At 62.8% G+C, this 57363-nt stretch carries 50 protein-coding genes and 1 pseudogene (1 of these 51 only partly in view); 27 read left to right on the top strand and 24 right to left on the bottom strand.

The genetic code is table 11. From position 1 onward, the window contains the following. A protein-coding gene (locus CR103_RS08520; protein WP_229442940.1) for a sensor domain-containing diguanylate cyclase crosses the window boundary here: on the top strand, nucleotides 1-476 show its 3' end. Its footprint begins 517 nt before the window's first position; 476 of the gene's 993 nt are visible here — the last part of the coding sequence; its start codon lies off the left edge, out of view; its stop codon occupies nucleotides 474-476. An 81-nt stretch (nucleotides 477-557) separates the two neighbouring features. Here CR103_RS08520 and CR103_RS08515 read toward each other — a convergent pair whose 3' ends face one another. From CR103_RS08515 to CR103_RS08500, 4 genes are all read right to left on the bottom strand, one after another. Then, entirely contained in the window at nucleotides 558-1382 is an 825-nt protein-coding gene (locus CR103_RS08515; RefSeq protein ID WP_229442934.1) for a hypothetical protein, read from the bottom strand. A gap of 147 nt (nucleotides 1383-1529) precedes the next feature. Beyond that, entirely contained in the window at nucleotides 1530-1787 is a 258-nt protein-coding gene (locus CR103_RS08510) for a hypothetical protein (protein WP_099915557.1), read from the bottom strand. Between the two features lie 15 nt (nucleotides 1788-1802). Continuing rightward, nucleotides 1803-2594, bottom strand: a complete 792-nt coding sequence (locus CR103_RS08505) for a DNA/RNA non-specific endonuclease (RefSeq protein WP_099915556.1) — start codon at nucleotides 2592-2594, stop codon at nucleotides 1803-1805. Between the two features lie 135 nt (nucleotides 2595-2729). Then, nucleotides 2730-3839: an acyl-CoA dehydrogenase family protein gene (locus CR103_RS08500; RefSeq protein WP_099915555.1), complete on the bottom strand. Its 1110-nt coding sequence runs from the start codon at nucleotides 3837-3839 to the stop codon at nucleotides 2730-2732. A gap of 176 nt (nucleotides 3840-4015) precedes the next feature. Here CR103_RS08500 and CR103_RS08495 point away from each other — a divergent pair, with 176 nt between their 5' ends. Beyond that, complete coding sequence (locus CR103_RS08495; RefSeq protein WP_099915554.1) at nucleotides 4016-5686, top strand: methyl-accepting chemotaxis protein; 1671 nt, start codon at nucleotides 4016-4018, stop codon at nucleotides 5684-5686. 78 nt (nucleotides 5687-5764) lie between these two features. Here CR103_RS08495 and CR103_RS08490 read toward each other — a convergent pair whose 3' ends face one another. Both CR103_RS08490 and CR103_RS08485 read right to left on the bottom strand, forming a co-directional pair. Then, entirely contained in the window at nucleotides 5765-6235 is a 471-nt protein-coding gene (locus CR103_RS08490) for an NUDIX hydrolase (RefSeq protein ID WP_180279330.1), read from the bottom strand. After that, the gene (locus tag CR103_RS08485; protein WP_099915552.1) at nucleotides 6232-6696 is read right to left on the bottom strand and encodes a response regulator; all 465 of its coding nucleotides are present in this window, start codon (nucleotides 6694-6696) and stop codon (nucleotides 6232-6234) included. Before CR103_RS08485 ends, CR103_RS08490 begins: the two co-directional genes overlap by 4 nt. 270 nt (nucleotides 6697-6966) lie before the next feature. On the opposite strand from CR103_RS08485, the gene CR103_RS08480 reads away from it, so the two are divergent. The 3 genes from CR103_RS08480 to CR103_RS08470 all read left to right on the top strand — a co-directional run bounded on the left by CR103_RS08480 (nucleotide 6967) and on the right by CR103_RS08470 (nucleotide 9932). After that, the gene (locus tag CR103_RS08480; RefSeq protein ID WP_229442932.1) at nucleotides 6967-8418 is read left to right on the top strand and encodes an iron-containing redox enzyme family protein; all 1452 of its coding nucleotides are present in this window, start codon (nucleotides 6967-6969) and stop codon (nucleotides 8416-8418) included. Then, nucleotides 8415-9425 carry a methyltransferase gene (locus CR103_RS08475; RefSeq protein WP_229442930.1) on the top strand — a complete coding sequence of 337 codons (1011 nt, stop codon included), beginning with the start codon at nucleotides 8415-8417 and terminating at the stop codon, nucleotides 9423-9425. Before CR103_RS08480 ends, CR103_RS08475 begins: the two co-directional genes overlap by 4 nt. A 132-nt stretch (nucleotides 9426-9557) precedes the next feature. Continuing rightward, the gene (locus CR103_RS08470; RefSeq protein WP_143752553.1) at nucleotides 9558-9932 is read left to right on the top strand and encodes a hypothetical protein; all 375 of its coding nucleotides are present in this window, start codon (nucleotides 9558-9560) and stop codon (nucleotides 9930-9932) included. Nucleotides 9933-9940: 8 nt separating this feature from the next. On the opposite strand, the gene CR103_RS08465 is transcribed toward CR103_RS08470, so the two are convergent. Both CR103_RS08465 and CR103_RS08460 read right to left on the bottom strand, forming a co-directional pair. Continuing rightward, nucleotides 9941-11161, bottom strand: a complete 1221-nt coding sequence (locus CR103_RS08465) for a DUF2863 family protein (protein WP_099915550.1) — start codon at nucleotides 11159-11161, stop codon at nucleotides 9941-9943. 43 nt (nucleotides 11162-11204) lie between these two features. Beyond that, the gene (locus CR103_RS08460) at nucleotides 11205-11999 is read right to left on the bottom strand and encodes a class II aldolase/adducin family protein (protein ID WP_099915549.1); all 795 of its coding nucleotides are present in this window, start codon (nucleotides 11997-11999) and stop codon (nucleotides 11205-11207) included. A gap of 158 nt (nucleotides 12000-12157) precedes the next feature. On the opposite strand from CR103_RS08460, the gene CR103_RS08455 reads away from it, so the two are divergent. The 6 genes from CR103_RS08455 (at nucleotide 12158) to CR103_RS08430 (ending at nucleotide 18202) form a co-directional block, all read left to right on the top strand. Then, the gene (locus CR103_RS08455; RefSeq protein ID WP_099915548.1) at nucleotides 12158-13648 is read left to right on the top strand and encodes a DUF4331 domain-containing protein; all 1491 of its coding nucleotides are present in this window, start codon (nucleotides 12158-12160) and stop codon (nucleotides 13646-13648) included. 45 nt (nucleotides 13649-13693) lie between these two features. Further along, complete coding sequence (locus tag CR103_RS08450; RefSeq protein ID WP_099915547.1) at nucleotides 13694-13972, top strand: hypothetical protein; 279 nt, start codon at nucleotides 13694-13696, stop codon at nucleotides 13970-13972. Nucleotides 13973-14051: 79 nt separating this feature from the next. Next, entirely contained in the window at nucleotides 14052-15254 is a 1203-nt protein-coding gene (locus CR103_RS08445; RefSeq protein WP_099915546.1) for a tetratricopeptide repeat protein, read from the top strand. Continuing rightward, nucleotides 15251-16402, top strand: a complete 1152-nt coding sequence (locus tag CR103_RS08440; protein WP_099915545.1) for a HupE/UreJ family protein — start codon at nucleotides 15251-15253, stop codon at nucleotides 16400-16402. The genes CR103_RS08445 and CR103_RS08440 overlap by 4 nt, the downstream gene beginning before the upstream one ends. Nucleotides 16403-16435: 33 nt before the next feature. Then, nucleotides 16436-16840: a DoxX family protein gene (locus CR103_RS08435; RefSeq protein WP_099915544.1), complete on the top strand. Its 405-nt coding sequence runs from the start codon at nucleotides 16436-16438 to the stop codon at nucleotides 16838-16840. A gap of 69 nt (nucleotides 16841-16909) precedes the next feature. Then, nucleotides 16910-18202: an NCS2 family permease gene (locus CR103_RS08430; RefSeq protein WP_180279336.1), complete on the top strand. Its 1293-nt coding sequence runs from the start codon at nucleotides 16910-16912 to the stop codon at nucleotides 18200-18202. A 26-nt stretch (nucleotides 18203-18228) separates the two neighbouring features. Here CR103_RS08430 and CR103_RS08425 read toward each other — a convergent pair whose 3' ends face one another. Together CR103_RS08425 and CR103_RS08420 are read right to left on the bottom strand one after the other, a co-directional pair. After that, nucleotides 18229-18606: a DoxX family protein gene (locus CR103_RS08425; RefSeq protein WP_099915542.1), complete on the bottom strand. Its 378-nt coding sequence runs from the start codon at nucleotides 18604-18606 to the stop codon at nucleotides 18229-18231. 85 nt (nucleotides 18607-18691) lie between these two features. Beyond that, complete coding sequence (locus CR103_RS08420) at nucleotides 18692-19009, bottom strand: thioredoxin family protein (RefSeq protein ID WP_099915625.1); 318 nt, start codon at nucleotides 19007-19009, stop codon at nucleotides 18692-18694. Nucleotides 19010-19210: 201 nt separating this feature from the next. Between CR103_RS08420 and CR103_RS08415 the strand changes: the two genes are divergently transcribed. Beyond that, on the top strand, nucleotides 19211-19609 hold the full coding sequence (locus tag CR103_RS08415; protein ID WP_229442928.1) for a YgiW/YdeI family stress tolerance OB fold protein: 399 nt from the start codon (nucleotides 19211-19213) through the stop codon (nucleotides 19607-19609). 53 nt (nucleotides 19610-19662) lie between these two features. On the opposite strand, the gene CR103_RS08410 is transcribed toward CR103_RS08415, so the two are convergent. From CR103_RS08410 to mtoX, 3 genes are read right to left on the bottom strand one after another with little or no spacing between them, the layout of a single operon-like run. After that, nucleotides 19663-20163, bottom strand: a complete 501-nt coding sequence (locus CR103_RS08410) for an MgtC/SapB family protein (RefSeq protein ID WP_099915541.1) — start codon at nucleotides 20161-20163, stop codon at nucleotides 19663-19665. A gap of 44 nt (nucleotides 20164-20207) precedes the next feature. Beyond that, nucleotides 20208-20888, bottom strand: coding sequence for an SCO family protein (locus CR103_RS08405; RefSeq protein ID WP_099915540.1), 681 nt, complete (start codon nucleotides 20886-20888; stop codon nucleotides 20208-20210). A gap of 4 nt (nucleotides 20889-20892) precedes the next feature. Continuing rightward, a complete protein-coding gene (gene mtoX / locus CR103_RS08400; protein ID WP_099915539.1) occupies nucleotides 20893-22215 on the bottom strand; it encodes a methanethiol oxidase in 1323 nt (440 codons plus the stop codon). Between the two features lie 533 nt (nucleotides 22216-22748). Between mtoX and CR103_RS08395 the strand changes: the two genes are divergently transcribed. Further along, nucleotides 22749-23510: a type 1 glutamine amidotransferase domain-containing protein gene (locus tag CR103_RS08395; RefSeq protein WP_099915538.1), complete on the top strand. Its 762-nt coding sequence runs from the start codon at nucleotides 22749-22751 to the stop codon at nucleotides 23508-23510. An 85-nt stretch (nucleotides 23511-23595) separates the two neighbouring features. Here the strand turns inward: CR103_RS08395 and CR103_RS08390 are convergent, their stop codons facing one another. From CR103_RS08390 to CR103_RS08355, 7 genes and pseudogenes are all read right to left on the bottom strand, one after another. Next, nucleotides 23596-26787 carry a CusA/CzcA family heavy metal efflux RND transporter gene (locus CR103_RS08390; RefSeq protein ID WP_099915537.1) on the bottom strand — a complete coding sequence of 1064 codons (3192 nt, stop codon included), beginning with the start codon at nucleotides 26785-26787 and terminating at the stop codon, nucleotides 23596-23598. A 14-nt stretch (nucleotides 26788-26801) separates the two neighbouring features. Then, nucleotides 26802-28310, bottom strand: a complete 1509-nt coding sequence (locus CR103_RS08385; RefSeq protein WP_099915536.1) for an efflux RND transporter periplasmic adaptor subunit — start codon at nucleotides 28308-28310, stop codon at nucleotides 26802-26804. After that, nucleotides 28307-29623: a TolC family protein gene (locus tag CR103_RS08380; protein WP_099915535.1), complete on the bottom strand. Its 1317-nt coding sequence runs from the start codon at nucleotides 29621-29623 to the stop codon at nucleotides 28307-28309. Before CR103_RS08380 ends, CR103_RS08385 begins: the two co-directional genes overlap by 4 nt. A 465-nt stretch (nucleotides 29624-30088) precedes the next feature. Next, nucleotides 30089-30466: pseudogene (locus CR103_RS08370) on the bottom strand (hypothetical protein); the annotation flags it as partial. 15 nt (nucleotides 30467-30481) lie between these two features. Continuing rightward, on the bottom strand, nucleotides 30482-32512 hold the full coding sequence (locus CR103_RS08365) for a putative bifunctional diguanylate cyclase/phosphodiesterase (protein WP_180279329.1): 2031 nt from the start codon (nucleotides 32510-32512) through the stop codon (nucleotides 30482-30484). Nucleotides 32513-32786: 274 nt separating this feature from the next. Continuing rightward, nucleotides 32787-33413, bottom strand: a complete 627-nt coding sequence (locus tag CR103_RS08360; RefSeq protein ID WP_099915532.1) for a response regulator — start codon at nucleotides 33411-33413, stop codon at nucleotides 32787-32789. Further along, nucleotides 33410-35998, bottom strand: a complete 2589-nt coding sequence (locus CR103_RS08355) for a PAS domain-containing sensor histidine kinase (RefSeq protein WP_099915531.1) — start codon at nucleotides 35996-35998, stop codon at nucleotides 33410-33412. Before CR103_RS08355 ends, CR103_RS08360 begins: the two co-directional genes overlap by 4 nt. Before the next feature lie 209 nt (nucleotides 35999-36207). Between CR103_RS08355 and CR103_RS08350 the strand changes: the two genes are divergently transcribed. The 9 genes from CR103_RS08350 (at nucleotide 36208) to pqqE (ending at nucleotide 44749) form a co-directional block, all read left to right on the top strand. Next, the gene (locus tag CR103_RS08350; protein WP_099915623.1) at nucleotides 36208-37440 is read left to right on the top strand and encodes a 3-methyl-2-oxobutanoate dehydrogenase (2-methylpropanoyl-transferring) subunit alpha; all 1233 of its coding nucleotides are present in this window, start codon (nucleotides 36208-36210) and stop codon (nucleotides 37438-37440) included. Between the two features lie 44 nt (nucleotides 37441-37484). Further along, a complete protein-coding gene (locus CR103_RS08345) occupies nucleotides 37485-38492 on the top strand; it encodes an alpha-ketoacid dehydrogenase subunit beta (protein WP_099915530.1) in 1008 nt (335 codons plus the stop codon). Between the two features lies 1 nt (nucleotide 38493). Beyond that, nucleotides 38494-39747 carry a dihydrolipoamide acetyltransferase family protein gene (locus CR103_RS08340; RefSeq protein ID WP_099915529.1) on the top strand — a complete coding sequence of 418 codons (1254 nt, stop codon included), beginning with the start codon at nucleotides 38494-38496 and terminating at the stop codon, nucleotides 39745-39747. Between the two features lie 24 nt (nucleotides 39748-39771). Continuing rightward, nucleotides 39772-41175: a dihydrolipoyl dehydrogenase gene (lpdA, locus tag CR103_RS08335; RefSeq protein WP_099915528.1), complete on the top strand. Its 1404-nt coding sequence runs from the start codon at nucleotides 39772-39774 to the stop codon at nucleotides 41173-41175. 279 nt (nucleotides 41176-41454) lie between these two features. Continuing rightward, nucleotides 41455-41529: a pyrroloquinoline quinone precursor peptide PqqA gene (gene pqqA, locus CR103_RS08330; protein ID WP_099915622.1), complete on the top strand. Its 75-nt coding sequence runs from the start codon at nucleotides 41455-41457 to the stop codon at nucleotides 41527-41529. A gap of 63 nt (nucleotides 41530-41592) precedes the next feature. After that, nucleotides 41593-42534: a pyrroloquinoline quinone biosynthesis protein PqqB gene (gene pqqB / locus CR103_RS08325; RefSeq protein WP_099915527.1), complete on the top strand. Its 942-nt coding sequence runs from the start codon at nucleotides 41593-41595 to the stop codon at nucleotides 42532-42534. 13 nt (nucleotides 42535-42547) lie between these two features. Next, nucleotides 42548-43249: a pyrroloquinoline-quinone synthase PqqC gene (gene pqqC / locus CR103_RS08320; RefSeq protein WP_099915526.1), complete on the top strand. Its 702-nt coding sequence runs from the start codon at nucleotides 42548-42550 to the stop codon at nucleotides 43247-43249. 15 nt (nucleotides 43250-43264) lie between these two features. Next, complete coding sequence (gene pqqD / locus CR103_RS08315) at nucleotides 43265-43528, top strand: pyrroloquinoline quinone biosynthesis peptide chaperone PqqD (RefSeq protein ID WP_099915621.1); 264 nt, start codon at nucleotides 43265-43267, stop codon at nucleotides 43526-43528. Between the two features lie 9 nt (nucleotides 43529-43537). Beyond that, nucleotides 43538-44749: a pyrroloquinoline quinone biosynthesis protein PqqE gene (gene pqqE / locus CR103_RS08310; RefSeq protein WP_099915525.1), complete on the top strand. Its 1212-nt coding sequence runs from the start codon at nucleotides 43538-43540 to the stop codon at nucleotides 44747-44749. 33 nt (nucleotides 44750-44782) lie between these two features. Here the strand turns inward: pqqE and CR103_RS08305 are convergent, their stop codons facing one another. The 3 genes from CR103_RS08305 to CR103_RS08295 form a co-directional block, all read right to left on the bottom strand. After that, a complete protein-coding gene (locus CR103_RS08305) occupies nucleotides 44783-45904 on the bottom strand; it encodes a hypothetical protein (RefSeq protein WP_143752552.1) in 1122 nt (373 codons plus the stop codon). A 100-nt stretch (nucleotides 45905-46004) separates the two neighbouring features. Beyond that, nucleotides 46005-48116: an elongation factor G gene (fusA, locus tag CR103_RS08300; protein WP_099915620.1), complete on the bottom strand. Its 2112-nt coding sequence runs from the start codon at nucleotides 48114-48116 to the stop codon at nucleotides 46005-46007. 228 nt (nucleotides 48117-48344) lie between these two features. After that, complete coding sequence (locus CR103_RS08295; RefSeq protein WP_143752551.1) at nucleotides 48345-48671, bottom strand: hypothetical protein; 327 nt, start codon at nucleotides 48669-48671, stop codon at nucleotides 48345-48347. Nucleotides 48672-49474: 803 nt separating this feature from the next. Here CR103_RS08295 and fcl point away from each other — a divergent pair. The 5 genes from fcl to CR103_RS08270 all read left to right on the top strand — a co-directional run bounded on the left by fcl (nucleotide 49475) and on the right by CR103_RS08270 (nucleotide 55148). Beyond that, nucleotides 49475-50488, top strand: coding sequence for a GDP-L-fucose synthase (fcl, locus tag CR103_RS08290; protein WP_099915522.1), 1014 nt, complete (start codon nucleotides 49475-49477; stop codon nucleotides 50486-50488). A gap of 168 nt (nucleotides 50489-50656) precedes the next feature. Next, nucleotides 50657-51820, top strand: coding sequence for a GNAT family N-acetyltransferase (locus CR103_RS08285; RefSeq protein ID WP_180279328.1), 1164 nt, complete (start codon nucleotides 50657-50659; stop codon nucleotides 51818-51820). Between the two features lie 44 nt (nucleotides 51821-51864). Then, complete coding sequence (locus tag CR103_RS08280; RefSeq protein WP_099915520.1) at nucleotides 51865-53064, top strand: GNAT family N-acetyltransferase; 1200 nt, start codon at nucleotides 51865-51867, stop codon at nucleotides 53062-53064. Nucleotides 53065-53224: 160 nt separating this feature from the next. Beyond that, on the top strand, nucleotides 53225-54424 hold the full coding sequence (locus CR103_RS08275; protein ID WP_099915519.1) for a glycosyltransferase family 4 protein: 1200 nt from the start codon (nucleotides 53225-53227) through the stop codon (nucleotides 54422-54424). Continuing rightward, a complete protein-coding gene (locus CR103_RS08270; protein WP_099915518.1) occupies nucleotides 54348-55148 on the top strand; it encodes a WecB/TagA/CpsF family glycosyltransferase in 801 nt (266 codons plus the stop codon). The genes CR103_RS08275 and CR103_RS08270 overlap by 77 nt, the downstream gene beginning before the upstream one ends. An 86-nt stretch (nucleotides 55149-55234) precedes the next feature. Here the strand turns inward: CR103_RS08270 and CR103_RS08265 are convergent, their stop codons facing one another. Next, on the bottom strand, nucleotides 55235-56920 hold the full coding sequence (locus CR103_RS08265; protein WP_218968459.1) for a right-handed parallel beta-helix repeat-containing protein: 1686 nt from the start codon (nucleotides 56918-56920) through the stop codon (nucleotides 55235-55237). Nucleotides 56921-57363: the final 443 nt, after the last annotated feature.

The following is a 57363-nucleotide window of genomic DNA, read 5'->3' as shown; positions in this document are numbered from 1 at the left end:
GGCGCTGCTTCGACGACACGCTGCTGGCAGAATGGGCGCGCGCCATGCGCCAGTCGCAGCCGTTGTCCCTGCTGATGGTGGACGTCGACAACTTCAAGAGCTACAACGACGCCAACGGCCACCTCGGCGGCGACGAATGCCTCAAACGCATCGCCGGCGCGGTATCGGGCGAGATGCGCGCCAACGACCTGGTGGCCCGCTACGGCGGCGAGGAGTTCGCGGTGATTCTGCCGAACCAGTCGCTCAAAGGCGCCGCCATCGTGGCCGAACGGATCCGCTCCAGGGTCGAGCGGCTGCAGGTACCGAACCGCAACGGCGCTTCAACTTATGTGACCGTCAGCATTGGCGCCGCCACCGCCCTCGCTGCGCCCGACAGCAGTCCCGGCGAGCTGCTGGCGATAGCCGATGCGGCGCTGTACCGGGCCAAGCACATGGGCCGCAATCGGATCAGCTTGCCACTTACCGAAACTTGCTGAAATCTGCTGATACCGGCTGCAATCGGCTGCAATCGGCTGCAATCGGCGCGCCGGCGGCAAACCGCCCTGCCGTCGCCCCCGTCAATAGCGGCGCCGTTCCCAGCCGTACCGCACCGATGCCTCGAACCGGTCCCACTGCGCGCCGGGATTGCGGCCTTCCCAGTCGCGCCTGAGCTCAGAATTGACGTCGGTCCACGGCCGCCCGCGATACTGCGCGTCGGCGGCCATGTCGGCGCCATATTTATAGGCCGGTGCATGGTGGGTGTACTGGTCGCCGGCACCGGCGTAATTGCTGTTGAAATGACCGAGGTAATAGTCGTCGTCGGCTTCGATCGCGGCCTCGGTTTCGTTCAACGTCGCCGCGGCCTCGTGGCTAAACACCTTGACGCCGCCGCTACGCTGCTCCGAGCCGCCCTGGACGCTCTGCTGCGACATTGATGCCGCAGCTTGCGGCATCGGCATCGGCGGCAATGGCGACCGCGACGCGCCGTTGCGCATCGCTTCGCTGGCAAGGGTACCGCCGCTCCATTGCGCTGCCCGCTCGTCGATGTCGACCGGGCTGAAGCGCTCGACGATGGCGCCGGCGCGCTTGGCGTCCGACTCGTCGCCCGCCGTCAAGGTCAGTACATGGTGGCCGCGGGTGACGGCGTCGGCATATTTTTGAACGTGCTCGCTATTATCGGTGCCAAATAGCGTGCCGAGAAAATTCTTGATACTGTCGCCGAACGAACCGGGGCCGCGCGGCGCTTCCGTGGCCTGGTCGCCGTCAATGGCGCTGGCTCCGCCCGTCGGGTCGCCCTCGCTCAGGCGAATCTGCGGGCGCGAAAATCCGGCCGCCACCAACTCCTCGATGGCCGACCGGGCGTCGGCGTGGTTGTCGAAAACGGCAATGAGTGTGCGTTGCATGATGGTTCCTCCCAATGGTGTCAGGCCGCCTGTCCGGGTAACGGACAGCTTGCACGGCTGGCCGGCGCGCCGACAATTTAGCGTACCCGAAACCGCCCCCACCCTGCGCACCATTGGCTTGCCCGCCTCCAGCGACGACCCAGCGCGCTAATTGAACGGGTTATCGACCGTTTTCACCTGCGGCGCCGGCAACGCATCCGGCAGCGCCGCCGCCTCGAGAACGGCGACGACGTCGCCGAGCAACCGGTGCAGCAGCCTGGCCTGCGCCAGTCCGGCCTTGTCGCGCGTCAGGTCGACGTCGCCGTGCAGGGTAATCCGGTCGAGCCGGTTTTCGATTGCCAGGTTACCGACCTCGATCACATCGGCCTCATTGGCGTACGGGACAAACGCTGGCTTTGCACTCATGACAAATCTCCTCGATTAAAAACCTGGAACGTGGGCCGATTTCTTGCGCTTGACGTCCGGCAGCCGCAGCATGGTTTCCTTCTGGCGCGGCGACAGTGACGGCAGCAGGTCGATGCCGATGGCCGCTTCCAGCGCGGCAATCGAGATCGCCTGCTGCCGGGCCTGCGCGCGGTTCTCCATGAACCAGGCGGCGCCGGCACGCTGGCGCGGGCTGTACACCAGTTTATACACGTGGCTCGGCACCATCACGTTGCCGATCCTGCGCAGGCTGGTGCCGATGAAGGCCGGGCCGGTGATCACGTACAGCGCGCCCTCCTTCTTCGCCATCTTGCGCACCAGGCCCTCGATGCCGGCCCAGGCGTGACGGTTGAGGTCGGCGTCCTGGGGCACCATGTTGGCCAGCGTAAAGCTCTCGCGCTGGGACTGGCGGTCCGGCATGTCGCCGTTCGGCGCCATGTGGCCGCGGTCGAAGCCGCTGCGCGCGTAGTCGGACAATTCGGCCCGCTGCGACAGCGGCAGTTGCGGCTCGGCGTGAAAAGAATTCTCGCGCGACAAGTCGCTCGCCGCTTCCAGGTTATCGGCTTTTAAATGCTCGGCCGACCACAGCGGGGTGCGGGTAACGCCAGAATGCATTACCCCGAACACCCCGAAGCACAGCTCCCGGGTGGCGGTTGCAAGTTTCGGATTGCGAATTTCCGGCAGCCGGCCATCGACGTAGTGCGACGGGCAGTCGCCGGCCAACGCCGGCGCCGCCGCAGCCAGCAGCAGCCACGCCAACGCCGCGGCGCGTAAAGATCTCTGCAGCATGATTTCCTGAACGAAATGAAACGGAGCCGCATTCTAGCCCAACCGCAGGCGGCGATGGCGAGGATTCCTACCGTGCGCGCACACCGCTGCCGGACGCGCTGCCGGATCGACTTCGGGTGTGACGGAGTGGCTAAATCAAGGCAGCAGCAAGGTGTGCTGGGTGGCCGTATGAAAATCGCGCCAGACGCGGTTGATCTCGCTTTGGGCATGCGCCGCATATAGCCCGCAATACGGATACAAGTCGTCGACGGCCAGGCGCGCAACCCTGACCAGTTCGAGCGACGCCGCCCGCAAGGCCGCAGCCACGCCGTCGCCAATCAGGGCCCCACCGGCTAGTTGCTCCCACGCCCCGTCGAGCAAGCGATAGAAGTGGCTGCGGGCGGCGTCCAGCTCGTCGCTGGCGCGGCGCAAACGCGCCGCGACAGCCGGCATGTCGACCAGCGGCAAGCCGGTCGACGGGTGGCGACGCCGCGCGATGGCCGGCTCCGCCAGGCGCAGAAAATGGCGCGCCATGCCCGCCAGGTTGACCGACAAGGTGACGAACGCCAGCGACATGAAGGGAAACCGGTACAACGGACCGCTCGAAGTCGCCTGCACCGGATCGATGACAAACCCGTGTTCGGCGCCGATCCACGCATCGTCGATGCGATAGCTGTGCGAGGCGCTCGCGCGCAGGCCGATGCTGTCCCACGACGGAGTGACGACAACGTTTTTGGCCGGCACGATGAAAGCCCGAATAAGGGCCGCGCCGGCATCGTCCAACACGACCTGGCCATGCTCGCGAACGACCGCGTTGAGCGTGAAGTGGGTCGCCATCGGCGCTCCGCTGGCGTAATCCCAGCGGCCGTTGATGCGAAAACCGGCGCCGTCGACGTCGGCGTAGTCGGTCGGCGCGCCGCTGCCGGCTACGCACACGCGGCGCGTCTTGATGATGTCGCGCGCCACCGATGGCGCCATGAAGCCGGCGAACCAGCCGGCGCCGGCACACAGCGTAACGATCCAGCCCATGCTGCCGTCGATGGCCGCGATCTCTTCTTCGAGCCGGACGACCGCCGGCAGCGGCAGTTCGGCGCCGCCCGCCGAGCGCGGCGCCAGCATCTTGAGCCAGCCACGGCGGTGAATCAGCGCGCGCTGCACCGGTGTGATGAAGCCGGCGTTGTCGGCGGCCGGCGCCAGCTCGACGATTCGACGGCTGTCCCGCTCGCCAAACACGCCGCTGCCTGCTGCATGGAAGTGTTGCGCCATCAAATCGTTCTTAGTCCAAGGTGTCCGTAGCATAGCAGAACGGCAACGGCACCGGCAGCTTGTCGGCGTCGCGCTTTATTTTCATTTAATAAATATTTTTTCCCATTAGTTACTAATAACGCTACAATCTTTCGCGCCGGGCTGGACCTGGACGTCGATAAAAACAGGGGACAAAAATGAAGACTGCAAACTTAAAGATCGGGCAGCGGCTCAATATTGCCTTTGCACTCAGCTTCGCGATGCTGGCCCTGGTGGCGGGACTGGGCGCGGCGCGGCTGGCGGCGCTCGGCGGCGATTTCGACGTCACCCTGAACCACCATTACCGCAACATCGCCGACCTGGGCGCCGCCCAAGGCGCGCTGGTGCTGCAGTCGCGCCATCTAAGCCACGCCCTGCTGCAAGCCGATGCGGCGCTGGCCAGGGCCGAATTCGACAAAGCGGACCGGCTCGGCCTGCAGGCGGCGGCGGGACTTGACGCTGTCGGTTCGCGCTTGCGCTTGCCTGAGGCGCAGGCGCTGTTTGGCCACGTACAGGCAAGCGCCGTCGCCTACAGCGCGGCGCTCGGGCACGTCGTGCAGCTGGCGCGCGCCAGCCAGAACGAGCAGGCCGGCGCGGCGCTGCTGGCCACCTTTTCACCGGCCCAACGCGCCTATCTCGATGCGATCGACAGTTTGAGCGATTTCCACGCCGGCCTGATGCGCGCCAACGGCGAGCGCGCGGTCGCCGCCGCCACCCTCGCCAGCAGGGCGATGGTGGCGCTTGGCGTCGTCGGCGGCGTTCTCTGCATGCTGACCGCGTGGTACATCACGCGCGGCATCGTCGGCCCGATCCGCCACGCGGTGAAAGTGGCGCGCATGGTCGCATCGGGCGACCTGTCCAGCAACATCGAGGTCCGCTCGAGCGACGAGGTCGGCCAGTTGTCGGCCGCGCTCAAGGAAATGAACGGCAATCTGGCGCGCATCGTCGGCCAGGTGCGCGGCGCCACCGACACCATCGCCCTGGCATCGGGCGAGATTGCGGCCGGCAACCAGGATCTCTCCAGCCGCACCGAGCAGCAAGCCAGCACCCTCGAAGAAACGGCGGCGTCGATGGAGCAACTGACCGGCACCGTTCGCCAGAATGCCGAAAACGCGCGCCTGGCCAGGGAACTGGCCCAGTCGGCCTCGAAGCTGGCGGACCAGGGCGGCGCGGTCGTCGAGCAAGTCGTGGCAAAAATGGCATCGATCAACGAAGGCTCGCGCAAGATGACCGACATCATCGGCGTGATCGACTCGATCGCCTTCCAGACCAACATTTTGGCCCTGAACGCAGCAGTCGAGGCGGCCCGCGCCGGCGAACAGGGCCGCGGCTTCGCGGTGGTGGCAAGCGAAGTGCGCAACCTGGCCAAGAGCTCGGCGGCGGCGGCGCGCGACATCGGGCGCCTGATCGGCGACGCCACGGGCGAAGTCGACGCTGGCGCCAAGCTGGCCGGCCGGGCCGGCCGCAGGATGGCCGACATCGTCGGCAGCATCAGCCGCGTCACCGTCATCGTCGGCGAGATCGCCGACGCCAGCGCCGAGCAACTGGCCGGCATCGTCCATGTCAACGCCGCGCTGGCGCAGATCGACCAGGCCACCGGCCAAAATGCCGCGCTGGTCGAGGAAGCGGCGGCGGCGGCGGCGGCGGCGATGCGCCATCAGGCCGGCGACCTGTCGCGCGCGGTCGATATTTTTACGCTGGCGAGCGCGCCTGCGGTTCACGCCGGGCCAGGGCGCAGCGGCGTCGGCACGATTGCATTGGCGCCGCCGCCGCCGGCACGCAAAAACGCCAAGCCCTCGGGCCTCGGCGCGCGCGCAATGCGCGCCTGAGTGGCCGGAATTGCAGGATTGCGGGATTGTGCGGGCCTGCCTTTTTTCGAAGCTCTGCCTGAGCGGTCTTGTCAATCCCTACCACGCCAGCGCCAGCAGCCGCTGCCCCATGCGCGGCCAGCACAGCGCGGCCACCTCGGCGCGCGCGGCCCAGCGGTAGCCGTCGACTTCGGGTGTCGCCGCGCCGCTGGCGTGGTGCGGAAAGAAACTGGTGCACGCCAGGTGATCGAGGCTGGTTAGCTCGACACCGGCGTGCACCAGGAACAGGTGCAGCCGTTTGTCGGGCCGGTAGTCGAACAGCCCGAGCTCAAGGTAACGTTCGGGCGCAAACGCGATTCCCGCTTCCTCGCGCAATTCGCGCATTGCCGCCTCGAGCGTGCTTTCGCCTGCATCCTGCATGCCTTTCGGGATATCCCACTTGGCGGTATCCGTCACGTGGCACAGCAGCAGCCGGCCGGCCCGGTTGACGATCAGGGTGCCGCACGAAATGGGTAGCGGACCGCGCGGCAGCTGGCGCTTTGGCAGGGAATCGTTCGAAGCGCCGTTCATTTGCGCCCGCCGGCGACCGCGCGGAAGGTGCGTTCGAGCGCCTCGACGCTGACCGGCTTGGCGCGGTCTTCCGGCGTAAAAATCATGTCGACCGGCTGCCCGCATGCCTCCAGCGCGTCCCGGTCGAGGATCAGGCGGATGCGCTTGTCGCGCTCACGCAGCGCGGCCTGGTGCGTGGCCTCGCGGTGCAGCGCGATCTCGGCGCCCTTGCGGTACAGGTCGATGAACACCGACACCCGGTAGCGCAGCACCGCGGGATTGAACGGCCGGGTCATGAAGTCGACCGCACCGAGTGCATGCGCCTGTTCGATCAGGAGGTCGGCGTCGGCGTTGGCGGCGCTCAGGAAGATGATCGGCAGCTCCCGTGCGCGTGGATGGTGCCGCATCAGCGCCGCCGTCTCGAAGCCGTTCGTGGCCGGCTGATCGTCCACCAGCAGGATCTTTATTCGCGCTTTATTCATGCTGTCGCCACGCCGGATCCTGTCGCTTCATGTGAGCTTGACTGTAGGGCGTGCGCTGCCGCAAGTCAAATGTACGCCGCCTGTCGAGTGCCTTTCTTGTAATCCCGATCTTACACGGACGCGGCGTTCGAACCTCTATCGTACGCGTATTGCGCCTTGCATACTGATTAAGAGTTGGTTCAGCCAATGCATCACATGCTGCCGGTGCCTGCAACAATTTATGGAGAGAGAACAATGCCTAATCAAGCCACTGCAACTTCCCGCCCAACATTGCATGCCCAAACCGCTGCCACCGGTGCGACCAAAGCCGGCGTGCGCCGCATGTACCTGGCCCTGTGCGAGCGCGACATCGAAGCGGGCGCGGCCGAGGCCGATACAGCGGCACAGTGGCTGCGCGGCCAGCTCGACGCCGCCGGCCCGACGCGCTCAACCCTGCCGCAAGGCGCCGACGCTTTTGCCGCCTGGTCGGTCGCCCACCATGATTTGGTCGGCGTGCAATACAAGCAGTACCTGGGGCAGCGCAAGGCCGGTGCGCCGCGCCGGTTTTTCAGCAACAAGGCGCACGCGCTGTATTTCCTGAAAGGCGTCGCGCCGACCAAGCTGGTCGACGGCGCCTGGCTGTTCGGCTTGCTCAAGCACTGGGAACAAGGGGCAATGCGCCCCTTGATCACGACTTACCTCGAAGAACTCGGCAATGGCGTGCCGGAGAAGAACCACGTCGTGCTGTTTCAGCAACTGATCGACGCCCACGGCTGCGCCCAGTGGCAATCCTTGCCCGAAGAATCCTTCGTGCAAGGCCTGATCCAGCTGGCCCTGGCCTACAACGCCGACCAGTTCCTGCCCGAGCTGATCGGCTACAACCTCGGCTACGAGCAGTTGCCGCTGCACCTGTTGATCACCGCCTATGAGCTCAACGAACTCGGCATCGACCCGTACTATTTTACCTTGCACGTCACGGTCGACAATGCCGACAGCGGCCATGCGCGCAAGGCATGGGAAGCGCTGCACAAGCTGACGCCGCAAGTGGGCGACAGCGCCGCTTTCATGCGCCGGGTCGAGGCCGGCTACCGCCTCAACGACCTTAGTGTTGGCACCGAAGCGGTGATCGCCTCGTTCGACCTGCATGCCGAGCTGGTCGGCATCCTGGGCGCCAAGAGCGCGGTTGGCAAGAACATGCACTCGGACTACTGCAAAGTGGGCGGCCGCTCGCTCAACGACTGGATGGGCGACCGCGGCCAGATGCCTGGTTTGCTGGCGGCGCTCGAGGCGCAAGGCTGGTTCACGCGCGGCCAAGCGCCCGAGGACAGCCGCTTCTGGGCGCTGATCCAGGGCGACCATGCGCAAATGTTTGGCGTGTTCAGCGCCTACGAGCAGCAGGTGTTGCATGACTGGATCGCGACGCCGCCGCACCCGTGGGCTGCGGCCGTGCTGCCGCGGGTTGCCAGTCACCGGGCTCAGCAGCGCGCCGCCGGCGCCATCGGCGGCACAGCGCGGCGGCCGCGCGACAGGGCTGAACGCGGCATCCTGCGCCACCGTTTCCCTGACGACGCGCATGCACGGGAAACCATCGACTGCGAATTGCGCTTGCTCGAAGCGAAGCTCGCTGCCGCCGGCAGCAAGGAAGAAGCGGTCGCCATGCTGACCGCGCTGATGTCGCCGGCCAAGCACCACAGCGCCGCCGGCCTGATGGCGACCAGGGTGTTTTCCAGGCTGTTTAATTGAGCCCGGTTGCCACTTTGCCCTCGACCTTCGCCCCACCTGCCGCCTCCGCCTCCGCCTCTGCGCCGGTGCGGGCCGACGCCGCCCTGCTGGCACTGGGCAAGGCGTTGAAAACGGCGCAGTACCGCCACGTGACGGTAACCCCGGCCACCCACGCGCGCGTGCTGCGCCGCGCCAGTGGCGTGAAGCCGGTCAGCCTGACCGACGTATTCGGCTGGAGCCGGCCGTTTCGCGAGGGCGACGTGCCCTCCGACATGGTGGCGCTGATGCGCAGCGCCGGCGTGCTGCGCGCCGAAGGTGAGTGCCGGCGCAGCCTGGTGCGTGTTTCAAACATCGGCGACGAGCTGTATTTTCACTCGGCCTACCCGACCAGCGCGGACAACGCCGTCTTCTTCGGCCCCGACACCTACCGGTTCGTGCGCGCGCTGCGGGCCGAACTGGGCACCGGTTCAATCGAGCGCGCGGTCGACATCGGCTGCGGCGCCGGCCCGGCGGCGATTACCATCGCGCTGCACGCGCCAGGCGCCGAAGTGCTGGCGCTCGACATCAACGACGAAGCCCTGCGCATGGCAGGCGTCAACGCCCTGCTTGCCGGCGCCGCCAACGTGCGCCCGCTGCACAGCGACCTGTTAAAGGCGGCCGTCGGCCAGTTCGACCTGATCGTCGCCAACCCGCCCTATCTGCTCGATCCCTGCGAACGCGCCTACCGCCACGGCGGCGGCGAACTCGGCGCCGGCTTGTCGATCGACATCGTGCAGGCGTCGCTCGGCCGGCTGGCGCCTGGCGGACGGCTGCTGATGTACACCGGTGTGGCGATCGTCGACGGCGTCGATCCTTTTCTTGCGCGCATTAAGCCCCTGCTGGACGCTGCCGGCGTCTGCTGGCACTACGAGGAGATCGATGCCGACGTGTTTGGCGAGGAGCTCGACGAAGCCGAGTACAGCCGCCGGGAGCCAGGTGTCGACCGCATTGCCGCGGTGTGGCTGCGGGCGCGGCGGACGCCGGCATAAGGGTCTGGGCTCTACGGGTGAATTCAACCGCGCGCGGCAAAAACAATTTCATTGCCTGGGTTAATATCGGAGACCGGTCCCGGAGCGGTGCCTGCTGCCGGAATCGCCCCCCTGCAACTCCAAGGTGCGATCATGTCAGACAGCCCTCAGCCGCAGCCCGACCATCGGGACAGCGGCACAGACATTGTGGATATTCCCTTTCGCACGCTGCTGTACCGCTCCATGTTTTTCGAGTGGATGGTCGCCGACATCAGCGCGGCGCGCAACCTGTTCGAGCGCCGTGCCTTGGTTCAGCACAACCGCCGCATGTGCCACTACCTGCCGGTCTACCTGCGCCGCTGGTCGGTGCTGACGGCGTGCGACTTCGGCCTTGGCCTGTTGGCCGAACGGGCGCTGCAGGCGAGCGTGGTGTCGGCCTGGTTTTTTACCTGGTCGTGCGTCAGCCTGACCGGGATGGTGATCCTCTCGGTGGCCTGGATTTTCCTGTCGAATTCACGCATGTCTTGAACACCGCGTCACTGCGGGCTGTACGGCAGCACCTCTTGCGGCTGGCCGTCCCGACCGAAGCGCAGCGCCACCGATAGGGCGTGGATGCCGATGGTGGCGAGGGCGTCGCAGATGTCGTCGACTTCGGTCTGCAGGTCCGCCGCCAGGTCGAACGGCATTTCGCGCGAAGCGATGGGCACCGGGTTGCCGGCGCGGTACAACGCCACCCGCAGCACCATCTGGTCGTCGACATCGGCCGGCGCGACGATGGCGCTGACCTCGGCGGCATCGAGTCCGTTGTCGACCAGCGCCGCGTTAATGCCGGACATCATCGCCAGCATCGCCATCTCGGCCATGCCCTGCGCCTTGGCGCCGTAAAACAAGTCCTGGTAAAGGAAGTTGAGCCTGAGCGCCGCCGCTGGCGGCGCAAGGCAAGTTTGCAGCAGCGGCGCCGCTTGCTGCGCCCAATTGCGATAGCGTTCGAGCCGCGCGGCAAAAAAGGCATCGGCTTCCTCCTCGTCTTCCGGCACGGCGTAGAACGGATCGTCGGCGCGCTTGCGCGCGAAGCCGAGCAGGAAGCGCAGTTCCATCGCCTCGTCGAGCGGCTCGAAACCGCCGCCTTCCCAGCCTTTGATACTGGCCGCCAGCGCCGGCGTGTCGACCAGCTTTTTCTCGCTCATGGTGGCGGCCACTTCGCGCAGCATGTCATTGAGTTGGCTGTAACTGATGCTGTCGATTTCCTGCAGGTCGTAGGCGTGGCTGATCAGCACCACCTTGGCGTCGGGGCTTTCCAGCCCGGCCTGCTGGAAGCTGACGCGCAAAAATTCGAAGGCGGCGGTATCCTGGAACGTGTCCGCCAGCACCAGGCCGCCGGTGCTATGGATAAACACCGGCACCAGGAAGGCCACCATTTCCTCGGTCGGCTTACCGTCGCGCCGGATCATCATCGTCGCGCCGGCCTCTTCGACATGGGCGCGCAGGTATTGCCAGGCACTGATATCGGTGTACTTGGCGTGTTCGATGGCGCTGTACAACACCTCGTCGTTCTTCTTGCGCAGCGCGTTGCGCACCAGCCGCGCCAGCTCGTCCTCCTTCAGGCGTAGGGCGGCGGCGTCGACGACGGTACTTTCGTCAACTTCTCCTTCGACGATATCGAGCGCGAGGTCGGCCAGGGCCTGCGCCATCACATCGGCATCTTCTTCCTGCGCGAGGGCGGATTTACGGGGAACCGGCGGCTTGTTTTTTGGCATGGTGTTATTTGGTGAGAGGGTCAATGACGCCATGGTAACAAAATCAACTGCGGTAGGACGGGTCTTTTCGCTCCAGGCGGCGCAGCAGCGCCGGCCAGGCCAGCATGCCGCCTTGCGCGCGGGTGACGTCGCGCGCCTGCTGGCGAGCCCTGGCGACAATAGCGTCGGGGATGTGCACCAGCTCGCCGCCGCCGGACTGGGCCCGAATCTGGATTGCGCACGCCGATTCGAACAGGTACATCTGCAGGAAGGCGTCAGGAATGCTCCTGGCCACGGTCAGCAGGCCGTGATTGCGCAGCATCAGGTAGCGCTTCGCCCCAAGGTCGGCCACCAGGCGCGGCTTTTCGTCGTCGTTCAGCGCCACCCCCTCGTAGTCGTGGTAACCGAGGCTGGCGAGGATGAAAATCGATTGCTGCGACAGCGGCAGCAGGCCTTCTTTCTGGGCCGACACCGCCACTCCGTTGAGGCTGTGCACGTGCAGCACACAGGCGGCATCGTGGCGGGCAGCGTGCAGAGCCGAATGGATGGTGAAGCCGGCCGGGTTGACCGGGAACGGCGAATCGCCCTGCTTGTTGCCATCGGTATCGATGCGCACCAGCGACGAGGCGGTGATTTCGTCGAACATGAGGCCGTAGGGATTGATCAGGAATTGGTCTTGCCCCGGGTCCTGCCCTGCCTGCCCAGTCGGCAGCCGCGCCGAAATATGGGTGAACACCAGGTCGCTCCAGCCGAATTCGGCCACCAGCCGGTAGCAGGCGGCAAGATCGACGCGCAGCTGCCATTCCTCGGCGGACACTTTGCCTTGGAGCGGCGCTATTCCCAGTTCATTTTGCTGCATTTATGTCTCCTGTTCAACAACGGAACAACATTTTAGTCACATCTCGTTACAACTATCAATATTGCCTGCTATCCGTGCGCTAACTAACACAGGATCTCTGGCTGACTTGCTATAAATAGCGTCTTGAACAACCATTTTAACGACACAGGATCCTTATCATGAATAATTTGAAACGCAACTGCCTGGCAGCCATGATATCCGGTTTGGTACTGGGCGGCGTGTTTGCCCCGGCCCAGGCATCGAGCCACCGCGAGGCGCCGTTTTTGACCAACGCGCCCAAAGTCGACGGTACCGACTTTTTCATGTTCCGCAGCTATGCTCCGGACCGCGGAGGCTACGTGACGATGATCGCCGACTTTATCCCGTTCCAGGATCCGCAGGGCGGCCCGCACTTCTACCAGTTCGACCAGAACGCGCTCTACGAAATCCACGTCGACAACGACGGCGACGCCAAGGAAGACGTGTCGTTCCAGTTCCGCTTCAAAAATACCTCGAAAAAGACGGCATTAACCATCGGCGGCAAGTCGGTGCTGATCCCGTTGATCAACTCGTCGACGATTTCCGGCGTCAACCCGGCTTCCCTGAACGTGCGTGAAACCTTCACCATCGACATGGTCAAGGGCGACCGCCGCGGCGGCACCCGCACCCGCCTGGCGGCCACCGGCGGCGCTACCGAATTCGACAAGCCGGTCGACAACATCGGCGACAAGGTCTTCGGCGGCGCCAGCGGCTATGAAACCTACGCCAACAAGCATCTGTACGACATCGCGCTGGGCGCATGCGGCACCGGCCGCGTGTTCGTCGGCCAGCGCAAGGAGCCGTTCTACATCGCCGTCGGCAAGATCTTCGACCTGTTCAACCTGAACCCGCTCGGCGCGGAAGAGGGCGGCAACAAGAACAACCTGGAAGGCAAGAACATCAGCTCGATCGCCATCGAAGTGCCGATCGCCTGCGTGACCAATGGCAAGGAGCCAGTCATCGGCGGCTACGCCACCGCCAGCATGCGCCAGGGCCGCCTGCTCAACCCTTTCCCGGGCACCAGCATCAACAACGCCGTCAAGGAAGGCGGCGGATGGAGCCAGGTATCGCGCGTCGGCATGCCTTTGGTGAACGAAGTGATCATCGGCCTGGACGACAAGGACAAGTTTAATACCTCCAAGCCGAGAAATGACGGTCAGTTCATCGACTACGTCACCAATCCGGCGCTGCCGGCCGTTGTCGAAACGCTGTTCCCGGCGGCCAAGGCGCCGACCAACTTCCCGCGCAACGACCTGGTTACCGTGTTCCTCAAAGGCCTGCCAGGCGTAAACCAGCCTGCCAACGTCGTAGCCTCCGAAATGCTGCGCCTGAATACGTCGATCGAACCGACCGCGGCCGGCGCGCAGAACGCGCTGGGCGTGGCCGGCGGCGACAATGCCGGCTTCCCGAACGGGCGCCGCCCTGCCGACGACGTCGTCGACGTCTCGCTGCGCGTGGCCATGGGCGCCCTGTGCGCGCTCACTGGCAACACCGACACGCTGAAGGTGGGCTGCAAGCCTTCGGACGCACCGGCCGGCGCCCTGCCGCTGACCGACGGCGTACGCAAGAGCGCTGCCGACTTCCAGGGCGTGTTCCCCTACCTGAACACCCCACTGCCGGGCAATAACTAAGCAATCACGAAGTACCACCAGGCAAACCCCAGTCAAGGAGATTTCATGAAGCCATTTAATTTTATCGTCGGAAGGGCGCAGGCTGCCATCGCCGTGGCGCTGCTGGCCGGCGCCGGCCTGTCCGGCTGCGGCAGCAGCAACGACGACGACCACGGCAACAACGGCGGCGGCGGCTCGCCGTCGACGCCGGCGCCGGTGACCGATGTGTTCTTCAGCACGGTATCGAGCTTCATCTCGGCCTCGTCCGAGAGCACTGAAGACAGTGCGATCGACGTCTTCGTTACCACCTCGCCGGAAAACACCGAGCCTGAACCGCTCGGCTAGTCAAGCGCATCAGCCAGCTGGAACCTTGCTTGCATGACGTGGGCGCGGTTCCAGCTTTTTCATTTTTCACTAGGGTTCCATGAACGTTGTCTCCCGCTTGTATTTGAACACCCTGCGCGCTCTGGCGCTGATGCTGGCCCTGGCCGGCGCCTGCCATGCCACACCCTATATTCCGGCCGACGGCAGGCAAGTGGTCGAACGCCTGCCCAGCCGCGCCAATCCGGTCCAGCGCGAACTGCAGCAGCTGCGCGCCGAACTGAGCAAAAATCCGAACGACGTTACCCGCGCCACCGCCCTGGCGCAGCGCTATATCGAGCAAGCCCGCCTCGAGGGCGACCCGCGTTACCTTGGCTATGCGCAAGCGGCGCTGGCGCCGTGGTGGACGCTGCCGCAACCAAACGAGCAGGTACTGGTGCTGCGCGCCACGCTGCGCCAGGGCACCCACCAGTTCGCCGAAGCGCTGGCCGACCTCGACACCGTGCTGGCCCGCGACAGCGGCAACGTCCAGGCCCGGCTGACCCGCGCTACCGTGCAGATGGTCACCGGCGACTACGCCGGCGCCAGGGCCAGCTGCATGCGCCTGTACTCGCGCGCACCGCAGCTGATCGTCCAGACCTGCCTGTCGAACATCGGCAGCGTCAACGGCGACGCCAGGGCCAGCTTCGACAAGCTCAAAACGGCGCTCGACCAGCATCCCGACGCCACTCCTGAAGTGCGCACCTGGGTCCAGACCCTGCTGGCGGAAATGGCCGCGCGTCTCGGTGACGACGCCAACGCCGACGCGCTGTTCAAACAGGCGATGGCCGGCGTTGACCCCGACAGCTACCTGCTGGGCGCCTATAGCGACTTCCTGCTCGACCGCGGCCGCGCCGTCGAGGTGACCAGGCTGCTCAAGGACAAAACCCGCATCGACGCACTGCTGCTGCGCTACGCCATCGCGCTCAAGGCGCTGCGCTCGGACGACGCTGCGATTCAGGCTGACTCGCTGCGGCTGCGTTTCGACGCGGCCATGCTGCGTGGCGATACTGTCCACCAGCGCGAACAGGCGCGCTTTGAGCTGGCGCTGCGGGGCGATTCGAAAACCGCGGTCAGGCTGGCGATGTTGAACTGGACGGTGCAGAAGGAACCGGCCGACTTGCGCATCCTGGTCGAGACAGCCGCCGCCAGTGGCGACGCCGGCGCCGCGCGCACCGCGCTCGACTGGATCGCAAAAACCCGCATCGAAGACCGCACCATCGCGCCAACCGTAGAAAAACTGCGCGCCATGAAAGCGCCGGCATGATACCGCGTTGGCGGGCAGCGGGCCTGGGTTTGCTGCTGGCGCTGTTCACGGCGCAGGCAAGCGCGCACAAGCCGAGCGACAGCTACCTGACGCTGAAAGTCGCCGGCCAGCAGGTCGACGGCCAGTGGGACATCGCGCTGCGCGACCTCGACATGGCGATCGGCCTCGATGCCGACGGCAACGGCGAATTGACGTGGGACGAGGTGCGCGCCCGGCACCCGGATATCGCCGCCTACGCGCTGTCGCGGCTGGCGCTGGGCGTACCGGCTGGCGGGGGTAAAGCTGAACCGTGTCCGCTGGCCGTCACAAGCCACCTGCTGGACGATCACAGCGACGGTGCCTACGCCGTCCTGAAACTGCGGGCGACCTGCCCGAACGCGGTTAATACACTCGACATCGATTACAAGCTGCTGTTCGATATCGACCCGCAGCACAAGGGTCTGCTGCGCCTCGAGCACGGCGCCCTGACCTCCACCGCCATCTTCGCGCCCGACAGCGCGCGGCAACTGCTGCGGGTGGCCGACGCCTCGCGCTGGCGCCAGTTTTTCGACTACGTCAAACACGGCGTCTGGCACATCTGGATCGGTTTCGATCACATCCTGTTCCTGCTGTCGCTGCTGCTGCCGGCGGTGCTGATACGCCGCGAAGGCCGCTGGCAGGCGCGCGCCACGTTGCGCGCCTCGAGCATCGAGGTGCTCAAGATCGTCACCGCCTTCACGCTGGCCCATTCGATCACGCTGACCCTGGCCACGCTCGGCGTCGTCGCGCTGCCGTCGCGCGTCGTCGAATCGGCCATCGCCCTGTCGGTCGCCGTCGCGGCGCTCAACAACCTGTGGCCGGTGATCACCAGGCGCCTCGCGCTGCTGGCGTTTGCTTTCGGCCTGCTCCACGGCTTCGGTTTTGCCAGCGTGCTGCTCGACCTGGGTTTGCCGCAATCGTCGCTGCTGCTTTCGCTGGTGGGTTTTAACGTCGGCGTCGAACTGGGCCAGCTGGCGATCGTCGCCGCCTTCCTGCCGCTCGCCTTCCTGGCGCGCGCGACGGCGTTTTACCGCAAGGCGGTGCTGGTGGGCGGCTCCAGCCTGATCGTCGCGATCGCCCTGGTCTGGCTGTCCGAACGCGCGCTGGACCTGAAGATCATCACGGCATGATGGCGTCATGAACCGGCGCATCACGCCTGCATCATGAACCCGCGGGCAGCGGGCCGCGCGCTGCTGGCCGCCTTGTTCATCGTCGGCGGCGCCCTGCACTTCATCCTGCCGGATGCCTACGCCGGCGTGATGCCCCAATGGCTCGGCTATCACGCGCAACTGGTCGCCATCAGCGGCGCCTGCGAAATGGCCGGCGGCCTTGCCGTGCTGCTGCCGCCGCTGCGCCGCGCCGCCGGCCTCGGCCTGATCCTGCTGTCGATCGCCGTGCTGCCGGCCAATCTGCAGATGCTCCTCGATGGCTTGCATGACGCTCGCCCAGGCTGGCAGATCGCCTTGCTGACGCTGCGCCTGCCGTTGCAGCTGGCCCTGGTATGGTGGATCTGGCGCGTGACGAAGCGTCACCCGGGGGTCGGTTCCCTCCATCCGGAACGGCACTAGCAAGCGAACCCGCAACGCCGCGGCGTTATACTGTCCAGTATCGACTTCGTCCAGGAGAATCCTGTGTCACTGGAAACCTTTTTCAAGCTTAAGGAAAACGGCAGCGACGTGCGCACCGAGGTGGTGGCCGGCGTCACCACCTTCCTGACAATGGCTTACATCATCTTCGTCAACCCGACCATCCTCGGCGACGCCGGCATGCCCAAGGATGCGGTGTTCGTCGCCACCTGCCTGGCCGCCGCCCTCGGCACCGCGATCATGGCGCTGTACGCCAACTATCCGATCGGCATGGCGCCGGGCATGGGCCTGAACGCCTACTTCGCCTACGCCGTGGTGATCGGCATGGGGGTGCCGTGGCAAACCGCGCTGGGCGCCGTGTTCATCTCGGGCTGCCTGTTCGTGCTGGTCAGCGTGCTGGGCCTGCGCGAAATGATCGTCGACGGCATTCCGACTTCGCTGCGCACGGCCATCACGGTGGGACTGGGCCTGTTCCTGGCGCTGATCGCGCTCCGAAGCGCCGGCCTGGTCGTTGCCAGCCCCGCCACCCTCGTTACCGCCGGCGACCTGCACCAGCCTCCGGCGCTGATGGCGATTGCCGGCTTCCTGCTGATCGTCACCCTCGACCGCTTGAAAGTGAAAGGCGCGATCCTGGTCGGCATCGTCGCCGTCACCGTCCTCAGCTTCTTTTTTGGCGGTAACAAGTTTGTCGGCCTGGTGTCGCTGCCGCCGTCGATCGCGCCGACCTTGCTGCAACTGGACGTGCCGGGTGCGCTGTCGATGGGGGTGCTGAACGTGGTACTGGTGTTTTTCCTGGTTGAACTGTTCGACGCTACCGGCACCCTGATGGGCGTGGCCAAACGCGCCGGCCTGCTGGTCGAAGGCAAGATGAAGCGGCTGAACCGTGCACTGCTGGCCGACAGCGTGGCCATCGTCGCCGGCTCGGCGCTCGGCACCTCGAGCACCACCGCCTATATCGAAAGCGCGGCCGGGGTGCAGGCCGGCGGACGCACCGGGCTCTGCGCGCTGGTGGTCGCGCTGCTGTTTTTGGCCTGCCTGTTCATCGCGCCACTGGCCGGCGTGGTGCCGGCTTATGCCACCGCGCCGGCGCTGCTGTTTGTCGCCTGCCTGATGCTCAAGGAACTGGGCGAGATCGACTGGCTCGATACCACCGAGAGCGTGCCGGCGGCGATCACCGCGCTGGTCATCCCGTTCACCTATTCGATCGCGCAGGGCATTGCCTTCGGCTTCATCACCTATGCGGTGCTCAAGCTGACCACCGGGCGGGTCCGCGAAGTCAAGCCGGTGGTCTGGATCATCGCAGCGGTGTTCGTGCTCCGTTTCGCCTACCTGGGCAACGGCTGACCGGTGGTTGCCCAGGCCAGCGCTCCTCAGTGGCCGCCCGGCTTGTCGATGCCCGGCGCGCCAGCGCCGTGACGCACCACCATGAGCAAGCCGCCGGCAATCGCCAGGTTCTTCATGAAGCTGATCATTTGCATCTGGTCGCCCGGCTGGAAGTGAAAGATCAGCCCCGACAGCAGCGTGAAGCCGGCCAGCGCCAGCGCCGCCCATCTGGCCTGAAAGCCCAACAGCAGCGCCAGGGCGCCACCGATTTCGGTAAGGATCACCAGCGGCAGCAGCGCCCCGGGTACGCCCATCTTCTCCATGTAGGCCTGGGTGCCGGCGTAAGCGCTGATCTTGCCGATCCCCGAGATGAGGAAAATTTGCGACATCAGGATGCGTGCAGCAAGGTTCAGGAAGCTGTCCATGGTTCTCTCCTGCGACGGTGGTTCGCCCAAGCATAGCTGATTTGCCATGCTTGCGCTTACGCCAACGCAGTTGTCTGCACCTTCTCTACAGCGCCGCCTGCAGCGCCGCCAGCACCTCGCCACTGTCGCCCGGCCGCACCACGCGCGCCAGTTCCCTGCCGTCCTTTAAAACGATCACGGTAGGCCACAACTTGACGCGGAACGAGCGCCCCAGCGGCCGGCCGGGACCATCCTCGACCTTGACATGCCGCACCGCCGGTTGCCCAGCCAGCGCGGCTTCGATCGCCGGCGCGGCGGCCTTGCAGAAGCCGCACCAGTCGGTGCCAAAGTCGAGCGCGACGATGCCGGCCGATGCGTCGATGGCGGTGCGTTCGGGCTGGTTGGCCTGGTAGTCTGTGCTCATCAATCGTCCCCTCGTTGGCAAGCCCTGAGCCTACCTGAAAATGCCGCGGCGCGGCGGGGCAGTATTCCGTATCTTGATTTGATGTTCGCAACTTTTCCGATTGAATTTGGTCTTATGAAGTGATCGACCGCTCCTTTTTCTGCAAATACCTTGCCAGGATTGGCGATACTTTTACCAGCGTTAGGCAAAAAGGAGAATGACATGATGAAAGCCGCCGCTTTGGCGCTCACTGCCCTGCTTGGCGTCTCAGGCAGCGCCCTGGCTCAGTACACCGGCCCCAGCGATGGCAAAAAAGTCATCCCGGGATCGGCAAAAAAAGTTCCCCGAAACGTTGCACCAACGACTGTCCGCGCGTTGACGGCATCTGGAAAGGATGATACCGAAGTCAGCCTGCAAGGGCGCATCGTCCGTCACATAGGCGGCGACCATTATCGTTTTACCGACGGCACGGGCGAAATCGATCTCGACATCGACACCGAACAATGGCCAGCAAATACGCCGATCGACGATAAAGCCGAACTCCGTATCACGGGCGAGTACAACAAGGGATTGATCCGCGATCCCAAGGTGGAAGTGGCTCGTATCGATAAGCTGCAGTAAGCTTGCTGAAGGCGTGCTCATCGCTGGCGGCGCGCGCGTGGCCGACCGCCTCTTTATTGCCGGGGCCCGGGTTCGCTGTCTTGCTGAGTACTGCCAGCGGTTTTGAACCGCAGCAGCGACAGGATGCCCAACGCAAACAGGGCGCTGAGGACCGCCGTACCCTCGCGCCCCATGCCGGCTGCCACGCCGACGGCGGCAGTAAGCCAGACGCCCGCCGCTGTCGTCAGGCCAGTGATCTGCTTTTCGTCTTGCAATTTCAAGATGGCGCCGGCGCACAGGAATCCGATGCCAGCCGTCACGCCCTGCAGCACGCGCGAAATGCCGTCGAGCTGCATGCCTGCCTGTAAAGGGATTAGCACGAACAACGCCGAGCCCAGGGCGACGAGCATGTGCGTGCGCAACCCGGCCGATGCGCCTGCCGACTCTCTTTCGTAACCGAGAATAGCGCCCAGCACGACCGCGACCAGCATGCGCACGCACACCACGGTGATGGAACCGACATCGCTCAGGTCGGAAAATTCTTTGGCAATGGTTTGCCACACCTGTGACCACATCGCGCTTTCTCCGTATCCATATCAGCCGGGCAGGCCGGTGCGGCTCATTTTCGCCGCGCCGGACGCTCGAGCAACAGCGTCCTGATGTCGTTTTCCAGCACCTGTTGGTGCAGAAACGACGGCGAGTAGATTTCGCGCACGCTGCCGCCGCGGTCCAACAGGTAGACCTTCAGCATGTGGGCCAGCGTCGGCACGCGCGCGTTCAAGTCCTGCTGCGCGGCTACCGACACATCCTGGCCGAAACCGTCCAGCATTGGTGCCAGTTGCCTGGTCGATGCGGTGGTGAGGAAATGCCAGCGCAGGCCGCTCGTGTCGCGCGCATCCGCGCCGCCATAGCTGCGCATCGCCTGCGGCGTATCGAAGCGCGGATCGAAGCTCATGCTGACGAAACGCACCTTGCCGATCAAAGCGGGATCCTGCTCGATGCGCTTCTTAAGTTTATGCAAGGTTTCGTACGCCAGCGGACAGCCCTTGGCGTCGGTGCAATACGTATAAATGAAGGAAAACAGCGTGACTTTACCGGTCGAAAACTCTGACAGGCGGTGAACGCTGCCATCGCTGTCGAGCACCTCGCCGTCGGGCGCACGCATGATGTGCTCGAGCTTGTAGGTAGCCGGCGCCGGCGGCACGAAACCGAGCGGTGCGGTGGTGCCGGCCGCCGGCGACAGTGACGGTGCGGCCCCGGCGAGCGCCACCAGGCATGCCGCGCGCAGGACGTTTTTCATGCGGCTACTTCGGTGCCAGCGCCATGGCCGTGCCCGGCTTTGCCGCGCCGAGCTTCATGTGGTGGGCGCGGCCAAGCTTGAGCTGGTAGAAATCGGCCGTAAAGGTTTCCTTGAGCTCCTTGCCGTCCCACGCAAACAGCTTGACGAACTGCTCGTCGTCGACGCCCTTCTTGTCCCATTTGGCCAGCAGCGAGGAACTGACGTAGGCCCGCTTGCCATCCCAGCTTTGCGACACCATGTTGACCTGCGAACCGGTGCGCTTGGCATAGGTCTGCTTCGGCGCTTCCGGGTTGCGCAGGTCGAAATAGCGCGTCGTGCCGTCCATGAAGGTATTGACCCACAAGCCCTTGCCGTCGGCCGTGATCGAGATGTCGACCGGCAGCGGTATCTTGGCCGGGTCGCCGATCTGCGCCACCGACTTTGCCTGCCATTCGCCCTTGGCGTCCTTCTTTACCAGCCATAGCATCGAGGTCAGCGCACTGGTGGTAATGGCCCAGTCGTCGCCCTCCTTGAGCGACCAGCGGATTTCGAGCGGCGCGCCGGGCACGTTCAACACTTTTTCCGGCTGCATCGACTTCAAGTTCCATATCACCATGCTGGTGCCGAAGCGCTGCATCGCCGGCTTGTCCTTCATCAACTGGCCGAGGTCCATCATGTAGTTATTGCGTCCAGTGAAGCTCGACGTCAGCATCGCGTTCCTGGCTGGATTGATGGCGATGTCGTAGCCGTAGCCGTCGCCACCCTGATCGGTCGGCATGTCGTACTTGCTGATGAAGTCGCCCTTGTTGCTGTACACCGCCATGCCGGTCTTGCCGCCGTTATCCTTGCTGTTCGACAGCGCGCCGATCAGCATGCGGCCCGGCAGCGCATAGAAGGTGTGCGGGCCGACCAATCCGGCGCGCGGGGCAAAATCGGTGATGGTCTTGACCAGCTTGGGCTTGGCCGGATTGGTCGACACGTCGAACACGTGAATCTTGCTGTCGTCGAGGCCGCCGGCCCACAGGAATCGGCGGTCGTCCGTAAAGCCCATGTGATGCGCTTCGCCGCGCCCGCCCACCGCAACCTGGGCTAGCACCTCGCCGAACCCCTTTGACGTCGGATTGACGTCGAGCGTGACGAGCTTATCAAAGCCGTCGCCCATGCCCGGCACGCCGAGCGTCCACACATATAAAAAATCTTCCTGGCCCTTGATCAGGTTCGACATGTAGGGCGAGTTGCAGGTTTCGTCGGCCAGCACCAAAGCGGGGCACACACCGGCGCCAATGGCAACGAAAGCAAACACGGCCGTCCGTGGCACGAAAGCCCGGCTGAATGTATCGAAACGCATGCTGATCTCCGGTGAGCCCGGCGCCGGCGCAAAGACCGTGCCGAATCTGATGGATGGCGACGTCAGCCTGTTTCGGCGAACGCTTCACGTCGGTGGCGACAACGTCAGTACATCCCCGAATGTACGCTGTTTTTTCGTTTTGTTTGCATATTAACAATGATTTTATAGTGTTGGATTGATCTGGCTCAATCCAATCGCATAAAATTAACCCGTGTGATCCGTGCTTTTTTCGCCGAACAGGCGATGCCAGTCCTGCACCTCGGACATCATCAGTTCGACCAGTCCGGCCAGGCGCTTCGATTGTTCCTGCGCCACGACAAAGGCTGTGCCAGTTGGTCCGGTGCGCGTTGCGCAAGGTGACGACCAATACCAGCCGCATCAACAGCTCGGCCAGCAGGCGTAACCATACGGAAATGCCAAAAAAACAATAATAGGAAAGATAGCTTGTTGGCGATTTATTTTGCCGGCTAGTCGCCGGGGAACTAAAGGGTATCGGGGCAACTCTGTAAACTACGAGGTAAATGGAGGACACGATGAGCGCACCCAAACAACTTGCCGGTAAGCGCATTGCGGTGTTGGCAGCCGATGGTTTCGAAAAAGCCGAACTGGCCGCGCCTGTCGCGGCGCTCAGGGAAGCGGGCGCGGACGTCGTCATCGTCGGCCTGCATGCGGGCAGGATCCGCGGCATGGACGTGCAGCAGGCGGCCGAACTGGTGGCGGTCGACCTTGAAATGAGCCAGGCGCGCGCGCCCGACTTCGACGGCCTGCTCATCCCTGGCGGCTACATCAGTCCCGACCTGCTGCGCCAGAGCGCCCAGGCGCGCGACCTGGTGCGCCACATGGACGCGCTCGGCAAACCGATCGCCGTACTGTCCCAGGCGCCCCTGCTGCTGGCGTCGAGCGGCCTGGTCACCAACCGCACGCTCACTTCATGGCCGGGGGTGCGCGACGACATGGTCAATGCCGGGGCGATCTGGCTCAACGAGGAAGTCGTGCGCGACCTGAACTGGCTTTCGAGCCGGAGCGCCGAAGACGTGCCGGCCTTGGTCCGCGCAATGATCCCGTTTTTCGAAGGCCAGTCCGAAGCCGGCGCGACGGTTCGCCGGGCGCAGTCCGACCCGCAACGCCAGGAGCCGTCGGAGACGCCCGGCCAGCCGCTGCGCTGGCTGGCGACGCCGTCGGTTGGCGCCATGCTGAGCCTGGCGTTGCTGGGGATCGGCGTGGTGGCGTCGAACCGGGTACGGCGCCAGAAGCAGGCGATGCCAGCCGAGCCGGAACCGCCGCCAGCGCAATAGAACAGCGCGGGTCTTATCGCCTGCAGGCCAGGTGCTGACCTGCAACCAGGATCGACCATGAAGCCCTTGGGGGCGCCGACACCGACTAAGCGACAACTTCATCTTTGATCTGGGCTAAAAAATCATTTTTATCGCTGTCTTTGCCGTGTGCCAGCCGGTACAGAAGCGGCAGGACAAGCAGCGTCAATATGGTCGACGAAATGATGCCACCGATTACGACCGTCGCCAGCGGCCGCTGAACTTCCGCCCCGGTGCCGGTTGCAATCGCCATCGGAATGAAGCCAAGCGAAGCGACCAGCGCCGTCATCAGAACCGGCCGAAGGCGGGTAAGCGCCCCCGTATTGATGGCCTCGTCAAGTCCCATGCCTTCTTCGCGCAGCGTGCGAATAAATGACAGCATGACCAATCCGTTCAACACCGCCACGCCCGACAGCGCAATGAAACCTACCGCCGCCGAAATGGACATCGGAATATCACGCAACCAAAGCGCGAAAATGCCGCCGGTCAGGGCAAATGGAATCCCGGTGAAGACCAGCAGGCCATCCTTGACGTTATTGAACATCACAAAAAGCAGCATGAACACCAGAAACAATGCAAGCGGCACCACGACCTGCAGGCGCTGCGTCGCCGACTGTAACTGCTCGAAGGTTCCGCCCCAACTGGTCCAGTATCCAGGTGGGATCTTTATCTCCTTCAATATCAGGCGCTCGGCTTCGGCAACAAACGTGCCGATGTCGCGGCCGCGCACGTTGGCGCTGACAACGATGCGGCGCTTGCCATTTTCCCTGCTGATCTGGTTTGGACCAGGCGCAAAGTCCAGCGTGGCCACTTCAGCGAGCGGAATGTAGCTTATTGCGCCAGGTGTCCCATTGGCACCAGACAAGGTCGGGCTGCTCAGCGGGATCGGCAAGCGCTTGAGCGCCTCCAGGTCGCTGCGCAATTGCTCTGGCAGGCGGACGATAATGTCGAATCGGCGGTCGCCTTCAAACATCGTGCCAGCGCTACGGCCACCGGTTGCGATCGCGATTGTCTCCTGTACGTCGCCAATGTTCAGACCGTACCTGGTGGTCTTTTTCCGGTCGATGTTGACCGTGAGCATGGGAAGACCGGTGGTCTGCTCGACTTTTACTTCGGCGGCGCCAGGTACCCGTCCGAGCGTAGCCGCCACCTTGGCCGCAGTGTCATTGAGCACATCCATATCGTCGCCAAAAATCTTGACGGCGACATCGCTACGCACGCCCGAGATGAGTTCGTTAAAGCGCAACTGGATTGGCTGCGAGAACTCATAATTATTACCGGGGTACTTGGCGGCTTCCGCCTGCACGGCCGAGAGCAGCTCGTCACGCGTTTTCTTGGGCGATGGCCACTGCGATTGCGGCTTGAGCATCACGTAGCCATCTGAAATGTTCGGAGGCATGGGATCGGACGCGATCTCTGCAGTACCCGTGCGGGCAAAAACCCGTTCGATTTCCGGAAACTTCGCCTTGAGTCCGCTTTCAAGTTGTTTTTGCATGTCGAGCGATTGGGTCAGGCTGGTGCCGGGTATGCGCAAAGCCTGGATGGCGAAGTCTCCCTCATTTAAGCTGGGGACGAACTCGCTCCCCATGCGGGTTGCCAGCGCGCCGGACAGCACCACGAGCACAATGGCGATGGTCACTACAACCGCCTTGTTGAGCATCACCTTTGCCAGCATTGGCTTGTACATGCGCTTGGCAAATTCCATCAAGCGGTTTTCTTTCTCAGCAACACGCTCGCCAATGAACAGCACAACGGCGGCCGGAATAAACGTCATCGACAAGATCATCGCCCCCACCAGTGCCGCGACAACTGTAAAAGCCATCGGATGGAACATCTTTCCCTCGACGCCGGTCAGCGCGAAGATCGGGATGTAGACGATCATGATGATCAGCTGCCCGAATAACAGCGGCCGGCGCGCCTCCTTTGCAGCTGCGAACACTTCATGAAACCGCTCGGTGCGGGTCAACGGACGTTTGTGGTGTGCCTGGGCATGAGCCAGACGTCGAACACAGTTTTCGACGATCACCACCGCGCCGTCGATGATGATGCCAAAATCAAGCGCCCCAAGGCTCATCAGGTTGGCACTGACCTTGTACGTCACCATGCCAGTGAACGTGAACAGCATCGACAAGGGAATGACCATCGCGCAGATCAGGGCCGCCCGGATATTGCCGAGGAACAGAAACAAAACGGCAATGACCAGCACGGCGCCTTCCAGAAGGTTTTTCTTGACTGTGCTGATCGCCTTGTCAACCAGGACCGTCCGGTCGTAGACAGTGTATGCCTTCACTCCCGTTGGCAAGGTGCGGTTAATTTCCACCATCTTCTTGTCCACCGCCTGCGACACGACACGGCTGTTCTGTCCGATCAACATGAAGACGGTGCCCAGCACAACTTCTTGCCCGTTATCGGTCGCGGCACCGGTACGCAATTCACGCCCGACGTCCACCTCGGCCACATCGCGCATGCGAATTGGCACGCTTTGCACATTGCTCAGAATGACGTTCCGGATATCTTCGACCGTGCGGACCTGGCCAGGAACCCGGATCAAGAATTGTTCTCCGCGCTTTTCGATATGGCCGGCACCGACATTGCTATTGTTGCGCTCTAGCGCGACGACAACATCCTGCAAGGTGAGGTTGTAGGAAGCCAGTTTGGCGGGATTTGGCGTGACGTGATACTCCTTCGCATACCCGCCGATCGAGTTGATCTCGGTTACCCCAATGACGTTGCGTAATTGCGGCTTGATAATCCAGTCCTGAATCTCGCGCAAATCGGTCGGCGTGTAGGGCGTGCCGTCAGCCTTTCTCGCGCCCGGCAACGACTCGACGGTCCAAAGGTAGATTTCGCCCAAGCCTGTTGAAATCGGGCCCATCATGGGGCTTACTCCAGCAGGCAGGCGCTCTTTCGCCTCCTGGATCCGCTGGTTGACCAGTTGGCGGGCAAAATAGATATCGGTGCCGTCCTTGAAGACGACGGTAATTTGCGACAAGCCGTAGCGCGACAGCGAACGCGTCTGTTCGAGATTCGGCAGGCCGGCCATCACAGTCTCGATCGGAAACGTGACGCGCTGCTCCACCTCCAGGGGAGAATAGCCGGACGCCGACGTATTGATCTGCACTTGCACGTTGGTGATGTCGGGGACCGCATCAATCGGCAGCTTCTGGTAGCTGAAGATGCCGATAGCCGTCATCGCCACGACAGCGAGCATGACCAGCCAGCGCTGTTCTATGGAAAAGCGAATGATTCGTTCAAACATATGATCTCTCCCGCTTAATGTGCGTGCTCGGCGCTGCCCTTGCCTTGCTCCGCCTTGACGACGAAACTGCCGCTGGCCGCGTATGCGGTGCCTGTTTTGATCCCGCTGACAATTTCGGTGTACTTCCCGTCGCTGCGGCCGGTCGTGACGGTCTGACCGACAAACCCGCCATCCATCTTGATAAATACTGTCGGGCTGTCCTTCACCGTCTGGATTGCGTCGGAAAGCACGGCAACCGGTGCGTTGCGTTCATCGGACGTAAGCTCGACGTCCACAAACAGCCCCGGGCGCCAGGCAAGGCTGGGATTGGCCAGCGTGACGCGCGCCTTTGCGGTGCGCGTTTGCTCGCCGATGAGCGATCCCACGTACGACACCGTGCCGGTTGAGACCGATCCCATGGAGGTCGCCCTGACAGTCGCTGTTCCCCCGACGCGCACAATCCCCAAATCCTTGGCGGGGACGATAATTTCAGCCCACACGGAAGACAGGTCAGAAATCATGAACACGTTCGAATCTTCCTTGACCGCTTCGCCCAGGGCAATGTGTTTCTCGACGATGGCCCCATCGAATGGTGCGCGTAATTCGTACCGGTTCAGTGCACCCGCTGTTGCCGTCGATGCGCCAATGGCGGCCAGCTTCTGGCGCGCATTCTGGGTCGCGATCTCGGCTTCCCTGAATACCTGCTGCGCCTGAAGGTAATCCTGCTCGGCAGTGATTTTTTCCTGCCAGAGCTTCTTTTCTCTTTCGTAAGTCACTTGCGCCAGAGCCTGTTTCTTTTGAGCAGAAAGTAATTCACTACGCATCTCCGATATCGCAGTACTTGCAATGACGGCGAGGATTTGGCCCTTCTTGACCTGCTGTCCCAGATTAGCCGCCACGCTCTCGACGACGCCGGCCAGGCGCGGCACGACGTGCGCGGTGCGGTCTTCATTGAAGCGGATCTCGCCCGCAAGCTGGAACGCGCTGCGAATACGCGCTGGCGCAGCGGTCTCGATCTTGATGCCGGCAGTGTTTGCCTGGGCGTCGCTGAGCTCGACTTTGCCTTCCTTGCTTTCGATGTCGAACTTGACGACATCGGTGCCTCGCTTCACGACGAACGCGGCTTCGAACACATGGGGCTCGGCAATTACCTTTGAGGTAAGCAGGCTGTCGCCCTTGACCACAAAGATATAGTCTTGAACTTCGCCCTGGAGACGTTTGACTTGTTCAGTCGCCGTGAAGCCCGACGTGGGTAGCGGCTTGCCATTTTCGTAGGCCCATAACTGGTGTCTGGCTTCGCCGTCTTGCTCCGCAAGCAGTACTTCCACACTCAAGCTGCCCTGGGTAACCAAGCGTCCACCGTGCGGCCCTTTTTTTGGTGCGTCGCCATGTTCTGACGCTTCACCGCGCGCGGCGCCGCCAGCTTCGCCCACTGCATCCGGCTTTTTCCCCGACAACAGGATGACGGCGAGAAGCGCCGCGCCAACAGCCAACACGATGGCGATCGCGATGCGCGTCTTTTTGTCCAGGGTTGAAGTTTTCATTGTGTTTCCTTGTTATTGGGCTGGGGTGACGTCAGGCTGCCGTGCAGCTCGACGTTCCCGACGATGCGCTCGATGTCAGCGGCGGCGCGGTGGGATTCGGCCAGGGCCCGGACGTACTGGGTTTTTGCCTGAAACAGGGTGCGCTGGGCGTCCAGCACATCGAGAAAGCCGAACTTTCCGAGCTCGAACCCCTTCGTTCCTGCCTCGTATGCACTTTGGGCGCCTGGAAGAATTTCATTGCGCAAGATGTCCAGTTCAGAGCGCGCCCCGTTAAGGCGCAACGACGCTTGCACCAGTTCCACAGACAGTTTGTTTTGTACGGCCAGCAGTTCGTCCCTTGCCTTATCCGTACGACGCAACGCGCTAAGCACATTTCCCTGGTTTCGATCAAACAAGGGAAAGGGAACCGCCAGGCCGACGACAGTCTGCCGGATCCCGATCTGCTCGTCGCGCTTGCTTCCGAGACTGATGGTCAGGTCGGGGAAGCGGCGGCTGCGTTCAACTTCGGCCGTGGCCGCCTGACGCTCGACTTCGCTGCGGGCCCGGGCAATTTGTGGGGCGGCAGGAAGATGTAAAAGCAGTTCCGCTGTGGTTAGATGAGCGCCGACCGGCACCGCAGGGGTCTCCACCATACCTTCAATTGGCGTCAAACTCCCCCAGGTTGCGGCCAGGCGGCGCTTCGCCAACGCCAGATCGTTGCCAGCCTGGCTCAACTCGATCTTTGTACTCGCTTCGGCGACCCTTGCACGGGTTTCCTCGACCGGCGAAATTTTTCCGGCGGTAACGCGCCTCGATGCGGCGCCAGTGACTTTTTGGGATAATTCCTGTGACGCCTGGGCGAGCAGTAAGCGCTCCTGAGCGGTCAATACGTCGAAGAACGCGGTAACGACATCGGCGCGCAGCACGCTGCGGTAACTGGCCAGATCTGCCGATGCGACGTCGCGCTCGCGCTCAGCCAATGTTATCCGGGCTCCGCGTTTGCCACCCAATTCGATCGCCTGATTGATCTGCACGGTCGTCGTGCGGGCGTCCTTTTTTATTCCTTCCGAAAGGTAGGAAAGCTGCGGATTGGGAACGAGGCCGGCCTGCATGCGCTGCCCCGCCGCAATGTCAAGATCGCGACCAGCCGCCCGCAGGCCTGGATTTGACTGGAACGCCCGGCGTATCGACGCTTCCAGCGTAAGAGCAGACGAGGCAAACAGCGGCCCGTCGGCGCTAGGTGTTGCGGGAATCGGGACTGGCGCCTGGGCGGCTGCCGACAATGGCTGCGCGCACAGCAACGCCAGCCCGATAGGGAAAAGTAGTGATCGCATTGAATTCTCCAGTGTGAAAATGGGAAGAATTCGGCGTCGACAAGCCTACGCGTGAACGTATTGGAAACCTGGATCAGGAATGAATGGCTGGACCGGCGCCGAACTTAAGCGGCGCGAATCCAATTGGGGCGTTCAGGAAGGCCGAGATAAGGCGTTGGCCAGCCAGTGACGTGGGTGAGCTGATGGTGCGGGGACGATACGAACGGCTGAACCTGGGAAGACCAGGAAAGCATGACGAGTGACCCGTGGGAACACGATGCGCAGTCCGGATCCGGGCCGAACTTCTTGACCGTGGTTGACCCGTCGTCGTCGCCATCCGCAGCCGCGTGTTCGTGCTGATGGTGGCCGACATGCTCACTCGCCTGGCCACTCTCATGCATGCAATACGCACCCGCGATTCCAGCGCTCATCTGGAGAACAAATGCGAGAGCGAGCATGTAAAAAAAGCGTTTGACCATCGGCGGATTATATCTCTTTACTTTGTGTCGAGCGGTTTAGCGACGATTCTAACGTGCCATGGCGATGGTGCAGCAAGCGCAAGCCGTTGAACACCACCAGCAGGCTGGCGCCCATGTCGGCGAATACCGCCATCCAGAGAGTTGCTTGCCCAGTTAGCGCCAGAACCAGAAAGACTGCCTTGATGCCGAGCGCGATTACGATATTTTGCATCAGAATACGACTCGTCCTGCGGCTCAGTGTCAAGAAATCGGCAAATTTGCTCAGGTCGTCGTCCATCAGCGCAACATCGGCAGTGTCAAGGGCCGTGTCGGCCCCCGCCGCCCCCATGGCAAAGCCGATATCGGCCTTCGCCAGCGCTGGAGCGTCGTTGATGCTACCTTTAACCCCGCGGTATCGCCCTTAATTCGGGTTTCCATTCCACAACGCCTCTTTTCCGGCAGGTTCGGCCAGAGGCAGGGGAAATGCGGCGGCCACGGGGATGGCGACATGGTCGCGCAGCAGGCGCGCGCAGGCAGTGGCGTCGATCGGCCGGCTGAACAGATAGCCCTGCATTTCGTCGCAGCCGTTGTCGAGCAGCAGCGCCAGCTGGCCAGCGGTTTCAACGCCCTCGGCGATGACGGTCAGGCGCAAGCCGTGCGCCATTGCGATCACCGCGCGCGCGATCGACAGGTCGTCTGCATCGGTGGTGAGGTCGCGCACGAAGGACTGGTCCAGTTTCAGCTTGTCGACCGGGAAACGCTTGAGGTAACTGAGGTTTGAACAACCGGTGCCGAAATCGTCGATCGCCAGCCGCACCCCCATGTCTTTCAACTGGCGCAGGATCAGGAAGCTTTGCTGCGGGTCTTCCATCGACGCGCTTTCGGTCAGTTCGAGTTCGAGCAGTTGCGGCTCCAGGCCGGTGTCAGCGAGGATGCGCGCGACCGTGGCGGCGATGTCGGTCGAGAACTGGCGCGCCGACAGGTTGACCGCCACCGGCACCGGCGCCAGGCCGGCGCGCTGCCAGGCGCGGCTTTGCTCGCGGGCGCGCCGCAGCACCCATTCGCCGATCGGCAGGATCAGGCCGGTCTCCTCGGCCAGCGCGATGAAGCAGCCCGGCCCGATCAGGCCCAGTTCCGGGTGCTGCCAGCGCACCAGCGCCTCGACGCCGATGATCGCGCCGCTTGCCATGCTCACCTGGGGCTGGTAATGCAGCACCAGTTCGTCGCGCCCGACCGCATGGCGCAGCGCGCTTTCGAATTTGAAGCGTTCGTGCGCGCCCTGATTCAACTCCGGCCGGTAAAACGCGTAGCGTTCGGCGCGGCTGCTGGCGGCGCGCCGCATCGCCGCCTCGGCACCTTGCGCTACGCTATCGTAGTCGTCGCCGTCGTTGGGGAACAGGGCGATGCCGATGCACGGGTCGAGGTGCAGTTCCTGCTGTTCGAACGTGTACGGCGCGTTCATCGCCGCCAGTACCTGGCGCGCCAGCGCCGCCAGTTCGGTGGCCGCATTCCTGATCGCGACGATGGCGAAACTGGCCTCGCCAATGCGCGCCACGCTGGTGTGGTGGTGCGTCCCTCCCTGGAGCCCGTCCTGTGCCGCGCCACTCCCCCACTGTGCCAGCCGCGCCGCAATCTGCAGCACCATCGCCTGTTCGGCCCCGGCGCCCAGGCTCTCGCCGATCAGGCGCAGGCGTTCCGGCTTGAGCATCAGCAGGCCCATCACCTGCGGGGCGGCGAGCTGTTCGCGCATCCGGCCGAAGCGTTCGCGCAGCAGGATCCGGTTCGGCAGCCCGGTCAGCGGATCGTAATTATTCAGGTAGCGCAGCTTCTCTTCGGCGCCGCGCAACTCGGTGACGTCGAGGCCGGTGCCGAGGAATAATTCGACCGCAGCGTCGTACGGTTCATCAGCCGCACTGTCGTCCTTGCGCAGCAAGGTCGTCGACCAGATGATCGCGCGCGGCGAGCCGTCGCGCGCCAGCCACTGGCCGTGCACCTGCGACGGCGGCGCCCGGCGCTGTGGCTGGTCGAAAAACCGCGCCAGCGACTGCGACCCGCCGACCCTGCAAAACACTTCCCAGCATGGCCGGCCGATCGCCTCGGCCGCCGGCCAGCCCATCACCTGCTCACAGGCCGGGTTGAACAGGCGGATCAAGCCGGCCGCATCGACCATGCACACCAGCGCGCCGCTGGTGTTGACCACCGCCGAGAGCAGCTTGCGTTCCGCCTGCCAGGCCGCGGTGCGCTCCACGACCTGGGCCTCCCTCTGGCCAAACAGGCGCGCGCGTTCGGTCGCGATGTCGCGCTTTTTGCCGACCGCCTCGCGCACCTGCCATCCGGCGGCGGCGATGGCGCCGCCGGCCGTCGCCGAACCCGGTAATTCCAGCACAAATGCATCGTCGGTCTTGGGTAGGTCGATTGCCACTTGGCATGGTCTGCCGCCGTTGTTGTTCATGGTTGGTCTTTGCAACTCGAAAATTCGTGGTCGAGTGCATGATACCGAACAGACGCCGGCAAGGCTTTTGGCAACCTCGTCCATGCGAGAGGGAGCGGATACCGCATCAAGTTTTACTTGAAAGCATAAGTCTTTGATTTAAAGCACGTATATACGCCGCGAGGGTGCGCCGGGATGACCCTCAAGTCACAAATTTACGACGGCGCTGTCACAAATTTAACGACAAGTAAGTACGTAGGAAGTGTTGCTCGACACCTACATGATTGGTAATAAATTAACTTGCCAGGCCGGCTTTGAGGGCATACCGGATCAGCGCGGCATTCGACGCCAGGCCCAGCTTGCGGAAGATCCGGTTGCGGTAAGTGTTGACCGAACTGACGCTGATGCCCAGTTCGGCGGCAACTTGCTTGATCTGCATGCCGGCGCCGATCAGCGCGACGATTTCCGCTTCGCGCGGCGTCAGGTTCAGGTGCGGCGGCGGCGGCTCGTTCGCCTGGCGCGCCATCAGTTCGGCCAGCCGCGGCCCGATGTAGGTGCTGCCGGCCACCACCTGCCGAATCGCCTTGACCAGTTCCTCGGCCGCCATTGCCTTGGTGATGTAGCCGGCCGCACCAAGGTGCAGCGCGCCGAGGGCGTAACGCTGTTCGTCGTACATGCTCAGCATGACGGCCCGCTGCTGCGGGAAGCGGCGGCGCAGTTCGGCCAGCCCGTCCAAGCCTTCGTGCCCGGGCAGGCTGATATCGAGTACCACCACGTCGGGCGCGTGGCGGGCCACCAGCGCGAGCGTGCGCGCCAGGTCGGCTGCCTCGCCGACGATGCGGATGTCGGCGCAGGCGCGGATGATCTTCTTGACGCCTTCGCGAATCAATTCGTGATCGTCGGCGATGACGATGCTGATCATGGAGGTGCTCCCGACCCTGCTCCCGGCAGTACAGGGAGAATTTCCTGCGTAAACATCGGAATCAAGGCCGACACCAGGGTGCCGCGCGGGGTCAAGGGCCCGACCCTGAGGCGCCCGTGCGCCAGGGCGGCGCGCTCACGCATGCCGATGATGCCGAGCGAACCGTCAAAGCATACGGCCCGCGCGCGCTGGCGGGCGATGCCACTGCCGTCGTCGCGCACGCGCAGCAGCAGCGCTGCGCCGCGCTGCTCGACGCTGACCCATACGCAGCTGGCGTGGGCATGGCGCAGCACGTTGGTCAGCGCTTCGTGGAAAATGCGCAGCAGCGCTTCGCCGGCCGCGCGCACCGGCTGCGCCAGGCCGGCGCCCAGTTCGAGATGGACGCTGACGCGGGTGCGCCGTTCGAAGTCGCGCGCATGCCACTCGATCGCCGCATACAGTCCCTGGCCATCGAGTTCGGGCGCGCGCAGTTCGGTGGCGATGTCGCGCACCAGCTGCATGGCGCGGTCCAGCGTGACGCCGGCCGAATGCAGCTCGGCGATGATTTTTTCCGGCGCCAGCGCGGTGCCATGCACCCGGATGTCGCCCTCGAGCAGCTTGACGTCGATCTTGGCGGCCGACAGGATCTGCCCGAGCTGGTCGTGCACTTCGCGCGCCAGGGCGGTGCGCTCGGCCTCGCGCACCGTCTGCAGGCGCTGGTACAGCACGTTCAGCTCATCCTGGGCGGCGCGCCGGCCCGCCTCGACCCGCTTACGCTCGGTGATGTCGCTGGCGACGTGGACGAAATAGCGGGCCCGCCCCGCGCCGTCGGCGATGATCGAGACAAAGTTGTGGATCCAGATCACGCTGCCGTCGGCGCGCCGGCAGCGCACTTCCATCTGCGCCGAATCGACGGCGCCGCCTTCCAATGCAGCGATCTTTTCGGCCGCCGCCGGGTAGTCGCTGGCCACCGTCAGGTCGGCGACGGTACGGCCAAGCAAAGCCTGCTCGGTCACGCCGGCCAGCGCCTGGTAGGCTGGGTTGGCGCGCACGAAGCGGCCGAGCGTGTCGGTGATGGCGATGCCGCCCGGCGCGCGGTCGAACACCGCGGCAAGCAGCCGGTTCGCTTCGCGCAACTCCTCGGTGCGCAGGTCGAAGCGGCGTTCGAGCTCGCGTTTGGCGCGCTCCTGCAGGCGTTCGGCATCCCTGCGTTCGGTGATATCGTTGCCGAACACCAGCAGGCCCTGGGGCGCGGGGTAGCAGCGCACGTTAAACCAGCGCGCGCTGCGCGGGTTGCATACTTCGACCTCGACCGGTTCGCCGCCGGCCAGCGCGGCGCGCAAGGCCGGCCCCAACATCATCGCCACGGTGGCCGGCAGCAGTTCGACAAAGCTGCGCCCCACCAATTCCTCGCGCGCGCCGCCGAGGCTGGCCACGGCGGCGTCGTTCAGGGTCAGCAGCCGCAGTTCGAAGTCGACGCTGACGAAGGCATCGCTGGTTTTGGCCAGCACGTTGGCGAGGTCGTGCTTCGACCGTTCCAGCTCGGCAGTTGCACGCGCCCGTTCGACTTCGAAGGCGGCGGCGTCGACGCTGGCCACCGCGCTGGCGACCAGACCGGCCATGGCGTCGATGAACTGGCGGTAGTCGTCGTCGAACGGCGCGCGCGGATTGAGCGCGACCAGCACGAAGCCGCGCGGCGTGCCGCCGCCACCCGGCAACGCCAGCGCAATTACCTGGCGCGGCGGTTCCGGCCAGGCGCCACAGGTGTTTGCCCGGCCGAACAGCTCTTCGAAGTCGTACAGCTGCGGCCCGGCCGCACTTGTCAAGCCCGTCAAGCCCGTCAAGCCCGTCAAGCACGCCAGCGGATGGGCCTCGCCGCCCCACGCGATGCGCTGGTCGATGCCGGCGCAGCCCTCATGCAAGCCGATGCAAAACACGGCATCAACGTCGCCGCTGCCGGGTTGGTGGGCAGGACCGGCAAGATACAGCGCCGCCAGCGGCAGGTCGGACCCGTTGGCGGCCAGCGCCTGGCGTACCAGGTCGAAGGTGCGGTCGCCGCCACGGCCCAGCGCGACCTGGATCGCCAGTTCGGAAAGCGTGCGCTGGCGGCGCTCGCCGAGCACGCGCCGGGTGGTCTCCATAACGGCGACAAAGACGCCGGCGGCGCTGCCGGCATCGGGGGATATCGGGCTGTACGACAGCGTGAAAAAGCATTCCTCGGCAAATCCGCTGCGGTTTAACATCAGTGGCCAGTCGTCCTGGCGCACCCGCTCGCCGGTCTCGAGCACCGAGCCGAGCACCGGTGCAATCGTCTCCCAGGCTTCCGGCCAGACGTCGGCGACGCGCCGGCCGAGCGCTGCCGGGTGCTTGTCGCCGAAGATGGGAATGCAGGCGTCGTTGTAGATGTAGATCAGGTCGGACCCGGCCAGGACCATGAGCTGGAAATGCGAACCGAGGCAGATGCTCACCGCCGTGCGGATGCAGGACGGCCATGCCGACACCGGACCGAGCGGCGTTCGCTCCCAGTCGTTGGCATTCACGGCGCGCGCCATTTCACCCTCGCCGGGAAAGAAATCGCTGACGGTTGTGGCAATTACATTATCCATAGGTCTGACGCCGCGTGAAAGTCAGATTATGCGCGCTCATCGCCAAGCCTGGCGGCTGGCGGTCCAAACACCTTGCCCCAGCTGGCCGTCCCATATTGGCCAATTCAGGATATTGCAGTGCACGAAAAATATTTTCACCAGCCGCATACCGCCGGGCTGAACAATTTGCTATCCTCAAGGCGCACGCCACCTTACCAAGGGGAGCAATGATGAGCCAGAGCAAACCTCTGACACTGCATGTCCCGGAGCCTACCGGTCGCCCGGGTTGCCAGACCGATTTTTCTTACTTGCGCCTGGCCGCTGCCGGCTCGGCGCGCAAGCCGCCCGTCGATGTGGCGGCGGCGGACACCTTCGATCTTGCCTCGACCTTGATCCGGGTGCTGGATGACGCCGGGCACGCGGTGGGACCGTGGGCGCCGGACCTCGATAGCGAGCTGCTGCGCTTCGGCCTGCGCAGCATGATGAAGACGCGCACTTTCGATGCCCGCATGGTGATTGCCCAGCGCCAGAAGAAGATGTCGTTTTACATGAGTTCGCTCGGCGAGGAAGCCATCGGCACCGCCCATGCGCTGGCGCTGCAGGACGGCGACATGAACTTCCCCACCTACCGCCAGCAAAGCCTGCTGATGGCGAAAAATTTTTCGCTCGTCGAGATGATCTGCCAGTTGCTGTCGAACGAACGCGACCCGCTCAAGGGGCGCCAGTTGCCGGTGATGTATTCGGTGCGCGAAGCCGGGTTTTTTACTATTTCGGGCAACCTGGCGACCCAGTTCGTGCAGGCAGTCGGCTGGGCGATGGCGTCGGCCATCAAGGGCGACACAAAAATAGCGTCGGGCTGGATCGGCGACGGCGCCACCGCCGAGTCGGACTTCAACACCGCCCTCACCTTCGCCCACGTGTATCGCGCGCCGGTGATCCTGAACGTGGTCAACAACCAGTGGGCGATCTCGACCTTCCAGGCGCTGGCCGGCGGCGAGAGTGTCACCTTCGCCGCGCGCGGCGTCGGCAGCGGCATCGCCTCGCTGCGGGTCGACGGCAACGATTTTCTGGCGGTGTACGCCGCCTCGCGCTGGGCCGCCGAGCGGGCCCGCGCCAACCTCGGCCCGACCCTGATCGAATGGGTCACTTACCGCGCCGGGCCGCACTCGACGTCCGACGATCCGTCCAAATACCGGCCGGCCGACGACTGGTCGCACTTCCCGCTGGGCGACCCGGTCGAGCGATTGCGCCAGCACCTGACCGGCCTTGGTTTGTGGTCGGATGAACAACATGCGGCGACGCAGCAGGAACTGGAAGCGGAGATCGTCGCGGCGCAAAAGCAGGCCGAGCAGTTCGGCACCCTGGCCCACGGCCGCGCGCCAGGCGCGGCGTCGATGTTCGAGGACGTCTACAAGGACATGCCCGAGCACCTGCGCCGGCAACGTCAACAATCGGGAGTGTGAGCGTGCGCAGAGCAGATAACGATAGCGAAATTAACACCGTACCGATGACCATGATCCAGGCCCTGCGTTCGGCCATGGACGTGATGCTGGAACGCGACCCCGACGTCGTCATCTACGGCCAGGACGTTGGTTACTTCGGCGGCGTGTTCCGCTGCACCGACGGCTTGCAGGCCAAGTACGGCAAGTCGCGCGTGTTCGATGCGCCGATCTCGGAGGGCGGCATCGTCGGCACCGCCGTCGGCATGGCCGCCTACGGCCTGCGCCCGGTGGTGGAAATCCAGTTCGCCGACTATTTTTATCCGGCGTCGGACCAGATCGTGTCGGAAGCGGCGCGCCTGCGCTACCGCTCGGCCGGCCAGTTCACCGCCGCCATGACGATCCGCATGCCCTGCGGCGGCGGCATCTACGGCGGCCAGACCCACAGCCAGAGCCCGGAAGCGATGTTTACCCACGTCTGCGGGCTGCGCACGGTGATGCCGTCGAACCCCTACGACGCCAAGGGCCTGCTCATTGCCTGCATTGAAAATGACGACCCGGTGATTTTCCTCGAACCGAAGCGGCTCTACAACGGCCCGTTCGACGGCCACCACGACATGCCGGTGGTGCCATGGTCGAAGCATCCGCTAGGCGAAGTACCGGAAGGCTATTACACCGTGCCGCTCGATTCGGCCAAGGTGGTGCGCGAAGGCGCCGCGCTGACGGTGATTGCCTACGGTACCATGGTGTACGTGGCTGAGGCGGCGGCGCGTGAAACCGGCATCGATGCCGAGATCATCGACCTGCGCTCGATCTGGCCGCTCGACCTGAACACCATCGTCAATTCCGTCAAAAAGACCGGGCGCTGCGTGGTGGTGCACGAGGCGACCCGCACCAGCGGCTTTGGCGCCGAGTTGTGCGCGCTGGTGCAGGAGCACTGCTTCTATCAGCTCGAAGCGCCCATCGAGCGCGTCACCGGCTGGGACACGCCCTACCCGCACGCCCAGGAGTGGGCGTATTTTCCCGGCCCCGAGCGGGTCGGCGCGGCCTTCAAACGTGCGATGGGAGGAGCGTAACGTGGGCGAACATGTGATCAAGATGCCCGATCTTGGCGAAGGCATTGCCGAAGTCGAAGTCGTGGCCTGGCGCGTGCAGCCGGGCGAGCGCGTGGTGGAAGACCAGGTGCTGGCCGACGTCATGACCGACAAGGCCACCGTCGAGATTCCGTCGCCGGTGCACGGCACCGTGCTCTCGCTGGGGGGCGCAGTCGGCGCGGCGCTGGCGGTCGGCGCGGAGCTGATCCGGCTGCAAGTCGAGGGGAGCGGCAACGCGGTGGCGGGCAACCACCCCGATCTTGCGCCGGCACCGAAGCCGCCGACAGCAACTGCCGAAGCGGCGCCGGTGCCGGCGAACGCCAAGGCGCCGGCGGCCACGCAGGCGCTGCGGGCGGTGGGCGAAAAGCCGCTGGCCGCGCCGGCCGTGCGCCAGCGCGCCTGGGACCTGGGGGTCGAGCTGCAATACGTCGCCGGCAGTGGCCCGGCCGGACGCATCACCCACGCCGACCTCGACGTCTATGTCGCGCGCGCTGGCAAACCGGCGGGCGGCGCGGCCGCCGAACGCTATGGCGAACTGCACGGCGAGCAGGCCGTGCCGATCATCGGCCTGCGGCGCAAAATTGCCGAAAAAATGCAGGACGCCAAGCGCCGCATTCCGCACTTTACCTATGTCGAAGAAATCGACGTCACCGAGATCGAAGCGCTGCGCACCCAGCTCAACACCCGCTGGGGCGGCGAGCGCGGCCGGCTCACCTTGCTGCCGCTGCTGATGCGCGCCATCGTGCTGGCCGTGCGCAGCTTTCCGCAGGTGAACGCCCGCTTCGACGACGAGGCCGGCGTCGTCACGCGCTTCGAGCCGGTCCACATCGGCATCGCCACCCAGACCGAACCGGGCCTGATGGTGCCGGTGGTGCGCCATGCCGAAGCACGCGACCCGTGGTCTGGCGCGGCCGAAGTGGCGCGCCTGGCCGACGCCGCGCGCGCCGGCCGCGCGCTGCGCGAGGAGCTGTCCGGCTCCACCATCACCATCACCAGCCTGGGCGCGCTGGGCGGCATTGTCACCACCCCGGTCATCAACCATCCTGAGGTGGCGATCGTCGGCGTCAACCGCATAGTGGAGCGGCCAGTCATCCGTAACGGCGCCATCGTCGCACGCAAGATGATGAACCTGTCGTGCTCGTTTGACCACCGCATCATCGATGGCGTTTATGCCGCCCAATTCGTGCAGGCGATCCGCGGCTACCTCGAATGCCCCGCCACGTTGTTCGTGGAGTAAAGCAAGAGCGGAGAAAATGAGGACATGAGAACATCGGTGACGACTACCCTGCTGGTGATCGGCGGCGGTCCCGGCGGCTACGTGGCGGCGATTCGCGCCGGCCAGCTCGGCATCCCCACCATGCTGGTCGAAGGCGCAAGCGTGGGCGGGACGTGCCTGAACGTCGGCTGCATTCCGTCCAAGGCGATCATCCATGCGGCCGAGCAATTCGACAGGCTGCGCCACTACGCCGGCGACTCGCCGCTCGGCATCACGGTTCAAGCGCCGCGCATCGACTTGGCACGCACCGTGCAGTGGAAGGACGGCATCGTTGAGCGCCTGACCAGCGGCGTCGGCGCACTGCTGAAAAAAAACGGCGTGCAGGTGGTGACGGGCTGGGCGCGCATCATTGACGGCAAGAGCGTCGACGTAGTGCAGGACGGGACGCAAAACTCGCTACGCATCGACTGCGAGCATTTGCTGCTGGCCACCGGTTCGCAGGCGGTCGAACTGCCGTTCATGCCGTTCGGCGGCGCCGTCGTATCGGCCACCGAGGCGCTGTCTCCCGCCACGCTGCCGCGGCAGCTGGTGGTGGTGGGCGCCGGCTATATCGGCCTCGAACTGGGCATCGCCTACCGGAAGCTGGGCGCACAGGTGGCGGTCGTCGAGGCGATGGAGCGGATCCTGCCGGCGTATGACGAAGCGTTGTCAACGCCGCTCAAAGCCGCCTTGAAGCGGCTCGGCATCGACGTCCACCTCGGCTGCCGCGTCGAAGGCTTCGATGGCGCCTTGAATGCGGTGAACATCCGCGATGCGGCGGGCAACGCATCGGCGCTGGCGGCCGACCGCGTGCTGGTGGCGGTCGGCCGCCGGCCGGCCACCTCCGGCTGGGGCCTGGAGTCCCTGCGGCTGGACATGAACGGGCCGGCGCTCAGAATCGACGACCAGTGCCGCACCTCGATGCGCGGCGTGTGGGCGATCGGCGACCTGGCGGGCGAACCGATGCTGGCGCACCGGGCGATGGCCCAGGGCGGCATGGTGGCCGAGATCATCGCCGGCAAGCGGCGCCATTTTGCGCCCGCGGCGATTGCCGCGGTCTGCTTTACCGATCCCGAAATCGTCGTCGTCGGCATGACGCCGCACCAGGCCGAGGGCGCCGGCGTGGACTGCATCAGCGCCAGCTTCCCGTTCGCCGCCAACGGCCGCGCCATGACAATCGAGAGCACCGACGGTTTTGTGCGGGTGGTGGCGCGCCGGGACAATCACAGAATCGTCGGCTGGCAGGCGGTCGGGCGCGGCGTGTCCGAACTGAGCAGCGCGTTTTCGCAATCGATCGAACTGGGCGCCCTGCTGGAAGACGTCGCCGCCACCATCCATGCCCATCCGACCTTGGGTGAAGCGGTGCAGGAAGCGGCGCTGCGGGCGCTGGGACAGGCGCTGCATATCTGAGCCACATGCCAATCTGCAGGGTCCGGCGAGCCGGACATCGGCCGCACCCTGGCTCGCTGTTGCTTTTTGTTTCCCTTTGTAGCAACTGTTCCAATCTGCTCCACGCAATGTACAGTTTTGGCACAGTCAATGGGCGTGTGCGTCGATTGCGCCGCATGGTTCGCAGTGGCGCAGACCCGGCACGCAATTTGCATACATCACACTGATTGCATGGAAACCGGGGTTTCCGTCAAGCCGTGCAATCGGAACGTCCACCTAAAATTGATGAGGAGATTGATCATGGCTTGGAGCAAACCTGAGTTTACCGACCTGCGCTTTGGATTTGAAATCACGATGTACATCGCCAACCGCTAATCGCGTGCTTCGCCCGGCGCCCGCCTGTTACCAGGCAGCGGGCGCCGGCTTACCGAAAGCTCTATGAAAATTATCGTATTGGGCTCTGCCGCCGGCGGCGGATTCCCTCAGTGGAACTGCAACTGCCGCAACTGCGCCGGCGTGCGCAACGGTACTATCAACGCCACCGCGCGCACCCAATCGTCGATTGCCGTCTCGGCCGACGGCACCAACTGGGTGCTGATCAATGCCTCACCCGACATTCTGGCGCAGATTCGCGCAACACCGGCGCTGCAGCCGGCACGCGCCGTTCGCGATTCCGGCATCGCCGCCGTCATGCTGATGGACGCCCAGGTCGACCACGTCACCGGCCTGCTGATGCTGCGCGAAGGAAGACCACTGCCGCTCTACTGCACCGCATCGGTATGGGGCGACCTCAATACCGGCCTGCCGCTGGCGCCCGTGCTGTCGCACTACTGCGGCGTGCTGTGGCACGAATTGGCGCTGGCGCCTGGCGGCGCTGCCGCGCCTTCGCTGCAAGTGCCGGGCGTCGAAGGCATCCGCTTCACGCCGCTGGCGCTGCGCAGCAAAGCGCCGCCGTATTCGCCGCATCGGGAGCGGCCTCAGGTCGACGCCAACATCAGCGGCGACAACATCGGCCTCCTGATCGAAGACACGGCGAGCGGAAAAACGGTGTTTTACGCCCCGGGCCTGGGCGCAATCGACCCGCAGATCGAGGCCGTCATGCAGTCAAGCGACTGCGTGCTGGTCGACGGCACGTTCTGGCGCGCCGATGAAATGATCGCACTGGGTTTTTCGACCAAAAGTGCGGCCGACATGGGCCACTTGCCGCAGTCGGGCGAGGCGGGAATGATTGCCGTATTGGACCGCGTCAAAGCGCGCCGCAAGGTGCTCATCCACATCAACAACACCAACCCGATCCTCGACGAGGACTCCGAACAGCGCGCCACCCTGGCCCGCCACGAGATCGAAGTCGCGTTCGACGGCATGGAGATCTGCTTATGAACGTGATCTCTTCATGACCGCGGCCGCGCCCCGCTGGAGCCGCAACGAGTTCGAATCGCAGCTGCGCGCGCGCGGCGCCGGCTACCACATCCATCATCCGTTCAACGTCAAAATGAACAGCGGCCAGCTGCGCGAGGACCAGATCCGCGGCTGGGTCGCCAATCGCTTCTATTACCAGGTCAACATTCCGCTCAAGGACGGCGCCATTATCTCCAATTGCCCGGACCGGGAAACGCGGCGCAAATGGGTGAGCCGGATCCTCGACCACGACGGCCATGGCGGCGGTGGCGACGAGGGCGGCATCGAGGCCTGGGTGCGGCTGGGCGAGGCCGTGGGTCTCGAGCGCGATGAACTCTGGTCGCAGCGCCACGTGGTGCCGGGCGTGCGTTTTGCCGTCGATGCCTATGTCAACTTCGCGCGCCGGGTGCCGTGGCAGGAAGCGGTCTGCTCGTCGCTGACCGAAATGTTCGCACCGCAGATCCACAAGGACCGCCTGGCCAACTGGCCCGTCCACTACGGCTGGATTGCCCCTGAAGGCCTGCAGTATTTCCGCAGTCGCATCTCGCTGGCCGAACGCGACGTCGAACACGGCCTGCAAGTGACACTCGACTATTTCTCCAGCCGCGCCCAGCAGGAGCGCGCCCTCGACATCCTCCAGTTCAAGCTCGACATCCTCTGGTCGATGCTCGACGCGATCGAAAAAGCTTATCCCTAACCGCCAGGTGCCATGATGAACACTGTTTCGCACAAACCCGCCCTTTCCCGCCTGTTTCGCATGCAATGGGAAGAAGCCCAAAACAATTATGTGCTGCTGTACCCGGAAGGAATGGTCAAGCTGAACCAGAGCGCGGCCGAAATTCTCAAACGCTGCGACGGCCGCCATAGCGCGCTGGCGATCGTCCATGAACTCGAACAGGAATTCGGCGCCAGCGGGCTGCGCGGCGACGTCGACGAGTTCCTGCGCACCGCGAACGAGCGCGGCTGGATTACCTGAGCCGCCGCAATGAGCGCTCCCCTGCCGCACCCCGCACCACGACCTCCGATCGCCGCACCGCTCTGGCTGCTGGCCGAATTGACCTACCGCTGCCCGCTGCACTGCGCGTTCTGCTACAACCCGATCAATTATGCCAACGAGCGCGCTGAGCTCTCCACCGCGCAGTGGATCGACGTGATGCGCCAGGCGCGCAAACTCGGCGCCGCCCAGCTCGGATTTTCGGGCGGTGAACCGCTGGTGCGCGACGACCTCGAAGAACTGGTTGGCGAAGGCCGCCGGCTGGGCTTCTACACCAACTTGATCACCTCCGGCATCGGCCTGACGGAAACCCGGCTGGCGCGGCTGAAGGAACTCGGGCTCGACCATATCCAGCTGTCGTTCCAGGACTCGACGAAAGAAATGAACGATTTCCTGTCGAGCACCAAGACGTTCGACCTGAAGTCGCGCGTCGCCAGGCTGATCAAACAGTACGACTATCCAATGGTGCTCAACGTGGTGCTGCACCGCTACAACCTCGACCATGTCGGGCGGATCATCGACATGGCGCTCGAGATGGGCGTCGACTACCTGGAACTGGCCAACACCCAATACTACGGCTGGGGCCTGGCCAACCGCGCGCACTTGATGCCGACGCGCGAACAGGTGGTGCGCGCCGAGGAAGTGGTCAACCAGTACCGTGCCAGGATCGGCAACAAGGTGAGGATTTTGTTCGTCGTACCCGATTATTTCGAGGAGCGGCCCAAGGCCTGCATGAACGGCTGGGGCTCGGTGTTCCTCGGCATCGCCCCGGACGGAACGGCGCTGCCCTGCCATGCCGCACGTTCGTTGCCCGGCATCGCCTTTCCCAACGTGCTCGACTACAGCGTGCACGATATCTGGTATGCCAGCGGCGCCTTCAACCGCTACCGCGGCGACGCCTGGATGAAATCGCCCTGCCGGGACTGCCCCGAAAAAAGCAAGGATTTCGGCGGCTGCCGCTGCCAAGCCTACGCGCTGACCGGCGACGCCGCCAACGCCGACCCGGTGTGCGCCAAGTCGCCGCGCCACGCCGAGGTGCAGGCCATCGTCATGCAGGCACAACATGCGCAAAATTCGCATCCGGCGGTGGCGCAACCGCAGGCCAAGCCGATCCTGTTTCGCACCGACGCCAATTCGCGCCGCATGGGTAACGATGGCAAGCCGGGAGACGGCAGGAGCGAAGCGGCGGACGAACCGCGGTAAGTCGCCGCCATGCATGAAAATTGGCACCGGCCCCTATTTGCAGTGCGCGCGGTCAAACGAGCCGCATGCGATGATCACGCCGACATCCGGATTGCTGAAATAAGCGGTATGCGCGGTCACCGGATTTTCCAGCAGGCCAAAGTAAGTCGGGCGGTTCGATACCAGGACGTCGGCCACTTGCACGACCGGGGTGGCGTACCTGGACGGCAGCAGCCGGTACGACAGCAGGTCGTTCGGATCGGTCAGCGCCACCACGGTCAATGCAGAGAAGCGCCTGCCCGCCGACCGGGGAAACGCCTGGCGCAGCGCCAGGAAGCGCTGCAGCGGGTCGGCCGCCGGCAGCAGGCCTGCCGTTTTCCGGTCGAGCGCCACCTGGTCGGCCAGGCCGAGGATCGGGAGTTGATTGGCGACCATGAAGACCTGTACCAGGCGCGAGGCAGCCAGACGGGCAGCCTGGACCTGGGGGGCAGCAGCCTTCCCCTCCAGCATGGCGTTCAGCGCATCGAAGGTAATCTTGCTGCCCAGGCTCTCGGTGACCAGGATCAGCGGCCCGGCTCCCTGCCGAGCGAAGGTGGCATCGAGCGCCTCGACCATTTTTTGGCGAATCGTCGCGCGGCTGTCGCCTTGGTAGATGATTGCATCCGACAGGCAATCGTTGAGCAAGCCGTCCTTGAGCATCCCATTGAAACGGGCGCGCCGCGGCCGGCATTCGGCATCGACAGCGCAGTCGGTGGCGGCCCCGGTGCGGTCGAAGTCGAGTTGACGTTTCAAGCCGGCGGTTAGCGGCGACCAGATCATGCTTGAAAACCGAATCGGCACGCCGCGTACGGCTTCATTGCGCTGCACGATGCGGATTGCATCGGCAATGTTTGACGACTCGCTGTTGCGGGGTTTGGCGACGTAGCCCGGTTCAATGGCGGTCATGATGGCGTCGACCGCGCCATGTGCCCAGGCGTCGGTCTTGGTGCACATGCCGTGCACCAGTATCACGTCGACCGGATTGCCGCTGTTTTCCGCGATGACGGCGCCCAGCCCGGTAAAACTGGCACTGCCGGCCACCTGCACGGGCGGCCGGTAGGGAGTGGTGCAGCCTGCCAGCATCGCAAATAGAAGCAACAACGCCGCCGCTGCCCCAGCTTTGGAAACAAGTCGCATTGCGTCCTCCGATCCGATAGTCGATTGCGCGATGATGTCAGGTGTTCATGCCGCGGTGGCGGTTTGACCCGCAGGTTCAGCGGCAGTCGGCCTTGGTGCGTCAGCGCCCCGCCCGACCCGGCGCCGCAACCTTTTCCAGGATGTGACGCGGCACGGCGGCGTAGTGTTTGAACTCCATCGAATAGGTCGCCCTGCCCTGCGTCAGCGAGCGCAACTGGGTCGAATAACCGAACATTTCGGCCAGCGGTACCGACGCGCTGATCAGCTTGCCGCCGCCGCCGGGGATCTCGTCCATGCCTTGCACCATGCCGCGGCGCGCCGTCAGGTCGCCGATCACGTTGCCCATGAACTCTTCCGGCGTTTCCACCTCGACCTGCATCATCGGCTCGAGCAGCACCGGCTCGCCGCGCCGCATGGCGTCCTTGAAGGCAATCGATCCGGCCATGCGGAAGGCGTTCTCGTTCGAATCGACATCGTGGTAGGAACCGAACGTCAGCGTGGCCTTGACGTCAACCACCGGGAAGCCTGCCAGCACGCCCGAGCGCAGGCTTTCCTGGATGCCCTTGTCGACTGCCGGGATGAATTCGCGCGGTACTACACCGCCCTTGACGGCGTCGACAAACTGATAGCCCGTTCCCGGCGCCATCGGTTCGAGCGTGAGTACGACGTGGCCATACTGCCCGCGTCCGCCCGACTGCTTGATGAACTTGCCTTCGACATCCCGCGCCGCCTTGTGGATAGTCTCGCGATAGGCGACCTGCGGCTTGCCGACCGATGCCGCGACGCCGAACTCGCGGCGCATGCGCTCGACCAGGATTTCGAGGTGCAGCTCGCCCATGCCCGACATGATGGTCTGGCCAGATTCTTCGTCGGTATGCACGTGAAAAGACGGGTCTTCCTGTGCCAGGCGGTTCAGGGCAACGCCCATCTTTTCCTGGTCGGCCTGGGTCTTCGGCTCGACCGCTTGCGAGATCACCGGTTCCGGGAACACCATTTTTTCAAGCACGATCACATGTTCGGGCGAGCTGAGGGTGTCGCCGGTGGTGACTGTCTTGAGGCCAACCGCCGCCGCGATGTCGCCGCAATACACCTCCTTGATTTCCTTGCGTTCGTTGGCGTGCATCTGCAGGATGCGTCCGAGCCGTTCGCGCTGCCCCCTGGTCGGGTTGTACACCATGTCGCCCGATTTGACGACGCCCGAATAGACGCGGAAAAACGTCAGCTGGCCGACGAACGGGTCGGTCATGATCTTGAAAGCGAGGGCGGCGAACGGCTCGTCGTCGGACGGGTGGCGCTCGATCGGATTGTCGTACTCATCAATGCCGGCGATTGCCGGGATGTCGAGTGGCGACGGCAGGTAGTCGATCACGGCGTCGAGCATCGCCTGCACGCCGCGGTTCTTGAAAGCGCTGCCGGCAAGCATCGGCACGATTTCGTTGCGGATGGTACGCATGCGCAGGCCCAGCTTGATGTCCTCTTCGGTCAAGGCCTCGCCGTTCAAATATTTTTCGGTCAGCTCGGCCGTCGCTTCGGCAGCCGCTTCGATCATGTGTTCGCGCCACTGCTGCGCGCTTGCCTGCAGCGCAGGCGGGATCTCTTCGTAGGCAAATTTCACGCCCTGGGTATCGTCGTCCCAGCGTATCGCGCGCATCATGACGAGGTCGACGACGCCGTGGAAATCGTCCTCAAGGCCGAGCGGTATCTGGATCGGCACGGCAACGCCCTTCAGCCTGCTGCGGATCTGTTGCTGAACGCGAAAGAAGTCGGCGCCCACGCGGTCCATCTTGTTAACGAAAGCGAGGCGCGGCACCGCATATTTATTGGCCTGACGCCACACCGTCTCAGACTGCGGCTGCACTCCGCCGACCGCGTCGTAGACCATGACGGCGCCATCGAGTACCCGCATCGAACGCTCGACCTCGATTGTAAAGTCGACATGGCCTGGCGTATCGATGATGTTGATGCGGTGCTCGGGATAGTTGCCCGCCATGCCCTTCCAGAATGCGGTGGTGGCGGCCGAAGTGATGGTGATACCGCGCTCTTGCTCCTGGTCCATCCAGTCCATGATGGCCGCGCCGTTGTGCACCTCGCCGATTTTGTGGCTCACACCCGTGTAGAACAGGATCCGTTCGGTCGTGGTCGTTTTGCCGGCGTCGATGTGCGCGCTGATGCCGATGTTGCGGTAGCGCTCGATGGGAGTCTTGCGAGTCATCATTAGCTCCTGGCGACGTGCGGGTGCGTATGGACTGAAGGGCCGAACACAATGCGTCGCCCATCCAAGACCGCTTATGCAGGATATCAGGCAATTCCCGACAAAAGACGGTGCGGAATTAAATTATGTGCGATGGGCCTGGTTTTCGCACCACAACCCACGCCATGATCCGGTTGCTGCATTCCTTGATGGAGGGCGCCATGGTTGCGATGAAAGCAATGTACCGACTCAGGCAGCCAATACCTTCTTCAGCTTGGAAAAATAAGAAGCGAGGGGCGCGCGCTGTGCGCCGTCTTGCGCCGCGGCATGCACTGGAACTGCCTCCAAGTCAGGCGTTAGCTGCGGCGTCCCCCCTTGCGGTCCATGCGAGACGCCGGAATCGGCGCTGTACGAACTCCGGCCTTCGCCCAACGTAATATATACCGCTGGCACGCTCCCCTCGATGCGAATCCGGAAGTTATTGGTGCCTGAATGCTTTATCAAATTCAGTGCCGCCTTTTGCAAATCGTCCGTTAATTGCCGTGCCTTTTCAGCTTTGTCATCGTAATCGCTCATTATCGCCTCCAAACTTGGCCGTTTCCGCAATCTGGTAAATACATGCTAACGCTGAGATGACAATAGAAAAATATTATCGAAACCAGTTTGTCAATTTCAAGAAAAAGCATAGCGGACCGTCCGCTTGAAATCGTATTCGAAAACTTTATGTTGCGTTTGACTTTCCGCAAATTGTCGAGCGGACCGAAATGTGGAAAAGAAACTTATTGTTCTGCTTCGATCCTATACGGCTCACCTACATATTACCCGGCAATTCAATTGGGTGAATTCCGTTACACGGCAAGCCCTTCCATTTGTTCCAAGTCAAAATGAAGGGTTGCTCATCCATCACTATACGTTGAATGGCAAGACAGTTGCATTGCGACGAGGAACGCCGCAAAAGTTCTCAATGGAATTCTTTTATGGGTCAGATCAGCGCGTGAATAAATCCGAACGACAAGTTTTATAAAACCGTTCATTAACATCTCCCCGGCACTATTAATTTTTTGCAATAACGCGTTGAACGCTGCACGACAGGGATTGCATTCCATAAATTGATACTAAAAAGCAATCCTCATGAAAACTGCGCTGATAACAGCAATTACCCGCATGACGATCTTCTGGTCGCTACCGGGCACCGCTCTACAGGGTGTCGTTTTATCGTTGAAGTCGCCGAGCTCGGCATCGGCATCGGCATCGGCATTGGTCCACTGAACGCTGTGAAACGGTGGTAAAGAAGCAAATAGTCCACGGCCTTGAGACTGCCTGCCGCCATAGGCTGGTCAAACGCACGGATATACCTTCCCAATATTTTGGAGTGAACCATGGATACTACGCAGACCCGTATTTACGTTGCCGGCCACAACGGCCTGGTGGGATCGGCCATCGTGCGCACTCTGCGCGCGCAGGGATACACCAATATCGTCACCCGCACCCATGCCGAACTCGAGCTGACAGACCAGGCCGAAGTCCGCGCCTTCTTCCGCAACGAGCATATCGACCAGGTCTACCTTGCCGCCGCCAAGGTGGGAGGCATTCATGCCAACAATACCTATCCCGCAGAATTTATTTACCATAACCTGATGGTGCAGACGAACGTGGTGCATGAAGCCTGGCGCAACGGCATCGGAAAGCTGCTGTTCCTGGGCTCGTCTTGCATTTACCCCCGGCTGGCCGAACAACCAATTCGCGAGGAATACCTCATGAACGGCATGCTCGAGCCGACCAACGAGCCGTATGCAATTGCCAAGATCGCCGGCATCAAGCTGTGCGAAAGCTATAACCGCCAGTACGGGACCGACTACCGCAGCGTGATGCCGACCAATCTGTACGGACCCGGCGACAATTTCCACCCTGAAAACAGCCATGTCATACCAGCGTTGATCCGGCGCTTCCATGAAGCAAAAGCCACCGGCGCGGACGAGGTCGTGATTTGGGGCAGTGGCAAGCCGATGCGTGAGTTCCTGTACGTTGACGACATGGCGGCAGCCAGCGTGCACGTCATGCAACTCGACCTTGGCGTCTATCATGCGCACACCGACACCATGCTTTCGCACATCAACGTCGGCACCGGCGAGGATACCGCGATCGGCGACCTGGCCAAGTTGATCGGCAAGACCGTCGGCTATGCCGGACGCATTGTGTTCGACAGCAGCAAGCCGGACGGCACGCCGCGCAAGCTGCTCGAGGTATCGAAGCTGAAGACGCTTGGCTGGAAGGCTAGCATGCCCCTCCGCAAAGGCTTGCAACTAGCCTACCAATCCTTCCTGGAGGCGCAGCGATTGACGCCTTCCGGCACCCATGCCAACCATGCCGCCGACGAGCTGCTTCGGGCCTGAACCGCGCGCCCGGATGCCGGTTTGCTGACGCACCGCAAACAATTGCCAAATCACCATCTTTGCTTCGATGATGTTGTTAATATGATCAAAATCCGGGGTTATAACCCGGGACGATACTTGTTTTACCGCCCAATACCGTTCTTTGGTAAATCTACGGAGATGCCTAAAATGCAAAGTTTAATCAACACAAATCTGGTGAAAAAAAGTGTTCTTCAAGCAATTCATTCCGTACCGCACTCTGTCCCAACCGAAACTGTCACCATTTCATGCTACGAAAATGCGATTCCGTCCTTCGTTGAAACGGAGCTCGACCGCCTTTACAAACACATCAATTCTTCGCTATCTCATCACGCCGTACAGCGTAAAGCCAACGGTGCAAGTACGTATGTTGCGCGCAAGGGCGAGCAGGCAATTGCCATCCTGCTGTTCAAGCGGGAAAAAAGGAAAGTCAGCGTCATCAACGAAATGATCGATATCGCGCCGGAAGAGCTGGAACGGTTTGCCAGCTATATTTTCTCTAACGATAAGTCGATAGCGGTGATTTCTTTCTCGCTAATCGGCGATCAGATTGGCAGCTTACCGTTTCCCTGCCACCAATACGAGATATCGGAAGATATCGTACTCACACTACCTGCAACCCCGGAAGCCTACCTCGACAGTCTCAGTTCCAAAATGCGTAGAAATATCAGGCGATATCTGCGTGCAATAGCGCGCGATAATTCCACTTTTCGTTTTGAGGTTTGTGCGGGCGATGAAATCAACGAAAAGTACCTGCACGACCTGATCGACCTCAAGAAAATCAATATCGGCCAGAAAAATATCAGGTTCGGCATCGACCCCGACGAAGTCGACTGGATCGTCAGGCAGGCGAAGCTGAGCGGACTGGTTACCGTTGCCCTGATCGGCAACCGGGTTTGTGGCGGATCAATCAGCCTGCGGGTCAACGATCATTATTTTGGCCAGATCATTTCGTACGATCCGGCGTATCAAAAATACAGTCTCGGCATACTCTGCTGTTATCAGGCCATTTGCGACCAGATTTCGCTCGGGGCGAAAGAAAGCCATCTCTGCTGGGGGCGTTATCAGTACAAATACAAATTAATGGGCGTGCAGCGCGATCGCGCCAGCCTGGACATCTATCGCTCCCGCAGCGCATACTGGCAAAACGCCGGTACGGTCCTGATAAAGACGGTCAAAACCTGTCTGCAGGAGTGGAAAAAACGGCTGCTGAATATGGAACACGAAGAAAATCCATCATTGCGTTTCGGTCCGCTGCTAGTAAAGACGCTGCGCAAGATCAAACGTTTCCGGATGGCGGGCGATGCCGCATAGCCGACGCGCGAAACATCATCGGAAAGCCGGCTTGGAGGTGCACCATGAAGTGGCCGAATGAGGTTCAGGTAACATTGCCCACCCGAGCGCGAGCAGCAGGCAACAAGTTGCAATTGTCTGCAAAAGGCGGCCGCCTCATTACGGAATGCTATGAAGAGGAGGTGCCGCACTTTGTCAACGAAGAGATCGCGCAACGCTACGGCAGCCTGTTCTCGACGCTTCCGCATTTTCGTCAAACCGGACAACTGACTGATACCACCAGTACATACATTACCCGAAAGAATGGGACGGTGGAGACAGTATTGCTGTTCGATCGCAATGGCCAGCAGGTAACCGTCCTCAATGAATTAATTCAAATGTCGAAGACGGAAGCGCGTGATTTTATCGCCTTTGTGTTCACCCGTTATGAGTCGGTTTCCAACATTGTATTTAATGCGATAACTGCCGATCTTGGCGGCTTGCACTATCCGTTTCAACAATTTATATGCGCCGAAGATATTGTCATTGGGCCGCTGACGACTGTCGACGCATATTCCTCGAGCCTGTCGAAAAATATCCGCAAGAGTATTCGGCGCCAGGCCAACGCCCTCCTCCGGTCCCACCCTGGCTTTCACTTTGCCATCTTGCCGCGCGAGGCGGTCAGCGAGGATTTGGTGCGCTTTATTATCGGCCTCCATAAAGCGCGAATGGCCGACCAGCAGAAAATTTCGGCGTATACCGATGACGAATGCGATTGGATAGTTGCGCTCGCCAGCACCCTAGGCGTGGTCAGCGTGCTCACGATCGACGGCAAGGTGTGCGCCGGCACAGTGTGTTGCAAGGTCGGCCAAGGGTTTCATATGCTCGTCTGCGCCCATGACCCGGCTTACGACCTGTTCGGCATGGGAACTCTATGCTGTCACCGTAGTATTTGCGAATACGTCGCGCGCGGCGGCAAGCAAGTGCATATGTTGTGGGGACGGCACGCTTACAAGACCAGCCTGGGCGCCACGCCTCGGCAGTTCGACAGGATCGCCGTCTACCGCAGTCGGGCCGATTACTGGAGCAATGTCGACAAGGTCCTGTTCGCGGCCGCGGCCGGATATCTGCGTGAGGCGCGGCTTTGGCTGATGAATGCCGAAAGCCAAGATACCTTCAAGGGGCGAATCGCAACAAGGCTGTGGCGCGTTTTGCGGCAGGTAAAACGACGCGTCATTGCCGTCAAACAGGCTGTAGCCGAGGCGAATAACAAGCCGATGGAATGAAAGTTGCCAAGCGTACCAATTTTCGAGAATCGGCTTGATTGACATTATCGCCATATCAAGCTGACGGCATGTAACGCTATAAAATTAGCGCTTGTTATTGTAAATTTCGCGTCTGCATTTGAATTCATAACGGCAATAATAATCATTGAGACAGTTCTTTATGAATATTTTATTTGTCCATAATGCGTATCAAAATTTCGGCGGTGAAGATGCCGTCGTCGACATGGAAATGGCATTGCTGCGCTCGCGCGGGCATGCGGTTCAACTGTACCAGCGACACAACGACGAGTTACACACGCTTCCCGCTGCAACGGCTGCCGCGTCCGCCCTCTGGTCGCGGCGCTCGGCGCGCGACGTGGATGCGGTTTGCGCAGATTTTCAGCCCGATCTTATCCATGTTCACAACACATTTCCCCTGATATCGCCTTCGATCTACTGGACGGCCGCGCGCAAGCGGATTCCAGTGGTGCAGACCTTGCACAATTTCCGCCTGCTGTGCGCGCAGGGAACGTTTTTACGCAAGGGCACAATCTGTGAAGACTGCCTCGGCAAGTCGCCGTGGCGCGCCGTCGTCCGAAAATGTTACCGCGAGTCAATGCCCCAGTCCGCAGTCCTGGCAGGCATGTTGAGCGCGCATCGGCTGGCCGGCACGTATAAAAGCCGGATCACCCGGTATATCGCCTTGAGCGCGTTTTCACGCGACCGCTTCGTTGCCGGCGGCTTGCCGGCGCAACGACTGCGGATCAAGCCGAATTTTGTCGATGGCGCCGATTCGCCCGGCCCAGGTCAGCGCGCCGGCGGCCTGTTTGTCGGCCGGCTATCGAGCGAAAAAGGCATCGGCATCTTGCTGGGCGCGGTCCGCCAGGGCGACGATACGCGCATCGAGGCAATCGGCGCCGGGCCGTCGGAGACAGCGGTGGCAAGCCAATTGGGCGACGGCTACCTCGGGTTTCGCTCGCGCGCGGAGATCATGCAAAGGATGCGTTTGGCTTCTTTTTTGATCGTACCGAGCATGTGTCTGGAGCAACTCCCCACCACGATCCTCGAGGCGTATTCGTGCGCCTTGCCAGTAATTGCGAGCCGGCTCGGCGCCCTTGCCAACATTGTCCAGGATGGGGTCACCGGATTGCTGTTCACGCCGGGGGACGAGGCCGACCTGTCCAGAAAAATAGCGTGGGCTGGCGCACACGGCGAGCAAATGCAACGGATGGGACGCGCGGCGCGCGCTGAATATGAGGCGAAATACACGCCTTCGATTAACTATCAAATGCTGATTGAAATCTATGAAGAAGCCATCGCTGAAGTACAAGGAAAACGTCTCATTGCGCAGGGGGCACTCGGTGCTCGGCACCTGGGTTGACGCGCTGTTTTGGGACGACGCCATCGGGCATATCCTGAGCTGGGGGGCGGTGCGGGAGTCCCGTTATGTCTGCATCTGCAATGTCCATTCGGTGGTCACTGCAACGCACGACGCAGAATTAAGAAGTGCGCTCGGCGGCGCCGACCTGTCGATGTCGGACGGCGCACCGATTGCCTGGGCCCTGCGCCGCCTGGGGTTTCCCGCGCAGGAGCGGATCGCCGGCCCGGACCTGATGTGGCGCTACCTGCGTCAGGCAGAGCGCATCGGCCAGAAGATTTTCCTCTACGGCAGCACCCATGACACCTTGAGCAGTTTGCGCACTGCCATCGCGCATGCGTTCCCGCTGCTCGACGTGCGGGGTATGCTGTCGCCGCCATTTCGTTCGGCTTCACCCGCCGAAGACGAGGCGGAGGTTGCCGCAATCAACGCTTCAGGCGCCAACGTGGTGTTTGTCGGGCTGGGGTGCCCGAAGCAGGAAAAATGGATGGCGGCGCACCGGGGCAAGATTGACGCCGTCATGATCGGCGTCGGCGCCGCCTTCGATTTTCACTCGGGAATGAAAAGCCGGGCGCCGCTGTGGTGGCAGCGTCACGGCCTGGAATGGTTATACCGGCTCGGTTCCGAACCACGCAGACTGTTGCGGCGCTATCTCGTCACCAACACGTTGTTTGTCGTCGGGTTCGCCAGGCAGTTGATTGCGGCAAAAGTATTTGACCAAAAATAGCGCCGTCAGTCCAATAGGCATTTTGCATGCCGTATTGCGCGCCCTGCCCGCCTCCGTTCTTCAGGCTACAAAAAAAGGCCTCTTGTCTAGGGCCCGGTAAGGTTCCCCTTGCCCCGGGAGCCCCCGGGCGGCGCGTCGCCAATCACATCGCTTGTCACCGAATGAACGTCCTGCTGCATCTCGTTCCTCCAGCTTTGATAACTATGAGGGAGGCCGGGACTGCGGCCGTCCCATGTATGGCCGAACACGTTGAAATTGTTGCTGCGATAGGTGTTGTAATCGTAGGTGGCGAAATTTTTGTAGTTTGCCCCGGCCTCATGGTTGAAGGTGTGCTCGCCGCCAGTCGACTTGAAGGTATTGCCGGTAACCTGGTTGTTGCGAACGTTGCCGACGTCTTGGGCAAATCCCAGGTGGGTGACGCCGCTGGATGCAAATGTATTGTTGGTAATGACGTTGTTGAAGCCGTTGTGGACCATTACGCCTCGGTTATTGTTTGCTATCGTGTTCTGGTTGACGGTGACGCCGTTGGCATGGTCGTCGAGGTAGATGCCGATCGCTTGGATGCCCCTGGTGTTGGTAACGGTGTTTCCTTCGATAAGCAAGGTCAAAGGCTGTCCGTCACGCGCCGAGGTGTACACCGCCGCGCAATCGCTCAGGCGCGCGCACGCCATGTCAACGAGGCTGTTGAGCACGAAGGTGAATCGGTTATGTATCACGCTGATACCGTGGTAAGCCGAGTTCAGCACCCGCACGTTGTCGATGCGGTTGTCCGAGCCGCCGCCAAACATGATGCCGGCGTTGGACGCGGACGGCATGCCGACCATGCCGGTGTTGGCGATGATCGAGTTCGAGACGACCGCGCCGGTGATCGAATACCAGCCATCGATGCCGTTGCGGCGAGAGTTCGAGACGTTGCTCCCACTCACTTGCAGACCGCGGCTGCCGCTGGCCCAGATACCGTCCCTGGCGCTGTTGTTGATGTCGGTATTGAGCACTTTAAGGTCGGAAGACTCGTTTGCGCTGATGCCGTCATTCGCCGAGAAGATCGAGACGCCATCGATGATGATGCCATGCGATTTATCGGCATTGATGCCATTGCTGTCAGGCGCCGCCCATGCGCGGCCTTCGGGACTTTGACCATCCGGCGCCCACATGAAGATGCGGCCGTCCTGCACTGCCCATTCGCCCGGACTGTCGAGCATCCACAGTTTGCCCTCGACGTAGAATTGCTTGCCCGAGCCGATGCTGTTTCCGGTCAACGTCTGCGATTGGATCACCGATTGATTCGCCAGTACCACCATGGTGGCGCCATTCAGGTCGCCCGCTGGCATACCCGCGATGCTGGTGGCCCATGGCTGGTTGGGCCAATGTGCGGTACTGACTGCACTGCCGTCGATTGCCACTTGCTGCGGGGTAAAGCTGATCGGCGCTGAATAGATGCTGCCGGAATACCTTGCCCATCCGGAAATGGCGCGGCCTGGAGAAATGCCGGCCTTGCCGCAGTTGCCCACGGTCTTGACGGTGACGTTGGACTTGCCGCTCAACTCGAGTGTGCCTTGGTAGACATTACCGCATTGCAGGCTGACGGTGGCGCCGTTGGCGATGCCGTCGGGCATCGGCAGCACTGCCGTGATCGCCGGCGCGTGCAAGCCCAGCGCCGCGGCGCCAAGCAGCAGCGCTAACGACCGGTGCCTGCAAAGCACATGGCTGCGATGGATGCGCGGCAAGGACGCGCTTAAACAAACTCTTGAAGAATATGCGTAGACGTTCAAGGCTCTCTCCTGAAATAAATAGCGTGATCGATCGGTGGATATCTGCTCAACCAGTGTAAGGGGCTCAACATGGGGACGATTCAGGCCGGTGTCGACACAGGTCAAAGAAACTGCTGGTAATTCATGCCCCCAAGCAGGGATATGGCAAAAAGAAATTGACGGCAAAAAAAAATCCGCGTTTCCGCGGATTTTTGGGTCATAAAAAGACCATGAAAACATGCATGTCAGGCCCGGTCATCCCCTAACCGGCAGAAACCGGCTCGGAAGGATGCGCGTGCTCCTTACTCTTGCTTAACGACCGTTCATTGTGGAGTGCGCATCCTGGCCGCCCCAGCCCTTCCAGCCGGTATAGCTTTGCGTCACGCCAGCCGACCTGCCATCCCAATAACGATGGAACACGTTCGGGTTGTTACTGGTGTACGTATTGTAGTCAGCGCTCATGA

This window comes from Massilia psychrophila (genome assembly GCF_002760665.1).
Taxonomy (GTDB): domain Bacteria; phylum Pseudomonadota; class Gammaproteobacteria; order Burkholderiales; family Burkholderiaceae_D; genus JAFCUW01.
This window is presented reverse-complemented; position numbering and strand designations above follow the sequence as displayed.

Coding starts and splice junctions, on each gene's coding strand:
- CR103_RS08515 (WP_229442934.1), bottom strand. CDS start 1,382: ATGCAACGCACACTCATTGCCGTTTTCGACAACCACGCCGACGCCCGG.
- CR103_RS08390 (WP_099915537.1), bottom strand. CDS start 26,787: ATGTTTGAACGAATCATTCGCTTTTCCATAGAACAGCGCTGGCTGGTC.
- pqqD (WP_099915621.1), top strand. CDS start 43,265: ATGAACACTGTTTCGCACAAACCCGCCCTTTCCCGCCTGTTTCGCATG.
- CR103_RS08350 (WP_099915623.1), top strand. CDS start 36,208: ATGAGCCAGAGCAAACCTCTGACACTGCATGTCCCGGAGCCTACCGGT.
- CR103_RS08360 (WP_099915532.1), bottom strand. CDS start 33,413: ATGATCAGCATCGTCATCGCCGACGATCACGAATTGATTCGCGAAGGC.
- CR103_RS08280 (WP_099915520.1), top strand. CDS start 51,865: ATGAAGTGGCCGAATGAGGTTCAGGTAACATTGCCCACCCGAGCGCGA.
- lpdA (WP_099915528.1), top strand. CDS start 39,772: ATGAGAACATCGGTGACGACTACCCTGCTGGTGATCGGCGGCGGTCCC.
- CR103_RS08510 (WP_099915557.1), bottom strand. CDS start 1,787: ATGAGTGCAAAGCCAGCGTTTGTCCCGTACGCCAATGAGGCCGATGTG.
- CR103_RS08420 (WP_099915625.1), bottom strand. CDS start 19,009: ATGAGCACAGACTACCAGGCCAACCAGCCCGAACGCACCGCCATCGAC.
- CR103_RS08460 (WP_099915549.1), bottom strand. CDS start 11,999: ATGCAGCAAAATGAACTGGGAATAGCGCCGCTCCAAGGCAAAGTGTCC.
- CR103_RS08285 (WP_180279328.1), top strand. CDS start 50,657: ATGCAAAGTTTAATCAACACAAATCTGGTGAAAAAAAGTGTTCTTCAA.
- CR103_RS08305 (WP_143752552.1), bottom strand. CDS start 45,904: ATGCGACTTGTTTCCAAAGCTGGGGCAGCGGCGGCGTTGTTGCTTCTA.
- CR103_RS08365 (WP_180279329.1), bottom strand. CDS start 32,512: ATGAACAACAACGGCGGCAGACCATGCCAAGTGGCAATCGACCTACCC.
- CR103_RS08435 (WP_099915544.1), top strand. CDS start 16,436: ATGAACCCGCGGGCAGCGGGCCGCGCGCTGCTGGCCGCCTTGTTCATC.
- CR103_RS08500 (WP_099915555.1), bottom strand. CDS start 3,839: ATGGCGCAACACTTCCATGCAGCAGGCAGCGGCGTGTTTGGCGAGCGG.
- CR103_RS08345 (WP_099915530.1), top strand. CDS start 37,485: ATGACCATGATCCAGGCCCTGCGTTCGGCCATGGACGTGATGCTGGAA.
- fcl (WP_099915522.1), top strand. CDS start 49,475: ATGGATACTACGCAGACCCGTATTTACGTTGCCGGCCACAACGGCCTG.
- CR103_RS08355 (WP_099915531.1), bottom strand. CDS start 35,998: ATGGATAATGTAATTGCCACAACCGTCAGCGATTTCTTTCCCGGCGAG.
- CR103_RS08495 (WP_099915554.1), top strand. CDS start 4,016: ATGAAGACTGCAAACTTAAAGATCGGGCAGCGGCTCAATATTGCCTTT.
- CR103_RS08385 (WP_099915536.1), bottom strand. CDS start 28,310: ATGAAAACTTCAACCCTGGACAAAAAGACGCGCATCGCGATCGCCATC.
- CR103_RS08455 (WP_099915548.1), top strand. CDS start 12,158: ATGAATAATTTGAAACGCAACTGCCTGGCAGCCATGATATCCGGTTTG.
- CR103_RS08485 (WP_099915552.1), bottom strand. CDS start 6,696: ATGAATAAAGCGCGAATAAAGATCCTGCTGGTGGACGATCAGCCGGCC.
- CR103_RS08490 (WP_180279330.1), bottom strand. CDS start 6,235: ATGAACGGCGCTTCGAACGATTCCCTGCCAAAGCGCCAGCTGCCGCGC.
- CR103_RS08395 (WP_099915538.1), top strand. CDS start 22,749: ATGAGCGCACCCAAACAACTTGCCGGTAAGCGCATTGCGGTGTTGGCA.
- CR103_RS08465 (WP_099915550.1), bottom strand. CDS start 11,161: ATGCCAAAAAACAAGCCGCCGGTTCCCCGTAAATCCGCCCTCGCGCAG.
- mtoX (WP_099915539.1), bottom strand. CDS start 22,215: ATGCGTTTCGATACATTCAGCCGGGCTTTCGTGCCACGGACGGCCGTG.
- CR103_RS08415 (WP_229442928.1), top strand. CDS start 19,211: ATGATGAAAGCCGCCGCTTTGGCGCTCACTGCCCTGCTTGGCGTCTCA.
- pqqC (WP_099915526.1), top strand. CDS start 42,548: ATGACCGCGGCCGCGCCCCGCTGGAGCCGCAACGAGTTCGAATCGCAG.
- CR103_RS08405 (WP_099915540.1), bottom strand. CDS start 20,888: ATGAAAAACGTCCTGCGCGCGGCATGCCTGGTGGCGCTCGCCGGGGCC.
- pqqE (WP_099915525.1), top strand. CDS start 43,538: ATGAGCGCTCCCCTGCCGCACCCCGCACCACGACCTCCGATCGCCGCA.
- CR103_RS08270 (WP_099915518.1), top strand. CDS start 54,348: ATGAAGAAGCCATCGCTGAAGTACAAGGAAAACGTCTCATTGCGCAGG.
- CR103_RS08425 (WP_099915542.1), bottom strand. CDS start 18,606: ATGGACAGCTTCCTGAACCTTGCTGCACGCATCCTGATGTCGCAAATT.
- CR103_RS08380 (WP_099915535.1), bottom strand. CDS start 29,623: ATGCGATCACTACTTTTCCCTATCGGGCTGGCGTTGCTGTGCGCGCAG.
- CR103_RS08440 (WP_099915545.1), top strand. CDS start 15,251: ATGATACCGCGTTGGCGGGCAGCGGGCCTGGGTTTGCTGCTGGCGCTG.
- CR103_RS08445 (WP_099915546.1), top strand. CDS start 14,052: ATGAACGTTGTCTCCCGCTTGTATTTGAACACCCTGCGCGCTCTGGCG.
- CR103_RS08295 (WP_143752551.1), bottom strand. CDS start 48,671: ATGAGCGATTACGATGACAAAGCTGAAAAGGCACGGCAATTAACGGAC.
- CR103_RS08505 (WP_099915556.1), bottom strand. CDS start 2,594: ATGCTGCAGAGATCTTTACGCGCCGCGGCGTTGGCGTGGCTGCTGCTG.
- CR103_RS08275 (WP_099915519.1), top strand. CDS start 53,225: ATGAATATTTTATTTGTCCATAATGCGTATCAAAATTTCGGCGGTGAA.
- CR103_RS08450 (WP_099915547.1), top strand. CDS start 13,694: ATGAAGCCATTTAATTTTATCGTCGGAAGGGCGCAGGCTGCCATCGCC.
- CR103_RS08470 (WP_143752553.1), top strand. CDS start 9,558: ATGTCAGACAGCCCTCAGCCGCAGCCCGACCATCGGGACAGCGGCACA.
- fusA (WP_099915620.1), bottom strand. CDS start 48,116: ATGACTCGCAAGACTCCCATCGAGCGCTACCGCAACATCGGCATCAGC.
- CR103_RS08410 (WP_099915541.1), bottom strand. CDS start 20,163: ATGTGGTCACAGGTGTGGCAAACCATTGCCAAAGAATTTTCCGACCTG.
- pqqB (WP_099915527.1), top strand. CDS start 41,593: ATGAAAATTATCGTATTGGGCTCTGCCGCCGGCGGCGGATTCCCTCAG.